This is a genomic window from Bradyrhizobium sp. KZN70725, from assembly GCF_055264925.1.
In genome coordinates this window covers 57672-115342 of sequence record NZ_JBUYWT010000015.1, presented here as the reverse complement: position 1 = coordinate 115342, position 57671 = coordinate 57672, and the positions used below count along the sequence as shown (strand labels likewise).

The following is a 57671-nucleotide window of genomic DNA, read 5'->3' as shown; positions in this document are numbered from 1 at the left end:
TGGTCAGCACCGGTCCGAAGATCTCTTCGCGGGCGATCGTCATGTCGTTGGTGACGTCGGCGAAGATGGTCGGACGGACATAGAAGCCCTTGTTGACGCCCTCGGGCAGGCCCGGGCCGCCGGCGACGAGCGTTGCGCCCTCGTCGATGCCCTTCTGGATCAGCGCCTGGATCTTGTCCCACTGGCCGCGGTTGACCACCGGACCGATCGTCGTGCCGTCGGCACGCGGATCGCCGGCCTTGGTCTTGTCGGCAACGCCCTTCGCGATGGCGGCCACTTCCTTCATCTTGGAGAGCGGCACGATCATGCGCGACGGCGCGTTGCAGGACTGGCCCGAGTTGTTGAACATGTGCATCACGCCGCCGGTCACCGCCTTGGTCAGGTCGGCACCGTCGAGGATCACGTTCGGCGACTTGCCGCCGAGCTCCTGGCTGACGCGCTTCACGGTCGGCGCCGCACGCTTGGCGACGTCGACGCCGGCGCGGGTCGAACCGGTGAACGAGATCATGTCGATGTCCGGGTGCTCGCTCATCGCGGCACCCACCTCCGGGCCGAGGCCGTTGAGCAGGTTGAACACGCCCTTCGGCACGCCGGCTTCATGGAGGATTTCTGCGAAGATCAGCGCCGAGGTCGGAGTGAACTCCGACGGCTTCAGGATCATGGTGCAGCCGGCGGCAAGCGCGGGCGCGACCTTGCAGGCGATCTGGTTGAGCGGCCAGTTCCAGGGCGTGATCATGCCGACGACGCCGACCGGCTCGCGCACGATCACGGCGGTGCCCATGGTCTCCTCGAACTCGTACTTCTTCAGCACTTCGAGGGTGTTCATGAGGTGGCCAAGGCCGGCGCCGGCCTGCAGCTTCTCGGCCATCGGCAACGGCGCGCCCATTTCGTCGGAGACGGCCGCGCCGATCTCCTTCATGCGGCCCTTGTAGACCTCGACGATCTTGGTGAGCAGCGCGACGCGCTCCTCGCGGCTGGTCCGGGAAAAGGTCTCGAAGGCGCGCTTGGCGGCGGCGACTGCCTTGTCGACATCGGCCTTGGAGCCGAGCGCAATCTCATACATCGCTTCTTCGGTCGCCGGATTGACGACCGGGGTGGACTTGCCTTTGACGACGGGATCGACCCAGGCGCCGTCGATGTAGAATTGCATGCGATTGACCATCGGAAACCTCTTGTACGGGGCGTATGGAATGGGGAACGAAAGCGTTCGGCAGGCATCCTTGCACGAAAGCCCGGCGAATTGAACCCGCCATATGCGGGACGCGGCTCGTGCGCGCGAACAGCATATAATGTCGCTATCGCGCAGGTGGCAAGGTTGGTCTCGTCGCCCCGGCGAAGGCCGGGGCCCATAAACTCCGCCGGCAATTGGTAAAGGGTGCTGTTAGAACGAGTCGCGTTTACTTGCTGCCAGTTGTGGTAATGGGTCCCGGCCTTCGCCGGGACGACGATGTGGCTACACCGCCATCTTGCGATGCCGCACCGGGGCGCCGACCGAGACGCTTTCCGCCGCGTCAATGATGGCATTGGCGTCGATGCCATAGTGGCGGTAGAGGTCACCGATCGTGCCGGTCTGGCCGAAATGCTCGACACCGAGCGCCTCGACACGGTGGCCGCGCACGCTGCCGAGCCAGCCGAGCGTTGCCGGATGGCCGTCGATCACGGTCACAATGCCGCAGTCGCGGCCGAGCGGCGCCAGCATGCGCTCGATATGACTCAAATGCTGCGCGCCGCGGCGGTCGCGGCGCAAATTCCGCGCGGCGGACCAACCCGCATAGAGCCGGTCGGCGGAGGTGACCGCCAGCAGACCGACGTCGCGGTGGCTCTCGCCGATCAGGCCGACCGCCTCGATTGCCTCCGGCGCGACGGTGCCAGTATACGCAATGACGATGTCGCAGTTCGGGCCCGGCTTGCGCATCCAATAGGCGCCGTCGGTGATGTCGCGCTGCAGGTCCGGGGTCATGATCCGTTGCGGCTGCTCCAGCGTACGGGTCGAGAGTCGCAAGTAAACCGAACCACCCTCGGCACCCTCGCGCTGCATGTGGCCAAAGCCCCAGCCCATGATCACGGCAAGTTCATCGACGAAGGCCGGATCGAACGAGGCGAGCCCGTCCTGCCCGATCCCGATCAAGGGCGTCTTGATCGACTGATGCGCGCCGCCTTCCGGCGCCAGCGAGATGCCCGACGGCGTCGCCGCCACCATGAAGCGGGCATCCTGGTAGCAGGCATAGTTCAGCGCATCGAGGCCGCGTTCGATGAAGGGATCGTACAGCGTGCCGACCGGCAACAGCCGCGCGCCGTTGATCTGGTGCGACAGGCCGAGCGCCGACAGCATGATGAACAGATTCATCTCGGCGATGCCGAGCTCGAGGTGCTGTCCCTTCGGCGAATATTCCCAGGTGTAGGCGGACGGGATCTTCTCCTGCCGGAACAAGTCGTGGTTCTCCGCCTTCGCGAACAGGCCGCGGCGGTTGACCCAGGCGCCGAGATTGGTCGACACGGTGACATCGGGCGATGCGGTGACGATGCGCGAGGCGAGTTCGCTATCGCCGCGCGCCAGCTCGTGCAGCACGAGACCAAAACCCTGTTGCGTCGACATCTGCGCCGAGGCCTTGAAGGCCAGCCATTCCGGCACATCGATTTCGGGCGCCGACAGGCGGCGGCGCCCCTCGCGGTTGAACGGCGCCTCGGCGAGGAATGCCTCGAGCTCCGCAGGCTCCTGCGACAGGCCCTCGAACTTGTCCCACTCGTGGCCGGGGCGGATATTCTGCGCGGCGCGCCATTTCTCCATCTGGGCGACCGTCATCAGGCCGGCGTGGTTGTCCTTGTGGCCCTGCATCGGCAGGCCGACACCCTTGATGGTATAGGCGATGAAGCAGACCGGCCGATCATGGTCGATCGCCTCGAACGCCTCGATCATGCTCGCCATGTCGTGGCCGCCGAGGTTCGACATCAGCGCCAGCAACTCGTCATCGCTGCGGCGCTCGATCAGCGCCGACACCTCGCCCTGGTCGCCGATGTCGTCGCGCAGATGCTTGCGGAACGCGGCGCCGCCCTGGAAGCAGAGCGCGGCGTACATCTGGTTCGGGCAGTTGTCGATCCAGCGCCGCAGCGCTTCGCCGCCGGGCTCGGCGAACGCCTCGAGCATCAGCTTGCCGTACTTCACGATCACCACGTCCCAGCCGAAGTTGCGGAACATGGTCTCGAACTTGGCCCACAATCCCTCGCGCACCACGGCGTCGAGCGACTGCCTGTTGTAGTCGACCACCCACCAGGTGTTGCGCAGGCCGTGCTTCCAGCCCTCGAGCAGCGCCTCGAAGATGTTGCCCTCGTCCATCTCGGCGTCGCCGACCAGCGCGATCATGCGGCCCTCCGGCCGGTCCTGCAGCCAGCCATGCGCCTTGACGTAGTCCTGCACCAGCGAGGCGAACAGCGTCTGCGCGACGCCGAGGCCGACCGAGCCGGTCGAGAAGTCGACGTCGTCGCTGTCCTTGGTGCGCGAGGGGTAGGACTGCGCGCCCTTGTAGCCGCGAAAATTCTCCAGCTTGTCGCGGGTCTGGTGGCCGAACAGATACTGGATGGCGTGGAACACCGGGCTCGCATGCGGCTTCACCGCGACGCGGTCCTGCGGGCGCAACACCGAGAAATAAAGCGCCGACATGATGTTGGCGAGCGAGGCCGACGAGGCCTGGTGGCCGCCGACCTTCAACCCGTCGGTAGAGGGCCGCACATGGTTGGCGTGATGGATGGTCCACGACGACAGCCACAGCACCTTGCGGGCCAGGGCGGACAGCATGTCGAGGCGTTCAGGCGCGATTCCCATGGCAATGCTCCGGGCGATATGCCGGAATGTTACTGCCGCAGGCGGCGGCGAAAATCTCAATTCCACGCGACAGCACAGGAAAAATTGGGATAAATTCCCACGATCCAACTTCAATTGACGAGTTCATCCCAATGCCTGCCCTCGATGCCATCGACCGCAAGATCCTGAGTCTGCTCCAGACCGACAGCCGCATGACCATGCAGGAACTCGCCGACAAGGTCGGGTTGTCGGTGTCGCCTTGCCACCGCCGGGTCAAGCTGCTCGAGGAGCGCGGCGTGATCTCTCGCTACATCGCAACCGTCGACCAGAAGTCGATCGGGCTGCACGTCTCCGTCTTCATCTCGATCAAGCTGGCGCGCCAGAAGGAGGAAGACCTCAACCGCTTCGCGCGCGCGATCTCGAAATGGGACGAGGTGCTCGAATGCTATCTGATGACCGGCAACCGCGACTATCTGCTGCGCGTCGTCGCCGCCGACCTTTCCTCCTATGAGGCATTCCTGAAGAACAAGCTGACCCGGCTCGACGGCATCGCCTCGATCGAGTCGAGCTTTGCGCTGAGCCAGGTGAAGTATTCGACGGCGTTGCCGGTGTGAGGGCGTTGGTTGGTCACTCGAATGACGCCAACCCCACAGTGTCGTCCCGGCGAAGGCCGGGACCCATACGCCGCAGCAGTTGTTGTGAGAGGGACTCGTCGTTGCAGCATCGCTTAACAATTTGCATTTGGGGTTATGGGTTCCCTGCTTTCGCAGGGACGGCACTGAGTGTGTGAATCGTCCGAGCTTTGCATCTCGTTCCGTTTTGCAAGAGAGGCTTGCGCCGTCGGGCAACTCAGTGATTGGCGCTGGCGCCCTGCCCGGCTGGACGGCCTCGCCGCGACAACCAGGCTACGGCGCGATCCATATCCCAATCACGATGATGGCCAGTGAGACGGCAATGACCAGCATATCGGTGGTGAGCCAATCGGGCATTCCGTTTGATGGCTGCTCGCTCATGTCCGCGACTCCTTCTGTTCGCGTCGAGCCGATATGCTGGAGCGGACCGGCGCGAACGAGGATGAACTGGTTCACATAAAGCTAGGAAAAAGCGGCAAATTCCGCGTGTTTTAGCGCGCTCAAGTTGCGCCACACGGTCGATCTGCCGCGCAGGTTTCTGAACATGTTCGACAACGCCGCCGCTTCGGCACAGTCACCATCGTCGTCGTTCAACGCGCTGCGAGAGGCGGCTGAACGTCGCCGGATTGTCGGCGCAACTCGGCGCCGACCTGCCGCCACGCGACAGGCCGCACACGGCCGACGAAGTGGCCGAGGTAGTGGACTCGCCGCCCCGTCCTGATGCTCACAGCACCTTGCGCTGTGCGAGGTTCTTCATCAGCGCACCGACGCCGAAGGTCCAGGGCTCGCATTCGTCGCTATTGCGCATCCGGTTGACCAGCTTGCCGAGCTGCGGCGCGGCGATGGTCACGATGTCGTCGCGCTTGTGGGTAAAACCCTCGCCCTTGGCATCGCGATCCTTGACCGGCGCGAACATCGTGCCGAGGAACAGCGCAAATCCATCAGGATATTGATGCACGGGGCCGATGGTCTGGGCGACCAGATCGGTCGGGTCGCGGCTGATCTTGCTGATCGAGGAATGGCCCTCGAGCACGAAGCCGTCTGCGCCAGTCACGGTCAGGCCGACATCCATCTTCCTGACATCGTCGAGCGAGAAGGTCTGGTCGAATAGCCGGAGCAGCGGGCCGATCGCGCAGGAAGCGTTGTTGTCCTTGGCCTTCGACAGCAACAGCGCCGAGCGCCCCTCGAAGTCGCGCAGATTGACGTCGTTGCCCAGCGCGGCGCCGACGATCTTGCCGGCGGCGGAGACAACAAGCACGACCTCCGGCTCCGGATTATTCCAGGTCGACTTCGGATGCAGCCCGGCATCCATGCCTGATCCGACCGAGGACAGCGTCGGCGCCTTGGTGAACACTTCGGCGTCGGGACCGATGCCGACCTCGAGATACTGGCTCCAGGCATTCTGATCGATCAGCACCTGCTTCAGTTTCACCGCCTGCTCGGAGCCGGGCTTCAGCTTGGAGAGATCGTCGCCGACCAGGCGCACCACTTCCTTGCGGATCGCGTCCGCCGAGGACGGATTGCCGCGCGCCCGCTCCTCGATCACGCGCTCCAGCATCGAGATCGCGAAGGTGACGCCGGCGGCCTTCAGCACCTGGAGATCGACCGGCGCCAGCAGGTGCGGCCTGGCCTTGTCGCGGCTGTCGGGCGGGGTGTTGGCGAGGATCGCCTCGAAATCGCCGATCCGCTCGCCGCCCGTGGCGCGCAGCGCGGCCGCGGGATCGCTTTCCTCGCAGAGCGCGCTCACCGTCGGGAACCGCGCCGTGACATCGAACACACCGTCTGCCCGCACCGCGACGACGGCCGGCCCGCCGGCCTGCGGCAACCAGACCCGCCCGACCAGCGTGCCGGCGGTGCCGTCCTCCGGCAGGACGTCTTTTGGCGTGAGCGAAATCATCGGCACATCTCCCTTTTTGGTTTTGTCGGCTTGTTAGCACAGTCCGCCCGGCGGCGTGAAACAGCGGTCACGGCATTGTCATAGAGGGGTAACATCGCCCGTCAATGCTGCCGTCCGATCCATCTAACACACTGAAAGACGGACCTTCATGACGACCTCCGCCCTCACCGACGAAGCCTCCCGGGATGAAGCCTTGCGGGATGAAGCCTTGCGCGCCCGCATCCATCAGGAGATGGCCGACAGCCTCGACGAGGAACTCGAGCTCGAGCTCGACGACATGAGGCTCGACGAGCTCGACCATGACGGCGCCGCCGGCAGGCCGTCGATCGACCGCAAGTTCTATTTCCGCGAATTGCTGCGGCTGCAGGGCGAGCTGGTCAAGCTGCAGGACTGGGTGCAGCACGAGAAGAAGAAGGTCGTCGTGCTGTTCGAGGGCCGCGATTCCGCCGGCAAGGGCGGCGTGATCAAGCGCATCACCCAGCGGCTCAACCCGCGGGTCTGCCGGATCGCGGCGCTGCCGGCGCCGAACGAGCGCGAGCGCACGCAATGGTACTTCCAGCGCTATGTCTCGCATCTGCCGGCCGGCGGCGAGATCGTGCTGTTCGACCGCAGCTGGTACAACCGCGCCGGCGTCGAGAAGGTGATGGGGTTCTGCAGCGACGAGCAGTATGAGGAATTCTTCAACTCGGTGCCGGAATTCGAGCGCATGCTGATCCGCTCCGGCACCGTCCTCCTGAAATACTGGTTCTCGATCACCGACGAGGAACAGGCGTTCCGCTTCTCGATGCGGATCCAGGATCCGCTGAAGCAGTGGAAGCTGAGCCCGATGGACGTCGAGGCGCGGACCCGCTGGGAGCTCTACACCAAGGCCAAGGAAACGATGCTGGAACGCACGCACCTGCAGGACTCGCCGTGGTGGATCGTCGATGCAGTCGACAAGAAGCGCGCCCGGCTCAACTGCATCTCGCATCTCTTGAGCCTGATCCCCTATCAGGCGGTCACCCACCAGCCGGTGGTGCTGCCGCCGCGGGTGCGCAACCCGGACTATCACCGCGGCCCGATCCCGCAGGAGATGTACGTGCCGGGACGATATTGATTCTGGGCACGAGCACGCTCTGTCCTCCCCCGCTTACGGGGAGGATCACTAAATCGCGATTGTAGATTGTGAGGCAGCTCACTGGTCCTTTTGCGCCCTCCCTTTAAACCAGAGGTTGCTCGCAATTCGCGGGCTAGAAGGAGGCGTACGCTATGTTGAAAGAACATCTTGAAAGCAAAAGCTCGGCGACCGACCAGCCAGAAAGCTATAAGGGTGTTGCGACACATGCCATCCAAACCCTTGACCTCAGTTGGAGCGCGCCTATTCGTTACGGCGATTGCAAGCTGTCCGGCTTCTTGAACGGCACCCTGAACAACGGCCCCACTCTCAGGCTTCGTTCTGACGGAACAGCAGAATTGCTGGCAAAATTTTTCTCGACCGACGACGGTGATGTTTGGGTTATCGATCGTCTCGTTCTTTTGGACATTCACGGGACGGTGCTTTTTCAATTTCCACACCTTTCAAGCCCAGAAACCCAGACAGACAACCAAGTGCTCGATTGGGTAGCCGAACTGAGCTTCCCCGCCGTTTTCTTTTCTTCGGTCACAGGGGCGAACATGACCTATCGTTGCTAACCCCTAAGGGCGCGGTTCGCGGCTTATTCGACCTCCCCCACAAGCGGGAGAGGTGAAGTCCGGCACGTAGGCGACCGCGCCCTCGCCTTGCCTACCAATGGTGCAGGCGCGCGCACTTGCTGGCACCGGATACCGACGCTAGGCTTCCCCCGATCTGGTGCAGGGAGGCCCGCTTGACTCAATCCGACGACATCAAAATCTCCGAAGATCGCCGCGACGCGCTGCGCTATGCGCTCGGGATCGGCAGCGGCGCGGCGCTCGCGGCCGCGATGGCAACGCCGGCCTCGGCGCAGACGCCAGCCGACAACACGCTGGATCGAATCCGGGCCAACAAGGTGCTGCGGATCGCGGTGCTGCCGGGCGAGCTGCCCTATTTCAACAAGGACCTCGCCTCGGGCACCTGGTCCGGCTTCTCGATCGAGATGGCCAACGACCTGGCCAAACTGCTCGACGTCAAGCTGGAGTATGTCGAGTCGACCTACGGCAATTCAATCCTTGATCTGCAGGCCAACAAGATCGACCTCGGCTTCGCGCTCAACCCGACGCCGCAGCGCGCGCTGGTGGTCGATTTCACCAATCTGGTGTTCCCTCATCCGTTCGGCGCGATGCTGAGGAAGGGGCTGGAAGCCAAGACCTGGGCCGACATCAACAAGCCCGAGGTCAAGATCGCGGTCGACGTCGGCTCGGCCAACGAGGCGGTGGCGCGCCGCTTTGCGCCGAACGCCACCATCAAGTCGCTGAAGTCGCGCGACGAGGTGATGCTGGAAATGTCGTCGGGTCGCGTCGATTGCGTGGTCAACGCGCTGGTGCTCGGGCTGACCGCGATCGCCAAGAACCCGAACCTCGGCACCTACAAGATCCTGGCCTCGCCATCGGTGACGATCGCGAGCGGCACGGCGGTACGGCGCGAAGCCGACAAGCGCTGGCGCGATTTTCTCTCGGTGTGGATCGACTACAACCGCGGCATCGGCCAGATGCGCGAATGGTTCGTCAAGGGCCTCGGCCTTGCCGGCGTCAAGCCCGAGGATGTACCGGTGGAGTTGAGTATCTGAGGCGATTGCCGAGACGGCAGTGATCTCCCTCTCCCGCTTGCGGGGTGGGGGTGTCGCCACAAGCGACACCCTATGTATGGAGAGAGCCCCCACCCGGATCGCATCTAACGATGCGATCCGACCTCCCCCGCAAGCGGGAGAGGTCAAGCAACTCACACCCTGTCGTAGGTCAGCCCGCGCTCCAACCGCCTCGCCACCAGCGTCGACGGGAACAGGATCGCAAAATAGATCAGCGCCACGATGGTGTAGACCTCGAGCGGCCGGTAGGTGTCGGCGTTGATCAACGTCGCGTTGTAGACGAGATCGGGTACCGCGATGATCGAGACCAGCGAGGTGTTCTTGAGCTGCGTGACCGACTGGTTGACATAGGGCGCCATCATCGGCTTCAGCGCCTGCGGCAGGATCACGAGCCGCATCAGGCGCCAGCCGCGGAAGCCGAGCGCCTTCGCCGCGTCCCACTGCCCGATCGGCACGCTCTCGATCGAGCCGCGCACGATCTCGGCGTAGAATGCGCCGCCATAGAGCGACAGCACGCTGACGGCGGCGACATGCGCCGGGATGTTGACGCCGATCACGACCGGAAACGCGTAGTAGAACCAGATGATCTGCACCAGCAGCGGCGTGCAGCGGAACAATTCGATATAGGCGATCAGGAGCCAGTCGATCACGGGAATGCGCCGCAGCCGCAGCATGCCGACGATCAGGCCGATCAGGGTCCCGAGGATGATGGTGCCGATCGTGTAGGCGATGGTCCAGCCGAGCCCGAGCCAGAACAGATGGCTGTACTTGGCAAGGATGCCGAAATCCCAGACGTAGTTCATCCTGCTCCTCGGTTGCCGCGCGCTTGATCGCCAAGCATTGCAGGCGGTCTCGCGCGAGTCACGCGATATACCGGGCGGGCGAAAATGCCCGCACCTCGAACGGCGGCGCATCGCCCGCGATCATCGCCGCAATTGCGGCGCCCGTTCCGGGGCCGGTGGTGAAGCCGATATGCTGGTTGCCGAAGGCGAACCAGAGCCCGCGATGTCGCGGCGCCGCGCCGATCATCGGCAGGCTGTCGGGCAGCGTCGGCCGCGCGCCGCGCCAGCGCTCGCCGACCGCATCGCCGAATTCGACTACGCTGCGCGCCATCGGCACCACCGCCTCGAGCTGCGAAAAATTCGACGGCGCATCGCGCGCAGTGAGCTCGACGCCGCTGGTGACGCGAACGCCCTGCTCCATCGGCGTCATCAGAAAGCCGCCCTCCGCATCATGGATCGGCCGCAGCAATTTGCGTGCCGGGTTCGGCACGAAATGCTGATGATAGCCGCGCTCGAACGCCAGCGGCACGCGATAGCCGAGCGGCTGCAGCAGCTCGGCCGACCACGGCCCGAGCGCGACCACGACATGGCGCGCGGCGATCTCGCCGTCGGCGAGCTGCACGCGCCAGCCGTCGCCGTGCGGCTCGATCCGCCGGATTCCGGATTGCCTGATCGTGCCCCCGCCAGCGGCGAACATCTGCGCGTAGGCCTTGACCACTGCGCCGGGTGAATCGACCGATGCCGTCTGCGTGTGCAGCAGGCCGACGCTATAGGCAGGAATGATATTGGGCTCGAGCGCGGAGATCGCCTGCCGATCAAGCACCTCGCTCCGGATGCCGAACTCGGCGAGCGCTGCCTGCTCAGCCTGGGCGGCGGCGAGCCCGTCGCTGCGCCAGGCCTTGAGCCAGCCGGTTTCGCGGATGCGATGGCCGGCGCCGGCCTGCACGATCCAGTCGCGATGCAGCTTCAGCGAGGTCCTGATCAGGCCGTGCAGCGCGGCGGCGCGCGGTTTGGTCTGCGACGGCGTTGCCGCCGCGAGGAAGCGGATCACCCAGCCGGTATTGGCGAGCGCCCACGCAATGTTCCAGCGCAGCGCCGGATGCGCGTTGGTCAGATATTTCGGCAGGTTCTTCAGCAGCGACGGCGTATTGAGCGGCAGGATCGAGCCCGAGGAGATGATGCCGGCATTGCCGTAGGAGGTTTCGCTGCCGGGCTCGCGGCGATCGACGACGACGACGGAGAGCCCGCGCTGTTGCGCGGCGAGGCCCGCCGAGACGCCGACCATGCCGGCACCGAGCACCGCAACATCGACCTGCTCTGTTGGTTCGCCCTCGCTCATGGCGTCACATCAAGGTCAGGCCGCCATCGACCGGCAGCGTCGCGCCAGTGACGTGGCATGCTTCCGGCGACAGCAGGAAGGCGACGACGGCCGCGACCTCGTCGGCCTCGGCCAGCCGCTGCATCGGATTGGCCTTTGCGACGCTCTCCCAGGTCGCGGTATCAAGCGCGCCGAACAGGCCGGGATCCTTGCGGGTGTAGCCCGGCATCACGGCGTTGGCGGTGGCGCCTGACGCGGCGAGCTCGATCGCGAGCGACTTCACCAGCACCTCGAGCGCGGCCTTCGCGGCGGCCGATGCCGGATAGGTGGCGCCGGGCACGAAGCGATGCGGCCCGAAGCTCGACACCGCGACGACGCGGCCTTGCGCGCTGCGCGTGAGGTCGGACAGCGCCGCCGCCGCGATTTCATGGAAGGCCGCCGCCATCACCGCGAAGGCGCGCTCCAGCGCCTCGCGCGGCAGGCTTAAGAATTCGCGCCGGTCGGCAAAACCCGCGGCGTGCACGATGGCGTCGATCGGACCGAACGCGGCCCGCGTTGCCGCGACCAGCGCGGTGCCGGCGCCGGCTTTGGCGAGATCGCCGGTGCTCACCTCGACCTTCGCGCCCTTGCTGCGGCATTCCTCCGCGACCGAATTCAGCCGCGCGAGGCCGGCGGCCTCAACGCCCTGTCCGTGCAGCATCAGGGATTGAGCGGGGCCGGCGATCCGGCGCGCGACTGCGGCGCCGATGCCGGAGCCGCCTCCCGTGATGATCGAAATTCGCATGAGGTGCGTGCTGTCAGTGCGATACGAGACAGCGAACTATAGATTCGGCGTCACGAAATGCAAACCGCGCCCCTGGCCATTCAGTTTAGCGCCGCGTTCAACGCCAGATCAGCGCCACGGCTCGACCAGGATCTTGGTGTGCGCCTCGGGATTGGCGAGATCGGCAAACGCCTGCGCGACGCCGTCGATGCCGACGCGGCCAGTGACCAGCGAGGCGGCATCGACCTGGCCTTCCGCGATCAGGCGCAGCGAATAGGCGAATTCCTCGGGCGTGTAGCCGAGCACATATTGGACGTTGAGCTCCTTGATGATGCCGAGCATCGGCTCGGACTTGTCGGTCTCCATGCAGACGCCGACCACGACGATACGGGCGCTGCGCGGGGCGCCCTCGAACACCTGCTGCAGCACGCCGGGCACGCCGACGCATTCGAAGATCAGCGCAGGCTTCAGCGGCGGCAGCAGCGCCTGCATCGGCGGACGCGCCGCCTTCTCCGCATCGGTCATCTGGGCGTGCTCGGCCCAGCTCGCATAGGGCTGCGTCCTGGCGGGATCGACCACCACATCGGCGCCCATCTTCTCGGCGAGCAGGCGCCGCGCCGGCGAATAATCCGCAGCAACGATCGGTCCGAGCCCCCTGATCTTCAGCGCCGCGATCACCGCCAGCCCGACCGGTCCGCAGCCGATCACCAACGGCACCTCGCCGCCCTGGATGTTGGCCATCGCCACCGCATGCACGCCGACCGCAAGCGGTTCGGTGAGCGCGGCGTGCTCGGCCGCAAGCCCGTTCGGCACTTCGAGCAGCAGCGGCTCGCTGAGCAGCATCTGCTCGGCATAGCCGCCGAGATAATCGTTGGAATAGCCGATGCCCTTCGGGCCCTCCGGCGTCAGCAGCGCCGGCAGCGAGCACACTTTCGTCCCGGGCTTCAGCTTGCGCGTCGTGTTCGGGCCGTAGTCGAGGACCTCGCAGCAGAACTCATGGCCGAACACGACGTCGCGCGACAGATCCATCGGCGTGCGACCGGGCAGGAACTTGCTCAGCTCCACCATGCGGTGGGCATGCTTGCGTGCGTGCAGATCGGAACCGCAGATGCCGCAGGCGAGCGATTTGACCAGCACCTGGCCGGCGCCGGGCTTCGGCTCGGGCACCCGGTCGACGACAATCTCGCCGTTCCTGAAGATCGCTGCGCGCATATTCCCTCCCGCGTGGGTTTTGTCCCACTCATTTTGATGCGTATTTCGTCTCGCGAAATGCTGTCGCGGATCAAGTCCGGGACAAGCTTTCGCCGCAGGAGGCTATAGCACGGAGGGTCACCACGTATAGCGCATAACGCCCTTGCCGGCGTAAGACTGTGTCACGTTGGAGAATTCGCCCTCGAAGGTCGCGGCGGCCGACCAGCCGTTGCGCCACTTCAGCTCGGCGGAGGCGGTGGTCAGCGCCGAGTCGCTGGCCTGCGCCGCGCCGTTGACCATGAAGGCCGCGCCGGGCAGCGTCTGGAACACCGCACCAACGGCGCGGTCCGGATTGAAGTCATGCGCCCAGGCAACGCGGCCGCGCAGCGTGAAGATGCCGCCGTCAATAACGAACGATTTGTCGGAGCGCAGACCGAGTTCGCTCCGGACGTCGGTGACGCTCTTCGCGGCATAATTCAGCGCGAAGGCACCGCCGCCGGAGACCACGCTCTCCGCATAGGCCGGCAGCTCGAAGCTCGTGAACTGCGCCGCCGCATAAGGCGTCAGCCCGATCCACGGCGTGGCAGTGCGATAGCCGCCCTCGAGCCGGCCCGACCAGGCATTGGCATTGAAGTTGGCGCGCAGATGATCGGCGCCGGCCGCGGCGACGATGCGATCGGTGGTGACATCCTGCCAGCCATAGGCGAGCGCCGCGCTCAAGTACGCCGCGCCGACGCTGTGGCGAACGAACGCACCGGCCTGGAACAGATCAGAGCGGCCCCAGCCGAGACCGTTGACGCTGAAGCTGCTCGCGCCGCCGGCGAGCGCAAAGCCGGCAATGGTGTTCGGCGAGAAGCGGTAGTCGGCGCCAACCGCGGTGCCATAGAGGCTGCTGCTGGTGTTGTTCGAGCCCAGCACCGCATTGCCGCTGGTGGTCTGCGAGCCGCCATAGCCCGCCGCCCATACGCTCCAGCGCTGCTCGAAATCGACCAGCCGCGGCGGCGCCTTGGTGTAGATCGCGGCCAGCGCATCGCGCGGCTCGCTCTGGCGCGCCGCATAGGCGAGCGGCATGCTCTTCTCGGCGAACGGCGTCGCCCCCGCGCCGCCGCCAAACCCACCATCGCGCCCGGCGACGAACGGATCGGTCAGCAGACCGAGGAACAGGCCCATCGCGTTGAACGTCGCCTGCTGCGAACCGGTCGCGCCCTCGCCCGAGGCCTGCGTCAAGCCGGCCGGCGACAGCCCGGCGAACACCGCGTTGATACCGCCATTGGCGTTGAAGAAGTTCTGCAGTGTGGCGGCGACGTTCTGCTGATTGACGTTCAGCTTCGACTTCGCGCCGTAATCGAGCGTGAAGTTCAGATAGGTGTTGCTCGCGTCATAGCCGAGCGTCGCGACGAGGTTCGACGGCAGCCCGGTTGAATCGATACCGGCGAACGTGCCGCTGCGGCCGCCGGCCGCCGACAGGATGGTGTATTGCTTGGCAATCGTACTGCCGGCGGCGACGCTGACGCCGACCGATCCGGCCAGCGTCGCACTGCCGCTCACCTTGGCCAAGGTGGACGCCGTCGAATTGAGCCCGACGAGGTACAGTGCCCCCGACTGGAAGGCGAGGTTGCCCGCCACGTTCAGGGATGTGCCTGGTGTCGCGTTGCCGGGCATCAGGATGCCGCCGCTTGCAATCGTCGTGTTGCCGACGGTGCCGATGCCGGAGAGCGCGCCGCCGGCATTCACCGTGGTGAGGCTCGACGAGGCGATCGAGCCGTCGACCTGCAGGATGCCGCCATTGACGACGGTGGTGCCGGTGTAGGTATTGGTGCCCGACAGGGTCAGCGTGCCGCTGCCGGTCTTTTCAAAATTCGCCGGACCGGTGCGACCGCCGCCGAAACAGCCACAGATATGGAATGGGTTCAACGGATCGAAGTCGGCAAGCACGCCGCTGAGCGTCGTCGAGAGATTATTGCTGCCAACGGCGAGGGTGTTGCCTGAGCCGATATAATAGAAGCCAGAGCCTGCGATCGAACCCGCGGTGATGCGCCCGTCGCCGTTCAGCCCCGTGCTGAGCGAGAAATCGACCAGTCCGGTGCCGTTGGTGATGAACTGTGCGTTGCCGCCGGTCGCGTTGTTGAAGAACTTAATGGTACTGCCGGCTTCAGTGGTAATGGTGGCGTCGCCCGCGGTAGCGAACGCCGTGAAGATGTGTTGGCTGCCGGCCTGGTTGTCGATAATCGCATTGCCCGCGGTGGCATAGGCATCGAACTGGAGAACGCCGCCAGCCCGATTGACGATCGTCGCGTTGGCCGCGGTCGGCGCCTCCACCGGGTTGATACCGACAGATCCGAAATAGAGCACGCCGCTGTTGTCGAAACTGGCGTTCGCCGCCGTGCTGTTCTGAAAAAAGGCGACCTGACCGCCCGCGAGCGTAACGATGGTTGCCGAAGCCGCAGATGAGGACTCGAAAAACTGCGTCGAGCCGCCATTGGTGCCGTTGGTGATGGTGGCCTGCCCTGCATTGGTGTGGCCCAGAAACACCGCGGCGCCGCCGTTGGAGTTGTCGATCACGGCCTTGGCGGCCGTGCTGGTGTCGGAGCCGCCGGGAGGACCAAACGCGTCGCCGAACACCACAGTGCCGCCGTTGGTGTTGGTGAACCTGGCGTTGCCGGCAGAACTGGTGTCGCGGAACACTGTGAGCGCACCATTGGTGTTGCTCACGGTGGCATTGCCAGCGGTGCTGCTGTCGCGAAACTCCGTGATGCCGAAATTCTGGTTGACGATCGTCGCCGTCGACGCCGTGGTGGAATTGTAGAACGTCGTGGTGGCGATCCCGTTGAAGCCGTCGTTGACGATCTTGGTGATGCCCGCGGTCTTGGCATTCACGATGTCGAACTTGCCGTCGACGGCGACCTCGCCGACGATCGAAGCGGTGTGGCTGGCGTCGCCGAGTTGCAATGTCGCGCAATCGCAGATCGTGGTGCCGCCGGTGTAGGTGTTGGTGCCGAGCAGCACCACGCGGCCGAGGCCGCCTGAATTATCCAGCACGGTCAGCTTGCCGGGGCCGTTGCCGTCGGCGATGTTGCCGGCGATCGTGAGCGTCACGCCATTGGCGTCGATCGCGCTGCCGATGGCCGACGTATTGATCTTGAAGTTGTTGGCGAAGGTCAGGTTGCTGAGGCCGTCGGCCTGAAACGAGGCATTGTCGAGCGTGACGGTGCCTGACCCGACCGAACTGTTGTTGCTGACGACAACGGTCGTATCGACCACCAGCGTGCCGCCGGAATAGGTGTTGGCGCCGGAGAGCCGCACATTGGAGAATCCGGACGCGGACGAGTCGATCAGGCGCAGAACCCCGGCGCCGACGCCGTCGGCGATCACGCCCTGGAGATTGACCTGGGCGCCGTTCGCATCGACCGTGCCGCCGGCCGCATTGACCGCGATGTTGTTGGCGAAGGCGACGCTCGAGACCGTCGGCGACTGCATCTGGAACGTGCCGCCATTGAGCGTGATGGTGCCGGTGCCGACCGAATCCGCATTCGTCACCTGCACGGTTCCGGCGGAGATCAGCGTGCCGCCGGAATAGGCATTGGTGCCCGCGAGCACCAGCGTGCTGTTGCCGAGCTGCTGCACCATCGCCGGACCGCCAATGCCGTCGGTGGGTTGGCGTTGATCGTGATGGTCTGGCCGTTGTTGGCCTGGTTGATCAGGCCGCCGGTCGGCCCGGACAGGCTGAAGCCAATCGGGTTGCCATTGATCGTGTAGGATTGCGAATTGGCGGTGAAGCTCCAGGACCCCGGCAGCATCAAGCCGGGCCCGATGGTGACCGTCGCCGATCCCGATGAATCGAAAATGGCTGACTGGTTCGGGAGGATCGGCGGCGCGCCGGCCGACGTGGTCGACCAGTTGGTCGGGAGTTCGTAGACATCGGTGCTCGTCGAGCTGCCCGTGCCGCCCCAGGTGTAGCTTTGCGCTTGTGCCGAGCCGGTCGGCAACGCGATTGCGCTGGTCAGGGCGCAGAGTGCCAAGGCCATCGCAGCGCGAGACGACCGACCGCCTGACAGGAAAAAGAACGAACCAAAATGCACGTACCCGACCCCCAAACGCTCTGCGGCGCTCTTGGGGCTAGGGTTAGCACGCGGCGAAGTGTGAGGTTGCCGATCGTTTCCGAAATCCGGTGATTCAGCGATCCGAGATCAAAGATTTCGGCCCGACTGTTGTACCCGCGCAACGCTAGTTGAAGCCGGCTTCGCAACCGACGCACGATTTCGTCCGGACGCTCAGGCGTTCGGCGACGGCTCGCTGGCCACGGTCAGCAGCTGCGACCGTCGGACGCGCTCGCGATGCGCGGTGTAGAGGCCTGAGGCGACGATGAAGCCGGCGCCGAGAATGGTCCAACGGTCGGGCACTTCGCCGAAGATCATGAAGCCGAGGATGCTGACCCACAGCAGCTGCGTGTAGGAGAACGGCGCGAGCACCGAGGCATCGCCATAGCGGAACGCCAGCACCACGATCCACTGTCCGACGGTGGACGCAACACCGATCAGGATGCCGAACATGATGTCGTGCCAGCTCGGCGTTACCCAGACGAACGGCACCAGCGCGCTGACGATGGCGACGCCGACGATCGACGAATAGGTCATCACGGTGATCGGGCGCTCGCTGCCGCTCATCATGCGCGTCAGGATCAACGTGGCCGCCCACGCCAGCGCCGAGACGATCGGAAAGATCGCGGCGGGATGGAAGGCACTGGTGCCCGGCCGCAGGATGATAAACACGCCGGCGAGGCCGACCGCGGTCGCGATCCAGCGTCGCATACCGACCCTCTCACCGAGGAAAGCGATCGACAGCGCGGTGACGAACAGCGGCGAGACGAAGCTGGTGGCGGAGGCTTCGGCGATCGGCAGGAAGCCGAGCCCCGTGATGAAGATCAGCGAGGAGCCGAGCAGCGCGGCGCCGCGCAGCACGTGCAGGCCGGGACGGCTGCTGCGCAGCGCGAACAGCGGCGAGCCTGGCAGCATCGCCGGCGTCATGATCATCGCAAACACCAGGAAGCGGATCCAGGCGATCTCGATCGAGGGCAGCGTGGAGGAGAGATATTTTGCCGTGACGTCGGAGGTGCCCAGGAACACGGTCGACAGCAGGATCAGCGCGATGCCCTTGAACGGCCGGTCGGTGCGGGCGGGCGCCTTGCTTGTCGCTGCGGGCGCGGTCTTTGCGGGCAATGAAAGAGGAACGCTGTCCAGCCTGGCGGCCACGGCTGCGGGGGGCGGTGTCACGGCAATCTCGAAGGCAAAATAAAGGGAATCTGCTCCTCGTACAAAACGCCAATTCCGCCGCGAGAACAATGCCCGAAAACGGGACTCCGATATGCGCCAGCGCGCGCGACCGCCCGCCGCAGGCCGTGTGCCGCCGCAACTGCAACAGTTTGTTAAGAACTGTGTGGAGCGGAACGCCCTCAGAGCATCGGCAGCGAGCGCGGCTTCGGCCCGCGCGGGAACGCGGCATCGAGCGCGGCGAGTTCATCGCCGCTGAGCTTCAGAGTTCCTGCCGCCGCATTCTCCGCCGCGTGTTCCGCGTTCGACGCCTTCGGAATCGCGAGCACCGACGGCAGCCGCGTGAGGAAACTTAGCGCCACCTGGCGCGGCGTTGCCTTGTGCGCCTGCGCGATCGATTGCAGCAGCGTGCCGGCCCTGCTCGACGACGAAGGAAAATCATTGTGACCGAACGGCGAATAGGCGACGACGGCGACGCCGTGCTGCTCGCACCACGGGATCACGGCGTGCTCGATGGCGCGCTCCTGCAGATGGTAGAGCACCTGGTTGCAAGCAATCTTGCCTTCACCCGCGACATCGAGCAGTTCGTCGAGATCCTCGGTGTCGAAATTACTGACGCCCCAGGACCGGACCTTGCCCGCCGCGATCAATTCGTCGAACGCCGCGACCGTCTCGGCAAGCGGAGTGGTTCCGCGCCAGTGCAACAGATAGCAATCGAGGCGATCGGTCTTCAGCCGCTTCAGCGAGCGCTCGCAGGCGGTGATAGTGCCGCGCCGCGAGGCGTTGCTCGGCAGGACCTTCGAGACCAGGAACAGTTCGTCGCGCCGGCCGGACATCGCATCCGCGATCACGAGCTCGGCGTCGCCATACATCTCGGCGGTGTCGATATGCGTCATGCCGGCATCGATGCCGCGCTTCAGCGCAGCGACGGCCGCCTTGCGGTCACCGCGATCGAGATACCAGGTGCCCTGCCCGATCACCGAGACCTGCGGGCCGTTGTCGCCGAATTTTTTCGTCTGCACGATCGCCTCGTTCTGCGTAGTTCCCTTGTGGCTCCGCGCAGGACGATAAAGCATACCGACGACCATGTCTCCACATCGTCATCCCGGCGATATCTCCACATCGTCGTCCCGGCGAAGGCCGGGACCCATACTCCGCAGCAGTCGTCGTTGGCGGGACTCGTCATTCCACCCGTTGTGCAACAACAGATGTTCGTGGTTATGGGTCCCGGCCTTCGCCGGGACGACAGCTGTATTGTGACGCGCGCTCTCGCGTCTGTCGACGCGCATCAAGCGTTGAGGTTCATCCACACCGCCTTCGGCTCGGTAAAGTTATCGAGCGCGGCGGTGCCGTGCTCGCGGCCGAGGCCGGAGTCACGCTCACCGCCCCACGGCAACCGCACATCGGTGTAGCCATAGGTATTGATCCACACCGTGCCGGCGCGGGCCTTTTTGGCGAAGCGCTGCACGCGGCCCATATCCGCGCTCCAGACGCCGGCAGCGAGGCTGTAGGCGGTGCCGTTGGCGATGCGCAGCGCATCGGCCTCGTCCTTGAACTTGATCACGCTGACGACGGGGCCAAAAATCTCCTCCTGCGAGATGCGCATCTCGTGCGCAACGTTGGCGAACACCGCGGGGCTGATGAAATAGCCGAAGTCACCGACCCGCGCACCGCCGGTGGCCAGCAGCGCGCCCTCATGCTTGCCGATCTCGACATAATCGAGGATCGAGCGCATCTGCTTCTCGGAGATGACTGGCCCGAGCGCGGTGGCGCGATCGGCGGGATCGCCGATCCGCAACGCTTCCGCACGGTCGACCAGACGCTCGACCACCTCGTCATAGGCGTTCTCCTGCACCAGCACGCGCGAGCCGGCCGAGCAGACCTGCCCGGCGTTGAAGAAGATGCCGGCAGCCGCGGCCTTGGCAGCGGCTTCGAGATTGGCATCGTCGAAGATCACATTGGCGGACTTGCCGCCGAGCTCGAGCGAGACCCGTTTGAAGTTGCCGGCGGCGCCCTTCATGATGCCGCGGCCGACGCCGGGCGAGCCGGTGAACGTCACCTTGTCGACATCGGGATGATTGACCAGCGCGTCGCCGACGACGCGACCGGGCCCGGTCACGATGTTGAGCACGCCCTTCGGCAAACCGGCCTCGAGCGCGAGCTCGCCGATCCTGAGCGCCGACAACGAGGTCAGCTCGGCCGGCTTCATCACCACCGTGCAGCCGCAGGCGAGCGCCGGCGCGAGCTTCCACATGCCGATCATCAGCGGGAAATTCCACGGCACGATCGCGGCGACCACGCCGACCGGCTCGCGCACCGTATAGGTCAGCGCGTCGTCGCGCGCCGTGACCACATCGCCGCTGATCTTGTCGGCCCAGCCGGCGTAGTAGGTCAGCGTGTCGATGGCGGCCGGAAAATCCTGGCGCAGCACACCCGCAATCGGCTTGCCGGCATCGAGGCTTTCGAGCGCGACAATCTCGTCGGCATGCTGCTTCAGCAGCTCAGCCCATCGGAGCAGAATGTGGCCACGTTCGGCCGCGCGCATGGTGCGCCACGGCCCCTCGAAGGCGCGGCGGGCAGCTGCCACGGCACGGTCGACATCCGCCTCATTGCCTTCGGCAATCGTAGCGATCACCTGCTCGGTGGCGGGATTGAGCGACTTGAAGGTATTTCCGGACAACGAACGGACGCGGGCGCCGTCGATCAGCAGCAGTTCGTCCCTGATGGTCGGGGCGCGGCGGGCGTCACGCTCATAATCATATGCAACGGACATCATATTTCCTCCTGGTGTTGTCACTCAACCTAGGAGGCTTTGATCAGCAGTAAATATGATATCTTGTGCCTATGGGCATGCCAAGGATATGAAGTCAATTTCATAAGTGGTGACCACGATGCTGCAGATCGAGATCGAGACCGTCTGGCGCTTTCGGAAAGAGGACAGCCCGCAGACCGCGGTCGTGATGCTCGGCATCCTCAACGAGATCAGGAAGACCGGAAAGATCACCAGCGCCGCCAGCGATGCGCAGCTGTCGTATCGCCATGTCTGGAACCTGATCGAGCAATGGACCGAGTTCTTCGGCGTGCCGCTGGTTGAAACCCACCGCGGCAAGGGCTCGAAGCTGACGCCATTCGGCGAGAAGCTGGTGTGGGCCGGCGAGCGCATGCAGGCGCGGCTCGGGCTGCAGCTCGAGAACCTCGCGCAGGAACTGGTCACCGAGATCAAGCCATTTCTCGAGCAGCGACCGTCGGTGATCCGGGTCCATGCCAGCCACGGCTTTGCGGTATCCAAGCTGCGCGAATTCCTTGATCGCGCGGGCGGCGTCGGCGTCGATCTGCGCTATGTCAGCAACCAGAACTCGCTGGTCTCGCTGGCGCAGGGCGCCTGCGATCTCTCCGGCGTGCACCTGCCGCGCGGCGAATTGCGCGCGCAGGGCATCAAGGCCTGCCGCGAATGGCTCGATCCGCGCGAGGACCGCGTCATCAATTTCGTGACCCGCGAGATGGGCCTGATGGTCAAGCGCGGCAACCCGCTGAAGATCACGACGCTGAAGGACCTCGTCGAGCGCAAGGCCCGTTTCGTCAACCGCGACCACGATTCCGGCACGCGGCTGCTATTCGATCAATTGCTGAGGCTGCATAAGATCCCGGAAGGGCGGATCAACGGCGCCCAGCATATGGAATTCACCCATGCGGCGGTCGCCGCCTATGTCGCGAGCGGCATGGCGGATGCGAGTTTTGGCGTCGAGGCCGCGGCGCGGCAGTTCGGGCTCGATTTCATCCGCCTGCTCACGGAAGATTATTTCTTCGTGTGCAAGCGCGCCTTCCTCGAGACCGAGCCGATGCAGCGCGTGCTCGACATCATGAAGAGCAGCGAGTTCCACAAGGCGGTGGGCGCCCTTCCCGGTTATGTCGCCTCCAACACCGGCGCCGTCAGCGGGGTGAAGGAGTTTCTCGAGAAGCTGCATTCCGACCGCTGATCAGCCAGACCCCGGCAACGGCCGACCTGATGGCCGTCGATCCTTCGGGACTCGCGCCAGGTGCGATAACGATGGTCGACAGTCAGGAAGATAGCTAGCCGAGCCCGCTGATGTCGGCGACCAGCACCGAGCCAGTCACCGATTCCGTGATGTAGAGGCGGTCGCGGTCGGCGCCGCCGATGGCGACATTGGTGCAGCTCGGCCCGGCGCAGGACTTGATCCGCGCGATGCACTCGCCGTTCGGCGCAAACACGAAGACATGGCTGAGCGAGGCGTGCGCGACGAACAGCCGACCGGCGACGTCCATCGTCATGCCGTCGGGTCCGCTCGGGCCGAATAGCGAGCAGAAGCGGCCGACCTTGGAGACGCTGCCGTCCTTCATGAACGGCGCGCGCCAGACCGCATTGTCGCGCGTCATCGCGACGAATAGCACCGCCTCGTGCGGATCGAGCACCAGGCCGTTCGGGCTGATGCCGGTGTCGATCAGGCAGTCGAGCGCTCCGTTCACCCGCAGCCGATAGACGCGGCCGGTCGGATCGTGCAGCCCGGTCTGGCCCTGATCGGTGAAATAGATGTCGCCGTTCGAGGCGATGTGCAGGTCGTTGCAGCCGCGGAACGATTCCGAGTTGCGCGAGCGCAGCAGCGGCGTGACCTCGCCGGACCTGGCGTCGAGCTCCATCAAGCCGTGCCGATAATCGGCGATCAGGATGCGGCCCATCGCATCGATCTTCAGCCCGTTCGGCCAGCCGTCATACTCGGCAACCTGCGACCATGACTTGTCCGGCGCGATCCTGAAGATGCGGCCGAACGGAATGTCGACGATGTAGAGATTGCCGTCGGCATCGAACGACGGTCCCTCGATGAAGCAGTCGGTCACCGCGCCCGGGCGGTTGGCGTCGGCCCATTCGCTCGCCACCCTGCGGCGGAATTCCGCCGGCACGACGGAGAAGATTTCAGTCGCGATCAGTTTCGGCGGCGTTTCCAGGAACATCATTGTTGGTTCACCCGTTGGCGGAACGGGGCGAACCATAGAGAAGATTGCTGGCGCCGTCGAATACCCCAAAGCCCACCACGTCATTGCGAGCGAAGCGAAGCAATCCATACCTCCATGCGTGGCAAGATGGATTGCTTCGTCACTTCGTTCCTCGCAATGACGGTTGGACAGCCGTCCTGTGCTTACGACGTTTTCCTATTCGGCCGGCTGCGCCGAGCCATAGGCTTCCGAGATCATGTAGCCGGACAGCGTGCCGTACGCCGCGGTCCACGCGGCGGCGACGTCAGGTGTCCAGGCTTCGCCGAGCCCCTTCTCCAGCGTCCACAACAACGCGCCGCCGACCACCGGATAATGCTCGGGCTTGGCGCCGTAGCTGACATGCCGCTTGGCCAGCGCACTCGCGGCCGGCAGGATCGTGTCGAGATTGCTCAGCCCATTCACGACGACGGCAAGCGTCGTCATCAATTTCTTGCGCTGCTCCTTCATGTCGACCGGAAACATCGCCTTCACGGCGGGCGCGACTTCGAACAAGCGATCGTAGAAAATGACCGCGGCCTCCTCCGAGATCGGCGCGACCTTGCCAAAGCTGTCCTGAACCAGCTTGATTTGGGTCGGATTCATCTCAACTCTCCTCGGTCATGAAATAAGCTCTGAAGCGATTTTTCAAAACGCGAGCATTGGTAACCGAAGCCGGCGCTTCGGTTCAAAGCGGAAACGCTTGCCGTCGACGTGATCATCACGCCGCCTCGACGAAGCTGTGGCGCTCATAGAGGAATTCGAGCACGCGCTGCCGGCACTTCAGGTAGCCCTGGTTGGTCGTGAGCTCGAGCCGCTTGCGCGGCCGCGCCAAGGGCACTTCGAGCACCTCGCCGATCCGCGCGCTCGGACCGTTGGTCATCATCACGATGCGGTCCGACAGCAGCACCGCCTCGTCGACGTCGTGGGTGATCATCAGGATGGTGTTGCCGAGCTTCTGGTGCAGCGCCATCACCGAATCCTGCAGATGCGCGCGGGTCAGCGCGTCGAGCGCGCCGAACGGCTCGTCCAGCAGCAGCACCTTCGGCTCCATCGCGAGCGCACGCGCGATGCCGACGCGCTGCTTCATGCCGCCCGAGATCTCGCTCGGCCGCTTATCCTTGGCATGCGCCATTTGCACCAGGCTGAGATTGTGCATAACCCAGGCGTCGCGCTCGGCCTTGCTCTTGGTCCTTGCAAACACCTTGTCGACGCCGAGCTTGACGTTCTCGTAGACGGTGAGCCACGGCAGCAGGCTGTGGTTCTGGAACACCACGGCCCGATCCGGCCCCGGCGAATTGACCTCGCGGTTCTCCAGCAGCACGCCGCCATTGGTGGCGCCGGTGAGGCCGGCGACGATGTTGAGCAGGGTCGACTTGCCGCAGCCGGAGTGACCGATGATCGAGACGTATTCGCCCTTCTCGATCGTCAGGTTGATGTCCTTCAGCACCTCCGTGGTGGCGTTGCCGCGGGTGAAGGTCTTGTCGATGTGATCGAGCTTCAGATAGGCCTGCATGACTTCCTCCTCAGTTCGCCGCCGTGCCGCGGGTCACCACTTTGCCGAGGCCCGCAATGAGCCGGTCGAGCACAAAGCCGATGATGCCGACATAGAACAGCGCCAGGATGATTTCGCTGATATGCGAGGAATTCCACGCATCCCAGATGAAGAAGCCGATGCCGACGCCGCCGATCAGCATTTCCGCGGCGACGATCGCGAGCCAGGACAGGCCGATGCCGATACGCAGGCCGGTGAACATGTAGGGCGCGGCCGCCGGGATCATGATCTTGGTGAAGAACTCCAGCGGGTTGAGCTGCACGACGGCCGCGACGTTGCGGTAGTCCTGCGGGATGTTGCGGATGCCGACCGCGGTGTTGATGATGATCGGCCACACCGAGGTGATGAAGATCACGAAGATCGCCGAGGGCTGGCCGTCGCGAAATGCGGCCAGCGACAGCGGCAGCCAGGCGAGCGGCGGGATGGTACGCAGCACCTGGAACAGCGGATCGAGCCCGCGCATCGCCCAGACCGACTGTCCGACCAGCGTGCCGAGCGCGATGCCCGCAATCGCCGCCAGCGAATAGCCGTAGGCGACGCGCTGCAGGCTGGCGGAGAGATGCCAGAACAGGCCCTTGTCGATGCCGCCATTGTCGAAGAACGGATCGAGGATCAGCTCCTTGGTATCTTTGAACACTTTCGACGGCGGCGGCAGGCTGGAGCCGGCGCGCCGGCAGATCAGCTCCCACACCACCAGCAGCAGCGCGACCACGATCAGCGGCGGCACCACGCGCGCCGCGGTCTCCTTCGCCATCCTGGCGTAGATCTCGGCGCGCGGCGCGCGCTTCGGCGTCATGGTCACGACCGGCGCGGCGGCAGCGGCCGTCGGGATCGCGACCGCCGACACTTCGGTCTTCATGGCAGGCATCGACATTGAACGAAAATCTCCATGGTCAAAAAAAGGAGAGCCGCACTGCTCGCGCGGCTCGCTCAAATCAGACGTCAACACGCTTGATGGACAACGACTTCAGATAGGCCGCGGGATCGGCGGGATCGAACACCTTGCCGTCGAAGAAGGTCTCCTTGCCGCGCGAGGTCGAGGCCGGAATGTCGGACACGCCAAGCTCCTTGGCGGCCTCTTTCCAGAGATCCTCGCGGTTCACCTTGGCGATCAGCGCCTTGGTGTCGAAGCCTGCCTCGTACTTGCCCCAACGGATGTCTTCCGTGAGGAACCAGAGGTCGTGGCTCTGATAGGGATAGGAGGCGTTGTCGCTCCAGAACCGCATCTGCTGCGGCGAATTCTCGATCACGCGGCCGGTGCCGTAGTCGAACTTGCCCTTCATGCGGTCGGTGATGTCCTCGACCGGGCAGTTGATCCACTGCCGCTTGGCGCAGATCGCCGCGGTCTCCGCGCGGTTCTCCGCCTTCTCGCACCACTGCTGGGCTTCCATGACAGCCATCAGCAGCGCCTTCGCGGCCTTCGGGTTCTTGTCGACCCAGGCGGCGCGCAGGCCGAACGATTTCTCCGGATGCTTGTCCCAGAGCTCGCCGGTCGTGATCGCGGTATAGCCGATCTCCTGATGTATCAGTTGCAGATTCCACGGCTCGCAGACGCAGAAGCAGTCCATCGTGCCGACCTTCATGTTGGCCACCATCTGCGGCGGCGGCACCACGATGGTCTCGATGTCCTTGTCGGGATCGATGCCGCCAGCGGCGAGCCAGTAGCGGATCCACAGATCATGCGTGCCGCCCGGGAAAGTCATCGCGGCCTTCACCGCCTTGCCGGAGGCCTTCTTCTTCTCCAGCGCCGCCTTGAACGGCGCGGTGTCGATGCCGACCTTGAGATCGGCATATTCCTTGGCGACCGAGATGCACTGGCCGTTCAAATTGAGCCGCGCCATGATGTACATCGGCGTCGGCTGATTGTTCTGCGTTACCTTGCCGGCCGAGATCAGATACGGCATCGGGGTCAGGATATGCGCGCCGTCGATACCGTTGCCCTCGGAGCCGAGCACGAGGTTGTCGCGCGTGGTGCCCCACGAGGCCTGCTTCTGCACCTCGACATCGGGCATGCCGTATTTGGCGAAGATGCCCTTCTCCTTGGCGACGAACAGCGGCGAGGCATCGGTCAGCGCAATGAAGCCGAGCTTGGCGCCCTTCACCTCGGGACCGGCGCCCTGCGCGAACGAGCCTGCGGGAAAGTTGAGCTTGGCCGCGGCGAGCAGCGCGGCGGCGCCGCTGGTTGCCTTCAGGAGCTGACGGCGGCTGAGGCCGCGGCTTGGCGGCTTGTCGGTGGGCTTGGTCATCGGTCGTCCTTTGCGTCGTTGCGTTGCGGTGTTGCGTCAGTGCGTCGAGCGCCGTCCTCCGGATGGCGACGCGCGCAGGGCGCAAAAAGGCGTGCACCGGGAAGGCCCCAGTCTGGCGGCGTCAGAAATCCGATGGGGTAGCCTCGAGGGACGGCTTCAATGGCGTCGGCTAATGATGATTCAAGCCTTGTGCCAATCTACCGCAGTGCAAAAATCGATTTTGATGCAAAGCCTTGCGCAACATGTCGCAGCCCGCGCGAATTTTCCGCGCGCTGCCAAAAGTTGCGATTCGCCCATGCGGCGCACAAGAATTGGGCAGAAGCGTTCGGAAACCGATCAGGCGTCTTCGGTGACCTTGGCGCCGAGCGGCGCGGGCGCCATTCCGCCGCCGGGCTTCACATGGAATTCGTAGGTCATCAGGCTCCACGGCCCATCCGAACGCTGGCCATCGGGCATGACAGGATCGGTGCGGCGCTCGACCTTGGCGATCAATTCATCCTTCACGCCGAACACGACGTCGGAATCGATGTACTTGTCGCCCTCGACGAAGACATGCGTGATCAGCGGCTCGTAGCCCTTGGCGTTGACCAGGAAGTGCACATGCGCCGGCCGCATCGGGTGACGGTTGGTCTGCGTGATCATCTGCCCCACCGGGCCGTCGGTCGGGATCGGATAGCTGCACGGCACGATAGTGCGGAAGAAGAAGCGGCCGTCGGCATCGGTGATGAAGCGCGCCCGCGACGACGGACCTTCGGTGGCATAGCTCGGCTTCTGCGAGTCATAGAATCCGTCATCGTCCGCGTGCCAGATATCGACCGGCACATTGGCCAGCGGCTTGCCGTCAAGGTCGGTGACGCGGCTCTGCACGAACATGCGCTCGCCCGGCAGGCTTGCCGAGATGTCGGTGCCGTGCGGCGTCACCTTGTGCTCGCCGACATAGAACGGGCCGAGCACGGTGGTCTCGGTCGCGCCGTCGCGATCGCGATGGTTGACCGCATCGACCAGCATCGACACGCCGAGCACGTCGGACAGCAGGATGAACTCCTGGCGGATGTCGGTGCACTTCTGCCCGGTGCGGGTCAGGAAGCCGATCGCCTGGTCCCATTCCTCGAAGGTGAGATCGGTCCTGCGCACATAATCGTGCAGCGACTTCACCAATTCCTGCAGCAGGAACTTGGCCCGCGGATCGGGTGTCTGGTCGAAGCTGCGGATGACGGCGGCGGTGAGCTCGGTTTCGTTGAACTGGGTCATCTCGGCGTTTCCCTTGACGGATACCTTGGCAGATACTTTGGGCCCCTTGGGGGGCGCGATTGCAGGGGCGACGGTACACCACCAGCTCAAGGCCGGTAAGCGGCAGCGGATTGGTGCAGCAGACACTTTTCGGCTATCAAGGCTGCCTTGCAAGCCGGAGAAACGCCTGATGCTAGCCCCCACGCCTGCCTCGCCCGAATCCGCGGGAATGTCGACCACTGCCCTCAACCGTCTCGAAGCGCATCTGAAGAGCCGCTACATCGATGCCGGCCGTTTTCCCGGCACGCAGGTCCTGATCTATCGCCGCGGCAAGATCGTGCATTCCACGGTCCAGGGCTTTGCCGATCTCGAGCGCAAGGCGCCGGTCAAGGACGACACCATCTTCCGCATCTATTCGATGACCAAGCCGATCACATCAGTCGCCTTCATGATGCTGGTCGAGGAAGGCAAGGTCGCGCTCGACGAGCCGGTCGCGAAATATATTCCGGAATGGAAGAACCTCGGCGTATTCGTCGCCGGCACCGCGCCCGCCTTCCTGACCCGCCCACCGACGCGGCCGATGCAGATCGTCGACCTCTTGCGCCACACCTCGGGCCTCACTTACGGCTTCCAGCAGCGCTCCAATGTCGACGCGGCCTATCGCGAGAAGAAGATCGGCGAGGTCATCAAGGCCGGCACGCTCGACGGCATGATCGAGGACCTGGCGAAGATCCCGCTGGAGTTCTCGCCGGGCGAAGCCTGGAACTACTCGGTCTCGACCGACGTGCTCGGTTATCTCGTCGGCAAGATCTCCGGCCAGCCGTTCGAGCAATTTCTGAAGGAGCGCATCTTCAAGCCGCTCGGCATGAACGACACGGATTTCTTCGTGCCGGCCGACAAGGCGCATCGGTTTGCCGCCTGCTATTCCGCCGATCCGCAGGGCGGCTTCAACCCGCTCGCCGCCGAGCGCAAGGGCACACTGACGCTGCAGGACGATCCGACCACCAGCTCGTTCCTGGCGCCGCCTTCGCTGATCTCGGGCGGCGGCGGACTGTGCTCGACCGCGGCCGACTACCTGACCTTCTGCCGGACGCTGCTCAATGGCGGCGAGCTCGGCGGCGTCAGGCTGCTCGGCCCGAAGACGCTGAAGCTGATGACCTCGAACCATCTGCCCGGCGGCGTCGACCTGCCGGCGATGTCGCGCTCGATGTTCGCCGAAGCCGCCTATAACGGCATCGGCTTCGGCCTCGGCTTCGCCGTCACCATGCACCCGTCGCAGACGCTGATCGCCGGCAGTCCAGGCGAATTCAACTGGGGCGGCGCCGCGACGACGTCGTTCTTCATCGACCCGGCCGAGGAGCTGATCACGATCTTCATGACCCAGGTGCTGCCGTCGAGCGCCTATCCGCTGCGGCGCGAGCTGCGCACCATGGTCTACGCCGCGATCACCGAGAGCAATCTCTGACACGACGTCATTCCGCGGCGCACACTCCTCGTTCGAGCATGATCCTTTCGGAAAACCGCTTCACACTTTTCCGGATCATGCTTTGGGCGCCGCGGAACCTTTCTGATATAAAACTATTTCCTTTGGCGAATTTTTCCCGCCTCCCCTAAGCTCGCAGCGAATGGGCACCGACCCGGGGACTTCGTGCCGAAACTGACATTGCCAGTCCGTCTCGCGCTTCTGGTCGCGGGAACGATGTTGCCGCTGATCATCTTCGCGGCGGGATCGTCTTCCACAATTATCAGCGGGATCGTCAGGCGGCCACGCAGCGCGTGCTGGAGACGGCGCGCAGCATCCGTCTGCTGCTCGATGCGGAAATGCAGCGCATGACCGGCGGGCTGCAGGTGCTGGCCCTGACCAACTCGCTGCGCAACAGCGACCTCGACAACTTCCGCCGCGTCGCGGTCGGTTTCATCGACCAGTACGGCAAGGAAGGCGTGGTGCTGGTGGCAGACCGCGCCGGACGCCAGGTGTTCTCCTCGCTGACGCCGGACACCGCGAGCCTGCCGCCGCGCAACAATCTCGAGATCCCCGAGAAGGTGTTCGCGACGCGGCAGCCGCAATACTCCAACCTGTTCTTCGGCGCGGTGAAGCAGCGGCTGATCATCACCGTCGAGGTACCGGTGATGCGCGACGGTGAGGTGCTCTACGACATCTCCTTCAGCCCGCCGATCGAGGTGTTCCAGGCCATCATCGAGAAGCAGCGCCTCAACCAGGACTGGACCATCTCGATCTTCGACAGCGACGGCGTCAACCTCGCGCGGGTGCCAAATCCGCAGGCGACCATCGGCCAGCGCGCCTCGCCATCGCTGTTTGCCGAGATGTTCCGCCGCGGCGAGGCGACGCTGCCGACCGTGTCGCTGGAGGGCGTGGCGCTGATCACCGGTTTCACCCGGTCGCGCGTCACCGGCTGGACCGTCGCCGCGGGGATCGCGGAGAACTCCCTGGTAGCGCCGCTGTGGCGCTCGCTGGCGATCACCAGCGTGATCGGCGGCGTCCTGCTGCTGGTCGGGCTCGGCTTTGCGGTGCGGATGGCAACCACGATCGCGCGCGGCGAGATGCTGCACGACCTGCTGATCGAAGAGCTCAACCACCGCGTCAAGAACACACTGGCGATCCTGCAATCGATCGCCACGCAGACCTTCCGCAGCGCAAGCCGCGCCGAGCGCGACAAGTTCGAGGGGCGGCTCGGCGCGCTGGCCGAGGCGCACAATCTGCTCTCCACCGACAAATGGCAGGGCTCCGACTTCCAGGACGTCGTCAGCCGCGTGCTGCGGCCCTACCTCTTGAACACGTCCGCGCGGGTCAGGATGTTCGGCCCCCGCGTGCCGCTGTCGCCCCGGCTTGCCTTGGTGCTGTCGATGATCCTGCACGAGATGGCGACCAACGCCGCCAAATATGGCGCACTGTCCAACGACACCGGCACGGTGACGCTGGATTGGGAAATCCTCAACGAGAGCCCCGGACCGAAGCTGCGGATGATCTGGACCGAAACCGGCGGCCCACAGGTCACCGCGCCGGTCCAGCGCGGCTTCGGCTCCCGGCTGATCGAGCGCAGTGCCCGCGACCAGCTCGGCGGCGAGGCCACCGTGGATTTCCTGCCCCACGGCGTCGTCTACACCGTGACCAGCACCCTCGAAATCGACGGCTGACCCGGCAGGAGTGGCCGATCCTGCGACATCTTGGCACGCAAGTTGCTATGATTGGCGGGCTCGGCCGGCCAGAAACAGGGGGAAGTCATGTCGACCATCGCAGCAGAAGCGACAGTTGCGCGCAAGCCGCTTTACACATCACTGTTCGTGCAGGTGCTCGTCGCGCTGCTGCTCGGCATCCTCATCGGCATGGCCGCGCCCGATTTCGCGATCGGGTTGAAGATCTTCAGCGATGCCTTCCTGAAGCTGATCTCGATGATCGTGGCGCCGATCGTGTTCTGCGTCGTCGTGCACGGCATTGCGGGTGCCGGCGACCTCAAGAAGGTCGGCCGGGTCGGCGTCAAGGCGCTGGTCTATTTCGAGGCGATGACGACGGTTGCGCTCGTGGTCGGCCTGCTGCTCGCCTATCTGTTCGGCCCCGGCCACGGCATGAACATCGACACCTCGACGCTGGATGCCAAGGCGCTCGGCAACTATGCCAACAACGCGCAGAAGCTGAAGGGCGAAGGCATCGGCAGCTTCCTGCTCAACATCATTCCGACCACCTCGTTCGACGCGCTGTCGCGCAACGACGTGCTGCAGGTTTTGTTCTTCGCCATCATCTTCGGCGTCAGCCTGGCGCTGGTCGGCGGCGAGAAGGGCGAGAAAATCTCCTCCTTCATCGACGCGGTCTCGACCGTGCTGTTCCGCGCCATGGGCCTGATCGTGCGCTTCGCTCCGATCGGCGTGCTCGGCGCCGTCGCCTATACGGTCGGCAAATACGGCGTCGGTTCGCTGAAGCAGCTGCTGTCGCTGGTCGCGCTGTTCTACGTGTCGGTCGCGATCTTCGTGCTCGGCGTGCTCGGCGCCGTGATGGCGCTCGCCGGCATCAACATCCTCAAATTCCTCGGCTACCTGCGCGAGGAGCTGATGATCGTGGTCGCAACCGCATCGTCCGACGCGGTGCTGCCGCAGGTGATGCGCAAGCTGGAGCGTTTCGGCGTCAAGGATTCGGTGGTTGGCCTCGTGATTCCGACCGGCTATTCCTTCAACCTCGACGCCTTCTCGATCTACCTGACGCTTGCGGTCGTGTTCATCGCGCAGGCGACCAACACGCCGCTGTCGTTCGGCGACCTGATGCTGGTGCTCGGCGTGTCGCTGATCACCTCGAAAGGTGCGCATGGCGTGCCCGGCTCGGCGATCGTCATCCTGGCGGCGACGCTCAACGCCGTGCCGAGCATCCCGGCGATTGGCCTCGTGCTGGTGCTCTCGGTCGACTGGTTCATCGGCATGGCGCGCGCAGTCGGCAATTTGATCGGCAACTGCGTCGCCACCGTCGTGGTCGCGGCATGGGAAGGTGACCTCGACCGCGACAAGGCCCGTCGCGTGCTCGAAGGCGCCGAGGCAGTTGACGTGACTGCGGGCTGAGCCGCGCGTCCCAAGCCGAGCGGCGTCCCGCGCGTGGCGCGGGGCGCTGACTTACTTGATCAGCCTCAAATACGGCGGCAGTTGCCGGGCCGTCGATTGTTCCAGCACGGGCTCACCCGAAGCGATCATGTCACAGAGGGCCTTCAGCTCGGAATCCGTCACCTTGTGGAGTTCCATCCGAAGCTCGAGGATGGCGAGGGACAACAGCCGTGCCGTCTCCGTGTTCGCCCGGTCGGTCAGGAACGCCTGACATTCCTCCAGCGTTGCAAGCAGCGCCAGCAACCGTTCTTCCGTGTTTGCGACCGCCATATCTTCAACTCCCGAAGCCGCGAGGTAGAGTCGAGGCGTTCCCCTCTTTCGCTTCATTGGCCCCTCCCGCCAGAGTTCGCCGGCTTGTCGTAGGCACACATTTGTTCCAGATGATTGAGAACTTTTGGGCAATTGTCCAGCAACATTCCGAAAGCCTGACTTGGACTTACGTCAAACTCTTGCAAATCGGATGATTCAGTCAAGCACCCGCCGGCCCCTTCTCGACCTGAGGCTGCACTAGCTGGGGTTGCATCCGTGCAACGACGCCCGTACAATATAGTGGCCCGTAGAACTACGGGCGCTGTGCATTGACGCCTATTATGCATGTGCGCAAAATCTGTGTCGATCAAACTCGCGCTAGTTGTGGTTTGGTCAATATTTTGCCAAATGTAGAGGGCGGGGTGTCGACAGACACCTTGGCGCGGTCGACTTCAGGTAGTCGACCGAGTCGGTACTAGGGTGTTTCCTTGCGCGTTTGCGTTTGGATACCATCCCGCGATCTTCCTGGATTTCGTAGTTCAGACGAACTGGCGATCCACTCGAGCTTAACGCGGTACATCATGAACGTGTCCCTGACCCAGCCGGGCCAGGGATTCTCGATTTGAAGGACGGGTCACAAGAATGAACAGATCAGCAGCAAAGAAGATGAAGCAGCGCAGTGCCGGCAAGCCGGACATTGAGTTGGGCAAGCGGATTCGCCTGCGCCGTGTCGAGCAAAAGATCTCGCAGGCCGAACTCGGCGACAAGCTTGGCGTCAGCTTCCAGCAGGTTCAAAAGTACGAGAAGGGCGTCAACCGTGTCGGCGCTGCCCGCCTTCAACAGATCGCGACCGCGCTGGATGTGCCGGTCACCTTCTTCTACGACGGCGACAATAAGGCCCGCGAAGTCGAGAGCCTGCTGTTCCTCGACAGCGCGTTCAGCCTCCGGTTGCTGCGCGCCTACAGCAAGATCAAGGATCAGACGGTGCAACGTCAGCTGGTGTCGCTGATGGAATCGATCGCCGCCAACGAAGACTGAGCGCGGATCGGGTCGCGTCACCGCGAACGCGATCCCACCACACCGCAACGGCCGGTCACCGGCCGCTGCGGCTGCACACGCCGGTCGGGCCAGGAAGACGTCGAAGCGCTGCCATCGCCGATGGCGGCGCTTTTTCTTGAGGCGCGGCTGTCTTTCAAGATTTTGTGATCCAGGCGGATAGCTTCAGTCCCCGCCGGATGCGCGGTCATGAAGCGGCGACGAGCATCGCGTCATGATCCCGCCGCTCCACGTGAGCATGATCTTCGCGCAGGCGGCCGCGCATGCGCGCCGCGCTTTTCCAGCTCGCGCTTCGACTGCTCATCTCGCGGAGCGCATGCGCGCGCAATGCGTCGCTATTCTGTCGCGCGGCCAATTGTCGCCCGCGCATCAGGCGACCTCATAACTCCCGCATTTCCTCAGTTGAACCGGCGTCGCCAGAACCAAGTGCACGAGCCTGTCTTTTTTGTCGCAGCAACGAAGTGGCCCGCATGGACGTTCTCAGGCTTCAACCAAGGAGATCTCGATGAATATCAAGCTTGCCGTTATTGGACTCGCCGCGCTTGGAAGCGCAGCGTTGATGTCCGGCGCGGCATCCGCGATGCCCAACGGGCTTCCGCAAGCCGGTCACATCGCGGGCGAAACGTCCAATGTCGACAAGGTGCGCCAGGTCTGCGATCGCTGGGGCCGCTGCTATTGGCGACCGGGCGCATACGGCTACTACGCACCGCGCCATCACGGATGGCATCATCGTCCGCAATTCCACCATCGCCCGCATCATTACGGGCACCGCCCTCATCACGGCGGACATCACGGCGGACACCATCGCTAATCATCAGCGAGGGGGCTTCGGCCCCCTCACCCTCCCGCGCTAGAGCGCTGCCAGCACCGCCTTCGCGACATCGGTCGTGCCGTTGCTGCCACCGAACTCAAACGGCTTGATGCCGTCGGCGTAGACCTTGTCGACCGCGCGCTCGATCCGCTCGCCGGCCTCGGCGGCGCTTTCGAGCCCATGCTTGTCGGCTAGCCAGTCCAGCATCATCGCGGCCGACAGGATCATCGCGGTCGGATTGGCCATGCCCTGCCCCATGATGTCGGGCGCCGTGCCATGACACGGCTGAAACACCGCGTAGCGGTCGCCGATGTCGGCTGACGGCGCCATGCCCATGCCGCCGATCAGACCGGCGGTGAGATCGGACAGGATGTCGCCGAACATGTTCTCGGTCACCATGACGTCGAAGTCCCACGGACGCTTCACCAGCGCAGCCGCGGCCGCATCGATGTAGAGGTGGTCGGCCCTGACGTCGGGATGACGCTTCGCAGTCTCATCGAAGATGTTCCGGAAGAATGCGAACGCCTTGAACACGTTCGCCTTGTCGACGCAGGTCAGCCCGCCATTGACCTTGCCGCGCGCCTTGCGGCGTTCGGCGAGCCGGAACGAGAACTCGAACAGCCGCTCGGAGGTTTGGCGCGTGATCACCATCGTCTCGCGCGCCTCGCTGTCGGTGACGACGCCCTTGCCCATCGAGGCGAACAGGCCCTCGGTCGATTCCCTGATCACGACGAGGTCGATACCCCGCTGGTCGGCGCCGACGATCGTGCTCGATACGCCGGGGATCAACCGCGCGGGCCGCACGCCGGCGTAGAGATCGAAGATCATGCGCAACTCGATCTGCGGCGCGATCTCGGTGTTGTCGGGGTAGCGCACCGACGGCAGGCCGCAGGCGCCGAGCAGGATCGCATCGGCCTCCTCGCACAGCCGGATCGTGCTCTCCGGCATCGACTTGCCGGTTTCCTTGTAATGGCCCGCGCCGGCCGGCGCCTCGGTGAAGCGAAATTTGAGACCGGCCGACGCCTCGATCTTGCGCAGCACGTCGAGCGCCGGCGCCATCACCTCGGGGCCGATGCCATCGCCACCGAGGACGGCGATGTGGAGTGCGTTGTTGGCCGACATGAGATTCTCCGGAGCACAACAGTCATTCCGGGGCGATGCGGAGCATCGAACCCGGAATCTCGAGATTCCGGGTTCACGCTTCGCGTGCCCCGGAATGACGGAAGGGAGACTACGGCGTCAGCACCGCGCGGCCGACCAGCTGGCCCTTCTGCAGGTTGGTCAGCGCCTCGTTCGCCTTTGCCAGCGGCATCGGCGTGACCGGGATCGCCGGAATCTTCTTGGTCCGCACGAGGTCGAGCAGTTCCTGGGTCTCGCGCAGATTGCCGACATAGCTGCCCTGGATGGTGACCGCCTTGATCGGGATCAGCGGCAGCGCCCAGGGCGCGCCGCCGCCGAACAGGCCGACGATCACGAGCTTGCCGCCCTTGGTCAGGCAGTCGAAGCCGAGCTGCGAGGTCTGGGCGTTGCCGACCAGATCGATCGCGGCACGGATCGGCTGGCCGGCCTTCTTGACAAGCTGCTCCAGCGCGTCGGGCGCCTTGCCGTCGACGGTCGCGAGCGCGCCGGCGGCTTCGGCCGCCTCACGCTTCCTGGCGTCGATATCGACCACGATCGCACCCTTGCCGCCCATCGCCTTCAACAGTGAGAGCGCCATCAGCCCGAGACCGCCGGCGCCGAAGATCACGATCGGTGTGTCGAGATCCTTCTCGACCTTCTTCAGCGCGCTGTAGGTCGTGACACCGGAGCAGGCATAGGGCGCGGCCGTGACGGGATCGAGCCCCTTGAGGTTGAGCAGATACTTCGGATGCGGCACCGTCATGTGGTCGGCGTAGCCGCCGTCGCAATAGACACCGAGCGCATTCGGCTTGATCGCGCACATGTTCTCGTCGCCGCCGAGGCAGGTCGGGCATTTGCCGCAGCCGAGCCAGGGATAGGCCAGAGCGATATCGCCGACCTTGAGGCCGCCCTTGTCGGCGTCCCTGACGTCGGGCCCGAAGGCCACGATCTCGCCGACCGTCTCATGGCCCATCGTGCGCGGCAGCGAGACGCCGCGATCCTTCAGGGACAGCGGCTTGCGGCCGTGGCCGAGATCATAGCCGCCCTCCCAGATATGCAGGTCGCTGTGGCAGACGCCGGCGGCCTTGACCTTGATCAGCACCTGCGTGCCCGACGGCTGTGGCGTCGGCTGATCGACCTCCTTCAAGGGGGCGTTGAAATCGACGACCTGGAAACTCTTCATCGCTGTTCTCCCGTAGCTTGTTCTTGCGGCGGACCTTGCCACGCCTGCCCGTCCGGGACAAACGCGGTGTCGGCCTCCGGATATTTAGATCAGGGGATGATGGCAAGCCGCGAACTGGCCGGGCGCAACCACGCGCAGTTCCGGCACTTCGCTGGCGCAGCGCGCGTCGGCCCGCGGGCAACGGGTGCGGAAGCGGCAGCCGGAGGGCGGCGCGATCGGCGACGGCGGCTCGCCGACCGGCACGCTCTGGGTCGGGCGGACATCCGGATCCGGCACCGGGATCGCCTCGATCAGCAGCGCGGTATAGGGATGCGCCGGCCGTGCAAACAACTGCTCCGACGGGCCGACCTCGCAGAGCCGGCCGAGATACATCACCGCGACGCGATCTGAGACTGCCTTCACCACGGCGAGGTCGTGGGCGATGAACAGCAGGGTCAGGCCGTAGCGCGCCTTCATCTCCTCCAGCAGATTGAGGATCTGGGCGCGGATCGAGACATCGAGCGCGGACACCGGCTCGTCGCAGATCACGAATTCCGGATTGAGCACCAGCGAGCGGGCGATGCAGATGCGCTGGCATTGTCCGCCGGAGAATTCATGCGGCAGGCGTCCGCTCACCAGCGCCGGATCGAGGCCGACCGCCGACAGCACGTCACTGACGCGCCGCCGGCGTTCCTCGGGATCCTTGACGCCCGCGATCACCAGCGGCTCGGCGACGATGTCGCCGATCCGCCGCCGCGGATTGAGCGAGGCAATCGGGTCCTGGAAGATCAGCTGCACGCGCCGGCGCATCTTGCGCAGTGGCTCGCCCTTCAGTGTGGTGAGATCGTGCCCATCGAACAGCACCTTGCCGGAGACGGCCTGGCGCAATTGCAGCACCGCGCGGCCAAGGGTGGACTTGCCGCAGCCGGATTCGCCGACCAGCCCCAGCGTCTCGCCGCGCGCGATCTCGAGACTGACATCGGAGACGGCATGGATGGTCTTGCCTCCCACCGAATATTCGACGACGAGGTTTTCCACCTTCATCAGCGGATCGGGTGCTGCCTGCAGCATCATGCGCGGACCCCCGCGGTGATCGGATGGAAGCAGGCGTAGAGATGCTCCGGCGTTTCGGCCCGGCTGAGCTGCGGCTTCTCCGCGCCGCAGCGCTCCGCGGAATAGCGGCAGCGCGGCGAGAACGAGCAGCCCTTGAGCGGCCGGGTCGGATCGGGCGGCCGCCCCGAAATCGCCGGCAGCGGCGTATGCGGCGCGACGTCGAGCTTCGGCAGCGCGGCGAGCAGCGCCTCGGTGTAGGGCATCCGCATCTGCTTGAACAAGGCAGGCGTCGGCGCGCGTTCGACGACGCGTCCGGCATACATCACCGCGACCTCGTCGGTGCGGCCGGCGACCACGCCGAGGTCATGCGTGATGATGATCATCGCCATGTGACGGCGCTGCTGCTCGCGCGCCAGGAGATCGAGGATCTGCGCCTGGATCGTGACGTCGAGCGCGGTGGTCGGCTCGTCCGCGATCAGGAGCTGTGGCTCGCAGGACAGTGCCACCGCAATCGCGACGCGCTGGCGCATGCCACCGGAGAGCTGGTGCGGATATTGCGCGAGGCGCTGCTCGGGCGCGGGAATGCCGACCGCCGCCAACAGTTCGATGCTGCGCTGCCGGGCCTCGGCGAGATCGAGCTCGAGATGTTCCACAATGGTCTCGATCAGCTGGGTGCCGATGGTCAGCACCGGATTGAGCGAGGTCATCGGGTCCTGGAACACGACCGCGAGCGAGCGGCCGCGCAGCTTGCGCAATTTCTCGGCCGGCAGTTTCGTCAGATCCTGCCCGTCGAACATCACGCGGCCGGACAGTTTCGCCTTCTTGGGCAGCAGCTGCAGGATCGCGCGCGACAGCATGGTCTTGCCGCACCCGGACTCGCCGACGATGCCGAGCGTCCTGCCGGCGCCGACGGCGAGATCGACATGATCCACCGCCCGCAGATTGCCGCGCGGCGTCGGCAGGTCAACCACCGCATTCTCGACCGAAAGCAGCGTCCGGCTCATAGCGCCCCCTGCCTGGGATCGGTCAGCGCGCGCATCGTATCGCCGATCAGGTTGAACGAGAGCACGGTCAGGAACATCGCGATCGCCGGAATGAAGGCGAGCCGCGGCGCCACCTCGAGGCTCTCACGCCCCTCCCCGATCATGCTGCCCCAGCTCGAGATCGGCGGCGGCACGCCGAGGCCGAGAAAGGACAGCGAGCCCTCGACCACGATGGTGACGGCGACGCCGAGCAGGAAGAAGGCGAGCAGCGGCAGCATCACATTGGGCAGCAGCTCGCGCAGCAGGATGCGCGCATGCGTGGCGCCGAGCGCCTGCGCCGCGATGACGAATTCGCGTCGCGCCAGCGACAAGGTCGCCGCCCGCGCCACCCGCATGAAGGCTGGAATGCCGAGCACGCCGAGGATGCAGGTCAGATTGAAGATCGACTGGCCGAGATAGGCGGTGACCGCAAGCGCCAGGATCAGCGGCGGGAACGCCAGCAGCACGTCCATGCTGCCGACCACGAAGGATTCGAAACGGCCGCGGAAATAGCCCGCGAGCATGCCGAGCGCGCCGCCGATGGTGACACCGATCATCGGTGCGCAGAGGCCGACGATCAGCGAGATGCGCGCGCCATAGATCAACCGCGACAACTCGTCACGGCCGAGACCGTCGGTGCCGAGCCAATGCTCGGCGGAGATCGGCGCCCGCCGCTCCAGCATGTCCATGTCGGTCGGGCTCGGCAGCGGCAGCAGGTCGGCAAAGATCGCGACCGTGAACACCAGCGCCATCCAGCCGATCGCGATCCAGAACAGCATGCCGAGCCCGCGGCGGCGCCGAGCCGGCGTCGCACCGGCCTCTTCCTCGAGGCTGAGCTCAAGCGTGGCCATGGCGGATCCTCGGATCGAGAAGGGCGTAGAGCATGTCGACGATGAAATTCATGATCACGAAGCCCGCGGCAACCAGCAGCACCACGCCCTGCAGGATGATCAGATCGCGGGTATAGATCGCGCCGACCAGGAGGCGGCCGATCCCCGGCAAGGCGAAGATCGACTCGACGATGACGGCGCCACCGATCAGGCGGCCGATATTGATGCCGGTGATGGTGACGAGCGTCAGCGACGACGGCTTCAGTGCGTGCACGAACAGGATGCGCGACGGCTTGAGGCCCTTCGCCTTGGCGAGCGCGATGTAGTCCTCCTGCAGCGCCGCGATCATGTCGGAGCGCAGCACGCGCATGATGCCCGGCCATTCCGCAAGCCCGAGCGTCAACGCCGGCAGCACCATGAAGCGCAGATTGGCGACCGGGTTCTCGGTGAACGGCACGTAGCCAGTCGCCGGCAGCAGGCGCAGCTCGACCGCAAACAGATAGATCAGCAGGATCGCGGACAGGAAGGTCGGCACCGACAGCATGCCGAAGGCCGAGCCGGTCATGAAGCGGTCGAACGCGCTGCCCGCCTTGGCCGCGCAGGCGATCGCCAGCGGCACGCCGATCGCGAGCCCGATCAGCTCGGCCAGGATCATCAGCTCGAACGAGACCGGGACGCGGTCGCTGACAGCCTGCAGCACCGTCTGCCCGGTGCGGAAGGATCGTCCGAAATCACCCTGCAGGATGTGCCACAGCCAGCCGAGGTAGCGCAGCCAGATCGGCTGATCGAGCCCCATGTCGTGACGCAGGGCCGCGACGTTCTCCGGCGTCGCTTGGTCGCCGAGGATCACATAGGCCAGATCGCCGGGCAACAGCGAGGCGATCACGAAAGTCAGGACCGAGACCGCGATCAGCACCGGTACCAGGTACAGGAGCCTACGCGCGACGAAGAACAGCATGAAAGGCTATTCCTTCCAGGCGTCGGAGACGTCGAGCACCCCGTTGAACATCTTCGGCACGCCCTTCACCTTCGCGCTCGAGATTGCGTAGTAGGTGTTCTGGAAAGTCCAGAACCAGATTGCTTCCTTGTTGATCAGGCGGCTGATCGCGCAATAGTCCTCGGTGCGCTGGGCGACGTCGGCCGTGGTCCGCGCATGCTCCAGCAACCGGTCCAGCTCTGGATTGGAGTAGTTCGCGAGCGCCACCGGGCTGCCGGTGTGGAAATTGGCGTACATCTGGGGATCGGGATCGGCGAGATCGACGATGCGCCACGGCGTGAGCTGGAACTGGCGCATGAAGGCGCGCGGCGGAATGGTCGCCTGATCGACCTGCTCGATCTCCATGTTGGCGCCGATGCGCTTCCAGAATTGCTGCAGCACCTGGCCGCCGGTGCGGCCGCGCGGCGTCGCCGTGACCAGCATCTTGAATTCGACCGGCTTGCCGTAATCCTTGATCAACGCCTTGGCCTTTTCGACATCGTAGGGCAGCGCGCCGTCATCCTTGCACTTCACCCAGGACCCGTCGCCGTAGGGATTGCTGGCCGGTCGCGCCAGACCATTGGTAATCGCCTGCGACATCTTCGTGCGGTCGAGCGCCATCACCAGCGCCTGACGCACGCGCACGTCGTCGAACGGCGGGACCTTGGTGTTGAAGGCAGCGACTGCAGCCCCCGAGCCTTCATAGGTATGCACGGTCAGGCTCGTGTCCTTGCGCGCCCTGATGATGTTGTCGGCATCGGCTTCGTCGTCCCAGATGATGTCGGCCTCGCCCGATTGCAGCGAGGCAAAGCGCGACTGTGCATCCGGCAAGGGCTTCAGGACGATGCGGTCGAGATACGGCTTGCCCTTGTTCCAGTAGTCCGGGTTCTTCTCGAGCACCATGCGGTCGCCGGCGGTCCAGGACTTCAGGATGTAGGGACCGGTGCCGACCGGGTTGCGGTTGTAGTCGTCGCCCTTGGTCTTCCATGCGGTCGGCGACTGCATGACGTTGTTGGAGCTTTGAATGGTCTGCGTCGCCGGGAAGTTCACGGCCGGGTCGCTGAAATTATAGACCACCGTCAGGTCGTCGACCGGGTTCACGCTGATGATGTTCGTGATGTAGAAGGCGCAACGGCATTTGTTGGCGGGATCCTTCTGGCGGTCGAAATTCTCCTTCACAGCCTGCGCGTTGAATGGCGTGCCGTCATGGAATTTGACGCCTGGCCGCAGCTTGATGGTCCAGGTCTTGAAGTCTTCCGAATGCTCCCATGACAGCGCGAGCTTCGGCTTCACCTCGCCCTTGTCGTCGAGTGTGGTCAGCGTGTCGAAGATTGCGGCCGCCGCGGTATTGGCTGAGGTGTCGTAGACGCCGACCTTGAGCGGGTCGAAGCCGGGAATGTCGAGTTCCTGGCCAACGTTGAGCGTGCCGCCCAGCTTCTGCGCATTGGCCGGTGCAGCGAATGCCGCGGCACTGAATCCCGCCACAAGAAATATGCGCGCAACGGCGTGCGCGCGCCCGACCAGCTTCATCAATGCTCCCTCCCAGGTGGGCGACGTCCGGTGTTCCGGATCGTCGTCTGTTGGGCGGCAGATTGTCCGGAATCGCCGCGCGCGACAAGACCGTAATACGGATGAAAAGCCGCAGGCTTAATGACGCGCCGTCTTCGCCGGTTGCGCTGCGAAGCCTGCGATCTGATCCTCGGAGAGCCCGATCTCCTTCAGATAGGACAGCGTGTGCTCGCCGAGCGTCGACATCCGCTTGCGCGCACCGACCGTGGCGCCTGACATGCGGAATGGCAGATTGAGCACCTTGAAGCTGCCGCCGCCGTCCGCAACCTCGGCCAGCGCGCCGCGATGGGCGATTTGCGGATCGGCGAGTGCCTCGCGCACGGTGCGATAGGCCGATGACGGCACGCCATACTCGTTGAGCGCGGCAAGGCAGGCCTGCGTGCTGACCGAGCGCGACCACGCCTCCACGCCCTCCATCAGGCCCGCCCAGTTCTCCCGCCGATCGGCATATTTGGCGAAGCGCGGATCGGAAACCCAATCGGGACGACCGATCACCTGCATCAGGTTCTGGAACGTCTTCTCGCTGGCGATCGCCACCATCACGTAGCCGTCGGTGGTCTCGATCGGGCCGAACATCGGGCGCTGGGTTTGCTTCACCTCGAATTGCGACCATTGCAACTCGTTCAGGGTCAGGCTCAGCATCGATTCCAGCATCGAGACGTCGATGTGCTGGCCCTTGCCGCTGGCGGCGCGCTGGTAGAGCGCCGCCGAGATCGCACCGAAGGCGTAGACGCCGGTCAGCACATCGGCGTGGTAGATGCCGCAATAGTCCGGCCGGCTGCGGCCCGGTTGGTAGGCGAGATGCGCCATCTCGTAGCCCGAGGCGGCATGGATCACCGGTGCATAGGCCGGCAATTCCGCCGACGGGCCGGTCTGACCGTAGCCGGAGATCGAGCAAAAGATCAGTTTTGGATTGATGTCGCGGATAGAGGCATAGTCGAGCTTCAGCCGCCGCATCACGCCGGGACGGAAATTCTCCGCCAGCACGTCGGCGGTGGCGATCAGCCGGCGCACGGCTTCGACGCCGGCCGGCGACTTCAGGTCGAGCACCAGGCTGTTCTTGCCTATATTGAGCTGGCCGAACGCCGTCGAGCAATTGTTGCGCACCGGCGGCCGCGTCCGCATCGTCTCGCCCTCGGCGGGCTCGATCTTGATCACCTCCGCGCCCATGTCGGCGAGCATCCGCGTGCAATGAGGTCCGGCGATCGTGGTCGAAAAATCGAGCACGCGAAGGCCGTCGAAGCTCCGTGTCAAATTCCCCTCATCGTCAGCGGCTATGGTCGTCGGCAAGGCTTCCTCCACCTTCGTCATTGGTTGTTCGGCGTCGCGTGACCCTAAAGTGAGCCGCCCTGGCAGGAAAGCGTCTCGTCCAGACCGGGAGCGCGGGCCGTCTTGCATTTTACTCAAAGGCAGATTGGACCCGATCTTGCATAGCCATGTCACGGGCTGGAACGAGGGCGCTTGTTGAAGGTCTTATTCGTCACGACGGAGATGGACGATTTCGTCCGCGTGGGCGGGCTCGCCGCCGTTTCCGCCGCCCTTCCACGGGCGCTCCGCCCGTGGAGCGACGTCAGGATCATGCTTCCCGGCTACCGGGATGTGGTCGAACAGTTCACGCATGTTGAAATCGTTGGGCAATGCCGAGCGCTCGCCGAGATGCCGGCCTGCACGCTCGGGCTTGCGTCGACCAGGGACGGACTTCCGGTCTATGTGCTGCTGTGCCCGCAACTCTACGAGAGGCCGGGCAATCCCTATGGCGATGAGTCCGGCCGCGACTGGCCCGACAACGACATACGCTTCGGCCGCTTTGCCTCCGCCGCTGCCGAACTTGCAGCCGGGATGCTGGACAAGAATTGGGCAGCGGACCTCGTACACGCCAACGATTGGCAGGCGGCGCTCACACCGGCCTACCTCGCCTGGCGCAACGCGCGGATTCCGTCGATCCTCACCATCCACAATCTCGCCTATCAGGGCCTGTTTCCGAAGGACTCGCTGCGGCGGATCGGCGCACCGGAAAGCTCATTCCACATCGACGGGCTGGAGTTCTACGACAAGCTCTCCTTCCTTAAGGGCGGCCTCGTCTACGCCTCGCATCTGACTACGGTCAGCGCGACCTACGCCAGGGAGATCACAACCGCGGAGCTCGGCTGCGGTCTGGAAGGCCTGCTCCGCGTGCGCTCCGACGCCGACCAGCTGACCGGCATCCTGAACGGCATCGACGAGAGTTGGGATCCGCGCCATTGCGCGCAGCTCGCACAGCCGTTCGGCTCCGGCGACTGGAAGGGCAAGCAGGCCAACGCCGACTATGTCCGCCGCCAGTTCGGCCTTGCGGTCTCGCGCGGGCCGATCTTTGGCCTCGTCGCCCGCCTCGTGCATCAGAAAGGCGTCGACCTCGTGCTGTCGGCCGCCGACGAGATCGTCAGGGACGGCGGACAGATCGTCGTCACCGGCAGCGGCGAGCCGGCCATCGAGGATGCGCTGGTGGCCGCGCATCGCCGCCGGCCCGATGCGATCGGCGTGATCATCGGCTTCAACGATGGGCAGGCGCGCCGAATCTTCGCCGGCAGCGATTTCACCCTGATGCCGTCGCGCTTCGAGCCCTGCGGCCTCAGCCAGATGTATGCGCAGCGCTTCGGCTCGCTGCCGATCGGCCACCAGACCGGCGGGCTTGCGGAAACCATCGCCGACGGCGAGACCGGCTTCCTGTTCGCGCAGCCGTCGGCGGAATCCTTCCTCGGCGGCGTCAGGCGCGCCTTCGACGCCTACCGCGCCAAGGACCGGCTCAACGCCATGCGCTCCAGCGCGATGGCCAAGTCCTACAGCTGGGACCTGTCGGCCGCCTGCTACGGAGCGCTGTACAAAAGGCTGATCATGCCGCGCGTGATGGCGTAGGCGGCTCGCCTCGCGGGCTTGTGAAGCCGGGCGGCTGTGGGATCCCACCGGCCCGGTAACAATCGGGTCATTGCACCGAACCTTTCAGGCAATCACGTCGCCACACGGCTGGACGACGACGCATGCGTGAAATTGCGAATGATGACTTTTGGCCAAACGCGATTGCGATGGAGGAACATCATGGACGTCAACGAAGAGCGCCTCAATTCATTCATGGGAAAGATGATCGGCGATGTCGGCGCGGCGATGAATGCCTCGTTGATGCTGCTGGGCGACAAGCTCGGGCTGTACAGGGCCCTCGCGCAGGGCGGGCCGATGAATGCCGCGGCCCTGGCCAAGGCAACGGGAACGGCCGAGCGCTACATCCAGGAGTGGCTGTCGGCGCAGGCGGCCTCCGGCTACATCGAGTACGACAAGGCATCCGGAAAATTCTCGATGCTGCCCGAGCAGGCGCTCGCGCTGGCCGACGAGGACAGCCCGGTCTTCCTCGGCGCCGTCGGAAGCCTGGTCGGCGCGACCTTTCTCGATGAGCCAAAAATTACCGACGCCTTCAAGACCGGCAAAGGCGTCGGCTGGAACAGGCGCAGCGAGTGCCTGTTCTGCGGCACCGCCCGCTTCTTCCGCACCAGCTACAAGCACTATCTGGTGCAGGAATGGCTGCCGGCGCTCGAGGGCGTCGTCGACAAGCTGAAGAAAGGCGCCGTCGTCGCCGACGTCGGCTGCGGGCACGGCGTCTCGACGCGATTGATGGCGGAGGCGTTTCCAAAATCAACCTTCTACGGCTTCGATTATCACGAGGGCTCGATCGAGGCGGCGCGGAAGTCCGCGCGGGAGGCGGGATTGTCGGACCGCGTTCATTTCGAAACGCATTCCGCCAAGACATTCCCGGCCAAGGGCTATGACCTGGTGTGCTTCTTCGACTGCCTGCACGACATGGGCGATCCGGTCGGCGCCCTCAAGCATACCCGCTCCACCCTCGCCGACGACGGCACCTGCATGCTGATCGAGCCGTTCGCCAACGACCGGCTGGAGGACAACCTCAATCCGATCGGGCGCGTCTACTACGCCGCCTCGACGATGATCTGCACGCCGGCGTCGCTGGACCAGGAGGTCGGGCTCGCGCTCGGCGCGCAGGCCGGAGAGGCAAGACTGCGCGAAGTAGCGCGTCAGGGCGGCTTCTCGCGGTTCCGCCGCGCCGCGGAAACGCCGTTCAACCTGATCCTGGAAGCCCGCCCGTAAGGACGGGCCACCGCGCAATGCGATTGGGCGGCGGCACCACGCCGCCGCCCAATGCTGCAATGCTGATCTGATCCCGCGGCCGCTCGTTGCGGCCTGCGTCCTCGACGCTCCGCTACCAGTCCTGTTGCGATTGCCAGAAGTACTGGCCGCCGCGTCGGCGCGGATTGGCGGCTTGCGGATTGCCGTAAATCTGGGGATTGCCGTACTGGGGATTGCTGTATTGGGGACTGCCATACGGGGTACCGTATTGGGTGCCCGATTGGGGATTCCAGCTGCGCTGATAGAAGAAGCCGAAACCGTCGTCGTCCCTGCTCGCAACCATGTCGTCGGTCATCATGGGCCGGGTCGGCTTGCGTGTGATGAAACCGCCCTGGGGCTGGTTGCTCAGAACCGCGACGAACTCGGTGCGATAGTTGGTCTCGGCGCTCAATGGCTCGTCCGAGATGATGATCGAAGAGCGCGCAACGGCGGTCGGCGCGATGCGGTCCAGCACATCCTGCGGGATGGTGACACGATCGAGCGCATTCCTGGCGTTGTCGCCATCGTCGATCGACACCTCGGTCCAGCGCAGGCCGCCGGCGTCGTTGCGCGCCATCGCCGTGTAGATGTGCGTGCCGATCGGTTTGTCCGGATCGCGGATGGTTACGGGAACCTCGATGCTCGAGTCGAACACCTCGCCGCCGTCAGCCCATGCCTTGTGGGTGTTGCGCCGGACGTAAAGCTTCTGCGTCGCGCGGCTGATGTAGACGGACACCGGCTCCAGCGCGAGCTTCGCCTCGGTCGCCGCCTTCTGGGTATCCGCCTTCTTGGTCTCGGCCGCCTTGGCGGCGTCCTTGGCGGCGGCTGCGGCGTCGAGCTTCGGCTTGGCGTCGCCCTGGGCGGCCTCGAACTGCGTGGTCGCTTCGGTGGCCTTGGCCACCGCCTTCTGCTTCAGATCCTCGGCGCGCGCCTTGGCCTGGTCGGTCTTGGCCGCGGCGAGCGTCTTGTCGGCCAACGCAACCGCAGCATCGGCACGGGTCTTGATCTGTTGCAATTTGCGCAGCGACGCCGGTGTGAACAGTGCGGCCTCCTTGGTCGCGGCTATCGAAGCCTTCTTCGCCTCGTCGGCTGCCTTGGCGGCATCCGCGGCCTCGCGGCCGAGCTTCTCGGCGCGCGCCGGAGCTGCCGCAATGGCTTGCGCGTTCGGCACGAACAGCGCCGGATGGGTGAAATCGACCGGGGCCGGGTCGTTCGGCGCGATGATCACCCGCATCCCGATCCGGGTCTTGTCGAACAGCTTCTCGGCAAAATCGTAGGGCATCCGGACGCAGCCGTGCGAGGCCGCATATCCCGGCAGCGGCCCGCCATGCAACGCGATGCCGTTCCAGGTGATGCGCTGCATGTTGGGCATCCAGGCATCGTCATACAGGGTCGAGTGGTGGTCCTTGTCCTTCTCGATCAGCGCAAAGACGCCGGCCGGCGTCTCGCGTCCCTTGACGCCGCTCGAGACCGGCGCACGGTAGATCCAGCCCTCGGCGTCGTAGAGCGTCACCTTCTGGGCCTTGATCGACACGATCGCCATGATCGGCTCGCCAGCGGTGCGCGGCGCGGTCGCCTCGACGGCTGCCGCGGGACGCTGCTCTTTCGCCGCGACGCCGCCGGCCAGTGACGCAAGTGTGACCATCGCTGCGAAAGTCACAAAGGCGGGTTGGCCCCAACGCCGCATCGCTCCGGTGGTTTGCGCCGTCGTCGTTCGATGTACCATGCCGCTCCTCGGTCGAAATGCCTGCCCGCGCTCCGTCAATCCCGTACCAGACCGCGATTTTGGATTGATTAATCGCCGCCACGGTCCAACGCGCGAACTCGCTCCTGGGGACCATCGGACTCGTTCCAGCAGCAAATCACTTATGTATTCACTCATATATGACGGCACATGCAGGAGAAAGGGTGCCGCGCAGCAAAACCGGCCGGTAGCCGCATCCCGGGTCTGGTCGGTGGCGGCCAATGGTGCCGCGGTTGCGCCCTGCCATCATGCCGTCCGCCGCGTCTCCGGCATCACCAGCCAGATCACGAACAGCCCGAATGCGGCGATCCCGGCGAGGCCCATGAAGGCCGTGCTGCTGCCGAGCTTGTCGCTGACATAGCCGGCCAGCACCGTGCTGAGCGACGCGCCAATGCCGACCGCGGTGCCGACAATGCCCTGCGCCAGGTTGAAATGGCCGCTGCCGAAGGCGATGTCGGCCACGATCAGCGGGACCATTACGCTGAAGATCGCCGCGGTGATGCCGTCGAAAATCTGCACCATAACCAGCACATAGGGGTCACGCACCGTCGCGAACAACAGGCCGCGGATCGCCAGCGCGGCGAATGCGATCAACAACAGCGGCCGCCGCCCCCAGGCCTGGGCCTTGCGGCCGACCGACGGCGAGGACAGCGCGACGATCGCCTGCGGCACAATGATGCAGGCAGCGATCAGGACCGGCGCCCATTGGCTCGACCGTGTCGTCACCACGCCCGCCATCAAGGGCAGCATCGCGGCATTGGCGAGCTGGAACAGCATCATCGCGCCGGCAAAGATCAGGAGCGGCCGCTGCCGCACCAGACGGACGACGCTGGTGGCGCGCTTGTCGGGGACTTCCCGTTTCACCTCGCCATGGGCCTGCGCGATGTCGATCTCGCGCTCGCGGATCCGGGCCAGCGACAACAGCGTCGGGATCGCCAGGATGAAGGTGACGAGGAACACCGAGCGGCTCGACAGCAGATAGCCGCAGGCGCCCATCAGTGCTGCGGCCGAGCCGCTGCCGAGCGAGGCGAAGCGCGCATTGCGGCCGAGCCGCTCGCCGATCGCAAGCGGCCCGACCAGGCCGAGGCTGATCGCGGCGATCGCCGGACCGAGCACGCAGCTCGCGAGCGCGTGCAGCGTCGCGGCGAGCGTCACCACGGGAAAGATCGGCCAGAGCGCATAGGCCAGCGCGCTGGCGCCGATCGCGGCCACCGCACAGCCCGCAACGACCCGCTCCGAGCGCGCCGCATCGACGATCGCTCCGCCGGGCATCTGGCCCAAGAGGCCGATAATGCCGCCGATCGAGAGCACGAAGCCGATCTCGACCTGGGTCCATTTCTGCGTCGTCAGGTAGACCGCGACGAACGGGCCGAAGCCGGTCTGCACGTCGGCCAGGAAGAAGATGAACCAGTCGAGGCCGCGCTGGCTTTCCCGCGACGGCCCGCGCGGTTCCTCCGGAGTGGGCTGATCGGGGACAATTGACACAACGTTGGTGCTGCCGGCTGATCGCTCGCCACGATCGTCGCCAACCGTCTCTAAAGAAGAGTTCGGACGCGCGACCAGCTCTACCCCCCTAATGTTCGTAATCCCATGGATGCAGGCTTCCCGCCGCGCCCAGCACGATCAGCGGCGTATCTTCCTTGTACTCGGGCGCAGCGCTCACCTGCTGCTTGTTGAGGTCCAGCGTGATGCTGTCGCTCTTGCTGGAAACACCGGCGAAACGCAGCGCGTTCCAATCGACCACGATCTTGCGGCTGCCGACGCCGAGGAAGCCGCCGAAATCGATCACTGCGGCGCGGACCTTGCCGTCGCGGTCGACAATGACGTCGACGATACGGCCCATGTTCTCATTGGCGGAACTGCGAACGTCGCGCCCGAGAATGCCGTGCGCATCGCGAGCACCGATCACGGTCACCGACGGCGGCGGCGACGGTTCCTTGGACGGTTCCTTGGACGATTCCTTTGAGGGCTCCTTCGCCTGCTCCTTCGGCGTCGCAGAGGCTGCTGGCGGCGCCTGGGCTGCCGGCGGCGATGGTGCAGGCGCCGGCGCTTCGTCGTCGGCGGCCCGGACACCCGCGCATGCCAGCAGCGCCGCTGCGACCAGCATCATCATCATCCTCGGACGCATGTTACTCTCCCCGCGATTTCCCGGCGCGCGCATGCCGCGCGACGACGCTCAATGCGTCAGCACGATAGACACCTGGATCTGGCCGCGCGTTCGCAACACTTCGAGCGACACCTCGTCGTCATGGCGGCGCAGCCTCAGATCGACACTGGAAGCGCCGAGCCTGAGGTCGCGCAGCACCACGTCGTTGAGGAACTCCGGCAGCCGCGGATCGCGCAACCTAATCTCGCCGCGCGCGGTGTCGAACTCGAGGCCGAGCGCCGCCTCCAGCAGCGTGAACGGCGTCGCGCTCGCCCAGGCCTGCGGTGCACAGGCCACGGGATAGAGCACCGGGCCGCGCCGGCGCTCGCGGCGGAAGCCGCAGAACAATTCCGGCAGCCGCCGCAGTTCCATATAGCTCGCGGCGTCGAACAGGCCCTTGAACAGATGCGCGACCGAATGCTTGAGGCCGTAGCGGGCAAATCCGAGCGCGATCAGCGCATTGTCATGCGGCCAGATCGAGCCGTCGTGATAGGACATCGGGTTGTAGCGCACTTCGCCCGCGGCGACGGTGCGGATGCCCCAGCCCGAAAAAAACTTCTGGCTCATCAGGTCGGCGGCGACCCGTCGCGCGCGGTCTTCCCGCACCATGCCGGAAAACAATGTCTGGCCGGCATTCGACGTGCGCACCTTGCACGGCTGCTTGGCGCCGTCGAGCGCGACCGCATAGGTGCCGAGCTCCTCGCACCAAAATGCTTCCTCGAACCGCTCGCGCAGCCGCTCGGCCTCGGCTTCCAGCTTCGCAGCCTTGTCCGCAAAGCCGAGCTTGCGCGCCGCGCGCGCGGCAAGCTGCTTGCCGGCAAATACGTAGCCCTGCACTTCCGCGAGCGCGATATTGCCCTCGGCAAGCGTTCCGTCGGCGTGGAAGATGGCGTCGAACGAATCCTTCCAGCCTTGATTGCGCAGCCCCTCCTCGGTGGCGCGCTGATATTCGACGAAGCCGTCACCGTCGGGATCGCCCGGGCCGTCGATCCATTGCAAGCCGGCCTCGACCGCGGGCCACAGCTCGCGCAGCGTCTCCAAATCGCCGGTGCGCTCCAGATAGAGCCCGGCGAGCAGCACGAACAGCGGAGTCGAATCGACGCTGCCATAATAATGCGCGAACGGCACCTCACGAAGCGCGGCCATCTCGCCGCCGCGCATCTCGTGCAGGATCTTGCCTGGCGCGGCATCGGCCAGCGGATCGACCGCCTTGGCCTGGAACAGCGCGAGCCGCTTCAGCACGCCCTTGGCGATCCGTGGATCGACCCACAGCATCTGCAACGCGGTGATCAGCCCGTCGCGGCCGAACGTCGTCGAATACCAGGGAATGCCGGCATAGGGGTAACGGCCCTGCGGCGTCTCGGTCATCAGCATGTTGAGGTCGGCCATCGCCTGACACAGCACCTCGTTGAAGATGTTGTTCGAGGTCTCGATGCTGGCTGCGCCGGCCGACGACGTCCGCATCTCGCGGCGATGCGCCAGCAGGCCGCGGAAGAACGGCACCGGCTTCTGCATGATCGGCTTGTTGCAGGAGACCGCGACGAACAGCGACGTGACCTGCCCCGGCTCGAGATCGAAATGATAGGTCGCCGCGTTGACCGACAGCCGCGTCGGCCGCGGATCGAAATGCAGCGCGGTGATCCGCGTCTGCTCGTCGAGGCCGCAATATTCCAGCACCACGTCGGTCGGGCCGAGCAGCTTGCTCGAGCCGATGCCCCGCCGCGGCCGGCGCTCGCCGCGCACTTCGAACAGATCGGCAAAGTCATTGTCGAACAGCAGCGTGAGATCGAAGCTTGCGGCATGATCGCCGTGATTCTGCAGGCCGATGCGCTGATAGGCCGTGCCGCGCCACAGAAAGATCGAGCGCACGATATGCAGCGTGTCCTTCGGCAGCGTGAGGCGGTCGTCGCGATAGACGTCGGAATTGGTAAGGTCGACCGTCAGCGCCGAATTGTCGTCGCGCATGTTGGAGCCGAGCAGGAGCGGCTGCACGTCCTCCAGCACCATTTCCAGCCGCGCCAGGTAGCGGGTGTCGGCGTTGAACAGGCCGTCCGGCCCGCCGGCCGAGGCGCCGATGTCGCCATGGCTGTCGAGCACGATGAAGGTGTCGTCATGCTTGAGCGAGCGCCGCGGCCGCGCCGCGGGCCCGGTCATCGGAATGTAGAACGGCGATTCGGCGACGTGCTCCGTGATGCGAGCGGTGATGATCTGCGTAACGACGTCAGCTGCCATCTGAACCTCTGGCGACTTTGCTTGGCCCGTATCCTGGTTCGAACGAACGCACCGGAACGCACAAACGCACTTGACGACGCGGGGTCAGGCCGCGCTGGTGGAAAGTCGGCCCATTTCACGCGCGACCAGGTCGCGGTAGGGGCCCCTTCCCTTCACGAGGATATCGGGCGGACCGTCCTCGACGATCCGGCCACCCTGCAGCACAAGCACGCGGTCGAAGCTGCGCAACGTCGCGAGGCGGTGCGCGATCGCGACCACGGTACGCCCGCGCATCAGCCGCGACAACGCCTCGCGGATCGCCTCCTCGGAGTCGGCATCGAGCGCCGCGGTGGCCTCATCGAGCAGCAGGATCGGCGCATCCTTCAGGAAGGCGCGCGCGATCGCGATGCGCTGGCGCTGGCCGCCGGAGACCTTGACGCCGCGATCGCCGACGATGGTGTTCATGCCCTCGGGCAAAGTTTCGATGAAGTCGCAGCGCGCCGCGATCGCCGCCCGCAGCACCTCGTCGTCGGTGGCGTCCGGCCGGCCGTAGCGGATGTTCTCCAGGATCGAACGGTGGAACAGCGAGATATCCTGCGGCACCACCGAGATTGCGGCGCGCAGGCTTTGCTGCGTGACGCGCGAGATGTCCTGGCCGTCGACGGTGATGTTGCCCTGCTCGACGTCGTAGAAGCGCTGCAGAAGGGTAAACAGTGTTGACTTGCCTCCGCCGGAGTGGCCGACCAGGCCGACCCGCTGGCCGGGCTGGATGCGCAGGCTGAAGCGCTCGAACACCTGCAGGCCGCCGGGATAGCGGAACGAGACGTTGTTGAAGGCGATTGCCGCGCCGCTCTTCACCAGCGCCTCGGCCTCCGGATGGTCCTTCAGCTCGTGCGGCTGCAGCAGCGTCGCCAGCGCCTCAGTCAGCCGCGCGACATGCTGGGTGACGTCGACCAGCGCGACCGCGAGATCGCGGGTGGCGCTGAGGATCGAGATGCCGAGCGTGCAGACCAGCACGACATCGCCGGTGGTCGCCGCGCCCTGCTGCCAGAGACTGAGCGCCCAGGCCAGCATCGCGATGGTCAGGATGACGGTCACGCCGGCGTGAATGAGACGAAGCTTCTCGAGATAGCGCAGGGAACGGCCACGCGCGACGAGTTCCCGATTGACGGTCGCATCGAAGCGTTCGTGCTCATAGCCGAGGCCGCAGAACGCGCGTACCAGCGGCAGGTTGTTGACGACGTCGACCATTTCGCCGTCCACGGCGGCCGCCCTGTTGGCGAAATCGTCATGCAGCGGCCGGCCAGCGGCGGCGATGCGGAACATGGCCACCACCATGGTTCCGGCGATCAGGATCAGCACTGCCGACATTGTCACGCTGACTGTTCCAACCAGGGCGATCGCCGCGAAGGTCGCGATGCAGGGCGGCAACACGTTCCAGACGAACATATTCTCGACGGTGAACACCGCGTTCGAGGTCGCCGTGATCCGGCTGGTCAGCATGCCCGGCAGCCGGTCCGTGAAATAGCTCGGCGCGTGGCCGGTGAGATGGCGGAACATGTCGCGGCGAAGATCGCCGGTGACGCTGACAAAGGTGTAGCTCGCGGTCCAGCTCGCGATCCGCCACAGGAAGTTGTCGGCTGCAATCAGTGACATGAGCAGAGCGAATGCCAGCCATACGCCGTTCGCGGCCGACGGCCCTGCCGACAGCGCATCGACCAGATTCTTCACGCCGTATTGCGTGCCTACCGAGCAGGCAACCGCCGCAACAACGGCTGACAAAATCACAACATGCGACGGCAGACGCCGGCGCAGATAGCGCAACACAAAGGGAAACGGACGATGCGCGTATCCTGACAGATGGTCCATGACGTCCTGCAAAGCTGTTGAAGGTGAACGAGAAAATTCTAGTCGAAGCTCTCGCGCACGATGACGTGAAGGGCGGCGGTGGGATTCCTTGATGCAGCCATCACTGCGCAACAATTTTGCAACGCTGGCATAGGCAAAACCGTGTTGGAGCGTGATGGCATCAGCAAGACCACAGTGTGATGGAAGAAAGAAGCGGCAGATCTCCCACATCTAAGGAACCTCGCACGTGCGAGAACGTTCCCGTCTTTGGCATGTCGGTGCCATCTGAGGGCTGAGGGTAGTTCATTCCACATTACAAACAGGAGACGGAGAGATGCGCATCGCGCAGGTTGCCCCGCTGACGGAGGCTGTTCCCCCCAAGCTCTACGGCGGCACCGAACGGGTCGTGCACTGGCTGACCGAAGAACTTGTAACACTTGGACATGACGTGACGTTGTTCGCCAGTGGCGATTCTCAAACCTCCGCGAAGCTCGATGCGACCTGGCCGAAGGCACTGCGGCTCGACGGCTCGGTCCGCGATCCCAATGCGCTCCACATGGTGATGCTGGAACGCGTGCGGCAGAAGGCCGACGACGAGGAGTTCGACTTCCTGCACTGCCATCTCGACTATTATCCGTGGTCGCTGTTCGCGCGGCAGCCGACGCCGTTCGTCACCACCTTGCACGGACGGCTCGACCTGCCGGAGCATCAGCCGGTCTTCAACACCTTCTCGAAGATTCCGGTGATCTCGATCTCCAACGCGCAGCGGCGGCCGGTGCCGCAGGCGCATTGGGTGCGCACCATCCATCACGGCCTACCGGAGAATCTGCTGACGCCGCAACCGGCGAAGCCGTCCTATCTCGCGGTACTCGGGCGCATCGCGCCGGAGAAAGGCGTCGATCGCGCGATCAAGATCGCAACCCGCTGCGGCATTCCGCTGAGGATCGCGGCTAAGGTCGATCGTGCCGACCAGGAATATTACGATGAGTTGATCAAGCCGCTGATCACCAGCAACCCGTTGGTCGAGTTCATCGGCGAAATCAGCGACCGCGAGAAGCCGGATTTTCTCAGCGGCGCGATCGGGCTCCTGGTTCCGATCGACTGGCCGGAGCCGTTCGGCCTCGTGATGATCGAAGCGATGGCCTGCGGCACGCCCGTCATCGCCTATAACCGCGGCTCGGTGCCGGAGATCATCGAGGATGGCCTGACCGGCTTCATCGTCGAGGACGAGATCAGTGCGATCTCCTCCGTCGGCCGCCTAGGAACGCTCAATCGCGACGCGATCCGCAAGCAGTTCGAGACCCGCTTCACCGCGCGGCGCATGGCGCTCGACTATCTCGCCGCCTTCCGCGGCCTGATGGAAGCTGAGCCGCGCTTCAAGCTGGTGGCCAGCGCAGAGTAGCAGTTGCAGCGGCCGATCGAATGATCCGGCGGGCCGGCCGGCACCATCCGTGCCGGTCCGTCGGGTCGTTCGATTGTCAATAATACCGTCGTGAGCGGCGGCAACTCTCACGCAGCAAAACACTACGCATGCCCGCGTCGCACGATTGCTGCGACGCACCAGCGATGACAGGTTTCCCCATCAGTTCGGCTGATATCGCCTTTGCGAATGCCGAATTACGTGCTCTTATGCGCCGCGCTTGAGCAAAAAATAATAAGCGAGCGGACGGAGCAACCGTGCCGTGATCGCGCAGGGGGAACGCCATGACAGGGGACCGCAAGCCGTCGGCCATTAATAATGCCGCACCGACCAGAGCCTCACAAAACAAGCTGAACCGCCGCAAATTCCTCGCCAAGACCGGCGGCGTGCTGGCGGCAGGCGCGTTCGGCGCCGTTCCGCTGCGCGGCTGGGCGGCCGATCCGATCAATATCGGCGCGCTCTATCCGACCACCGGCAGCATGGCGCAGATCGGCGTCGGCTGCGTGGCTGCGGCCAAGCTCGCGGTCGACATGGTCAACGAGGCCGGCGGCATCAAGTCGCTCGGCGGCGCCAAGCTCAACCTCATCGTCTCGGACGTGCAGAGCGACACCACGGTGACGCGCACCGAGACCGACCGCCTGATCACGGGCAACAAGCTGTCGGCGATCCACGGCTGCTATGCCAGCGCGCTGACCTTGATCGCGAGCGAAGTCTGCGAACGGGCGAAGGTCCCGATCATCACCGGATCGAGTTCCGATCAGCTCAACAAGGGACGCACCTACACCTTCACGCCGTTCGCGCGCGCTTCGCAGTTTGCCAAGGCGCAGCTGCAGATGGCCAAGCTGGTCAGCGAGCAGGCCAAGGTCGCCGTAATCTTCGAGAACACCGCGTTCGGCACCTCGACCTCGAACGGGCTGAAGGAGCTGGCGCCGGGCGAAGGCGTCGAGATCGTGATGTTCGAGCCCTACTCGGCCGGCTTCACCGACGCGAGCCCGCTGATCAACAAGGTCAAGGCCTCCGGCGCCAACACGCTGTTCTCGCTGTCCTATCTCAACGACCTCATCCTGATCGTGCGCACCGTAAAGCAGGTCGGGCTCAACATCGCGATCAACGGCGGCTCCGGCGGCTTCGTGATGCCGGACTTCTACAAGAATGTCGGCAATGCCGCCGAGGGGCTGCAGGGCGTTGCGCACTGGAACCACGACGTCAGCGACGACGCGCAGAAGGTGAATGTCGAATTCAAGAAGCGCACCGGCGAGTTCGCGTTCGAATATGCCGGCGGCCTGGTCGCGCAGAC

46 protein-coding genes and 1 pseudogene (2 of these 47 cut by a window edge) are annotated in these 57671 nt (G+C 64.9%); 14 read left to right on the top strand and 33 right to left on the bottom strand.

What is annotated here, in order from left to right:
* Together ACZBJS_RS17035 and ACZBJS_RS17030 are read right to left on the bottom strand one after the other, a co-directional pair.
* On the bottom strand, positions 1-1162 hold the 5' portion of the coding sequence (locus ACZBJS_RS17035; protein ID WP_076827004.1) for an aldehyde dehydrogenase family protein. The gene continues 272 nt to the left of window position 1, outside the view; only the first 1162 of its 1434 coding nucleotides appear in the window; it begins with the start codon at positions 1160-1162; the stop codon falls past the left edge of the window.
* A gap of 291 nt (positions 1163-1453) precedes the next feature.
* A complete protein-coding gene (locus tag ACZBJS_RS17030; RefSeq protein WP_463438913.1) occupies positions 1454-3820 on the bottom strand; it encodes a transketolase in 2367 nt (788 codons plus the stop codon).
* 131 nt (positions 3821-3951) lie between these two features.
* On the opposite strand from ACZBJS_RS17030, the gene ACZBJS_RS17025 reads away from it, so the two are divergent.
* Positions 3952-4413: an Lrp/AsnC family transcriptional regulator gene (locus tag ACZBJS_RS17025; protein ID WP_016841346.1), complete on the top strand. Its 462-nt coding sequence runs from the start codon at positions 3952-3954 to the stop codon at positions 4411-4413.
* A gap of 742 nt (positions 4414-5155) precedes the next feature.
* Here the strand turns inward: ACZBJS_RS17025 and ACZBJS_RS17020 are convergent.
* On the bottom strand, positions 5156-6328 hold the full coding sequence (locus ACZBJS_RS17020) for a fumarylacetoacetate hydrolase family protein (RefSeq protein ID WP_463438912.1): 1173 nt from the start codon (positions 6326-6328) through the stop codon (positions 5156-5158).
* 148 nt (positions 6329-6476) lie between these two features.
* Here ACZBJS_RS17020 and ppk2 point away from each other — a divergent pair, with 148 nt between their 5' ends.
* From ppk2 to ACZBJS_RS17005, 3 genes are all read left to right on the top strand, one after another.
* On the top strand, positions 6477-7424 hold the full coding sequence (gene ppk2, locus ACZBJS_RS17015) for a polyphosphate kinase 2 (RefSeq protein ID WP_463438911.1): 948 nt from the start codon (positions 6477-6479) through the stop codon (positions 7422-7424).
* A gap of 152 nt (positions 7425-7576) precedes the next feature.
* Positions 7577-7999, top strand: a complete 423-nt coding sequence (locus ACZBJS_RS17010; protein WP_028331873.1) for a DUF6294 family protein — start codon at positions 7577-7579, stop codon at positions 7997-7999.
* 173 nt (positions 8000-8172) lie between these two features.
* Positions 8173-9051, top strand: coding sequence for a transporter substrate-binding domain-containing protein (locus tag ACZBJS_RS17005; protein WP_057017505.1), 879 nt, complete (start codon positions 8173-8175; stop codon positions 9049-9051).
* Between the two features lie 152 nt (positions 9052-9203).
* On the opposite strand, the gene ACZBJS_RS17000 is transcribed toward ACZBJS_RS17005, so the two are convergent.
* From ACZBJS_RS17000 to ACZBJS_RS16960, 9 genes are all read right to left on the bottom strand, one after another.
* Positions 9204-9872 carry an amino acid ABC transporter permease gene (locus tag ACZBJS_RS17000; RefSeq protein ID WP_463438910.1) on the bottom strand — a complete coding sequence of 223 codons (669 nt, stop codon included), beginning with the start codon at positions 9870-9872 and terminating at the stop codon, positions 9204-9206.
* Positions 9873-9930: 58 nt separating this feature from the next.
* A complete protein-coding gene (locus ACZBJS_RS16995; RefSeq protein WP_057017507.1) occupies positions 9931-11190 on the bottom strand; it encodes an NAD(P)/FAD-dependent oxidoreductase in 1260 nt (419 codons plus the stop codon).
* 4 nt (positions 11191-11194) lie between these two features.
* A complete protein-coding gene (locus tag ACZBJS_RS16990) occupies positions 11195-11953 on the bottom strand; it encodes an SDR family NAD(P)-dependent oxidoreductase (protein WP_463438909.1) in 759 nt (252 codons plus the stop codon).
* 108 nt (positions 11954-12061) lie between these two features.
* Positions 12062-13144, bottom strand: coding sequence for a zinc-binding dehydrogenase (locus ACZBJS_RS16985; protein WP_456814113.1), 1083 nt, complete (start codon positions 13142-13144; stop codon positions 12062-12064).
* A gap of 117 nt (positions 13145-13261) precedes the next feature.
* Positions 13262-16750, bottom strand: coding sequence for an autotransporter domain-containing protein (locus tag ACZBJS_RS16980; RefSeq protein ID WP_463438908.1), 3489 nt, complete (start codon positions 16748-16750; stop codon positions 13262-13264).
* The gene (locus ACZBJS_RS16975) at positions 16681-17148 is read right to left on the bottom strand and encodes a hypothetical protein (protein ID WP_463438907.1); all 468 of its coding nucleotides are present in this window, start codon (positions 17146-17148) and stop codon (positions 16681-16683) included. The genes ACZBJS_RS16980 and ACZBJS_RS16975 overlap by 70 nt, the downstream gene beginning before the upstream one ends.
* Before the next feature lie 246 nt (positions 17149-17394).
* Complete coding sequence (locus ACZBJS_RS16970) at positions 17395-18339, bottom strand: DMT family transporter (protein WP_253590479.1); 945 nt, start codon at positions 18337-18339, stop codon at positions 17395-17397.
* A 233-nt stretch (positions 18340-18572) separates the two neighbouring features.
* Entirely contained in the window at positions 18573-19412 is an 840-nt protein-coding gene (locus tag ACZBJS_RS16965) for an aldo/keto reductase (protein WP_316397719.1), read from the bottom strand.
* 266 nt (positions 19413-19678) lie between these two features.
* Positions 19679-21163 (bottom strand): aldehyde dehydrogenase family protein, encoded by a 1485-nt coding sequence (locus ACZBJS_RS16960; protein WP_463438927.1) that lies wholly within the window; start codon positions 21161-21163, stop codon positions 19679-19681.
* A gap of 118 nt (positions 21164-21281) precedes the next feature.
* Here ACZBJS_RS16960 and ACZBJS_RS16955 point away from each other — a divergent pair, with 118 nt between their 5' ends.
* Positions 21282-22367: a substrate-binding domain-containing protein gene (locus ACZBJS_RS16955; RefSeq protein ID WP_057017575.1), complete on the top strand. Its 1086-nt coding sequence runs from the start codon at positions 21282-21284 to the stop codon at positions 22365-22367.
* Positions 22368-22461: 94 nt separating this feature from the next.
* Here the strand turns inward: ACZBJS_RS16955 and ACZBJS_RS16950 are convergent, their stop codons facing one another.
* The 6 genes from ACZBJS_RS16950 to ACZBJS_RS16925 all read right to left on the bottom strand — a co-directional run bounded on the left by ACZBJS_RS16950 (position 22462) and on the right by ACZBJS_RS16925 (position 28428).
* Complete coding sequence (locus ACZBJS_RS16950) at positions 22462-23361, bottom strand: SMP-30/gluconolactonase/LRE family protein (RefSeq protein ID WP_456815817.1); 900 nt, start codon at positions 23359-23361, stop codon at positions 22462-22464.
* 195 nt (positions 23362-23556) lie between these two features.
* Positions 23557-23982, bottom strand: a complete 426-nt coding sequence (locus tag ACZBJS_RS16945) for a globin family protein (protein ID WP_463438906.1) — start codon at positions 23980-23982, stop codon at positions 23557-23559.
* A 115-nt stretch (positions 23983-24097) separates the two neighbouring features.
* Complete coding sequence (locus ACZBJS_RS16940) at positions 24098-24892, bottom strand: ABC transporter ATP-binding protein (RefSeq protein ID WP_463438905.1); 795 nt, start codon at positions 24890-24892, stop codon at positions 24098-24100.
* A 10-nt stretch (positions 24893-24902) separates the two neighbouring features.
* Complete coding sequence (gene ntrB, locus ACZBJS_RS16935; RefSeq protein WP_253640374.1) at positions 24903-25805, bottom strand: nitrate ABC transporter permease; 903 nt, start codon at positions 25803-25805, stop codon at positions 24903-24905.
* Positions 25806-25866: 61 nt separating this feature from the next.
* The gene (locus ACZBJS_RS16930) at positions 25867-27177 is read right to left on the bottom strand and encodes a CmpA/NrtA family ABC transporter substrate-binding protein (RefSeq protein ID WP_463438904.1); all 1311 of its coding nucleotides are present in this window, start codon (positions 27175-27177) and stop codon (positions 25867-25869) included.
* 336 nt (positions 27178-27513) lie between these two features.
* A complete protein-coding gene (locus tag ACZBJS_RS16925) occupies positions 27514-28428 on the bottom strand; it encodes an intradiol ring-cleavage dioxygenase (RefSeq protein ID WP_463438903.1) in 915 nt (304 codons plus the stop codon).
* Positions 28429-28597: 169 nt separating this feature from the next.
* Between ACZBJS_RS16925 and ACZBJS_RS16920 the strand changes: the two genes are divergently transcribed.
* The 3 genes and pseudogenes from ACZBJS_RS16920 (at position 28598) to ACZBJS_RS16910 (ending at position 32970) form a co-directional block, all read left to right on the top strand.
* Positions 28598-29872 carry a serine hydrolase domain-containing protein gene (locus tag ACZBJS_RS16920; protein ID WP_057017516.1) on the top strand — a complete coding sequence of 425 codons (1275 nt, stop codon included), beginning with the start codon at positions 28598-28600 and terminating at the stop codon, positions 29870-29872.
* A 234-nt stretch (positions 29873-30106) separates the two neighbouring features.
* Positions 30107-31563 (top strand): annotated as a pseudogene (locus ACZBJS_RS16915) (sensor histidine kinase).
* A gap of 87 nt (positions 31564-31650) precedes the next feature.
* The gene (locus ACZBJS_RS16910; RefSeq protein WP_463438902.1) at positions 31651-32970 is read left to right on the top strand and encodes a dicarboxylate/amino acid:cation symporter; all 1320 of its coding nucleotides are present in this window, start codon (positions 31651-31653) and stop codon (positions 32968-32970) included.
* A gap of 51 nt (positions 32971-33021) precedes the next feature.
* Here the strand turns inward: ACZBJS_RS16910 and ACZBJS_RS16905 are convergent, their stop codons facing one another.
* A complete protein-coding gene (locus ACZBJS_RS16905; protein ID WP_141340336.1) occupies positions 33022-33279 on the bottom strand; it encodes a hypothetical protein in 258 nt (85 codons plus the stop codon).
* 621 nt (positions 33280-33900) lie between these two features.
* Between ACZBJS_RS16905 and ACZBJS_RS16900 the strand changes: the two genes are divergently transcribed.
* Entirely contained in the window at positions 33901-34296 is a 396-nt protein-coding gene (locus tag ACZBJS_RS16900) for a helix-turn-helix domain-containing protein (protein ID WP_016844123.1), read from the top strand.
* 205 nt (positions 34297-34501) lie between these two features.
* Here the strand turns inward: ACZBJS_RS16900 and ACZBJS_RS16895 are convergent, their stop codons facing one another.
* Complete coding sequence (locus tag ACZBJS_RS16895) at positions 34502-34684, bottom strand: hypothetical protein (protein ID WP_463438901.1); 183 nt, start codon at positions 34682-34684, stop codon at positions 34502-34504.
* 135 nt (positions 34685-34819) lie between these two features.
* Here ACZBJS_RS16895 and ACZBJS_RS16890 point away from each other — a divergent pair, with 135 nt between their 5' ends.
* The gene (locus ACZBJS_RS16890; RefSeq protein ID WP_463438900.1) at positions 34820-35125 is read left to right on the top strand and encodes a hypothetical protein; all 306 of its coding nucleotides are present in this window, start codon (positions 34820-34822) and stop codon (positions 35123-35125) included.
* Between the two features lie 39 nt (positions 35126-35164).
* Here ACZBJS_RS16890 and ACZBJS_RS16885 read toward each other — a convergent pair whose 3' ends face one another.
* From ACZBJS_RS16885 to ACZBJS_RS16850, 8 genes are all read right to left on the bottom strand, one after another.
* Complete coding sequence (locus ACZBJS_RS16885) at positions 35165-36247, bottom strand: isocitrate/isopropylmalate dehydrogenase family protein (protein WP_463438899.1); 1083 nt, start codon at positions 36245-36247, stop codon at positions 35165-35167.
* A gap of 109 nt (positions 36248-36356) precedes the next feature.
* Positions 36357-37427, bottom strand: a complete 1071-nt coding sequence (locus tag ACZBJS_RS16880; RefSeq protein ID WP_057017522.1) for an alcohol dehydrogenase — start codon at positions 37425-37427, stop codon at positions 36357-36359.
* An 84-nt stretch (positions 37428-37511) separates the two neighbouring features.
* A complete protein-coding gene (locus ACZBJS_RS16875) occupies positions 37512-38480 on the bottom strand; it encodes an ABC transporter ATP-binding protein (protein WP_057017523.1) in 969 nt (322 codons plus the stop codon).
* Positions 38477-39463, bottom strand: a complete 987-nt coding sequence (locus ACZBJS_RS16870) for an ABC transporter ATP-binding protein (protein WP_057017524.1) — start codon at positions 39461-39463, stop codon at positions 38477-38479. The genes ACZBJS_RS16875 and ACZBJS_RS16870 overlap by 4 nt, the downstream gene beginning before the upstream one ends.
* Positions 39460-40332, bottom strand: coding sequence for an ABC transporter permease (locus ACZBJS_RS16865; protein ID WP_092082680.1), 873 nt, complete (start codon positions 40330-40332; stop codon positions 39460-39462). The genes ACZBJS_RS16870 and ACZBJS_RS16865 overlap by 4 nt, the downstream gene beginning before the upstream one ends.
* Positions 40319-41269 (bottom strand): ABC transporter permease, encoded by a 951-nt coding sequence (locus ACZBJS_RS16860; RefSeq protein ID WP_253640377.1) that lies wholly within the window; start codon positions 41267-41269, stop codon positions 40319-40321. Before ACZBJS_RS16860 ends, ACZBJS_RS16865 begins: the two co-directional genes overlap by 14 nt.
* Before the next feature lie 6 nt (positions 41270-41275).
* Positions 41276-42817 carry an ABC transporter substrate-binding protein gene (locus tag ACZBJS_RS16855; protein WP_057017527.1) on the bottom strand — a complete coding sequence of 514 codons (1542 nt, stop codon included), beginning with the start codon at positions 42815-42817 and terminating at the stop codon, positions 41276-41278.
* 117 nt (positions 42818-42934) lie between these two features.
* The gene (locus ACZBJS_RS16850) at positions 42935-44167 is read right to left on the bottom strand and encodes a CaiB/BaiF CoA transferase family protein (RefSeq protein WP_463438898.1); all 1233 of its coding nucleotides are present in this window, start codon (positions 44165-44167) and stop codon (positions 42935-42937) included.
* 153 nt (positions 44168-44320) lie between these two features.
* Between ACZBJS_RS16850 and glgA the strand changes: the two genes are divergently transcribed.
* Positions 44321-45748, top strand: a complete 1428-nt coding sequence (gene glgA, locus ACZBJS_RS16845; RefSeq protein ID WP_456815811.1) for a glycogen synthase GlgA — start codon at positions 44321-44323, stop codon at positions 45746-45748.
* Positions 45749-45928: 180 nt separating this feature from the next.
* Positions 45929-46987, top strand: a complete 1059-nt coding sequence (locus ACZBJS_RS16840) for a class I SAM-dependent methyltransferase (protein ID WP_057017529.1) — start codon at positions 45929-45931, stop codon at positions 46985-46987.
* A gap of 112 nt (positions 46988-47099) precedes the next feature.
* Here the strand turns inward: ACZBJS_RS16840 and ACZBJS_RS16835 are convergent, their stop codons facing one another.
* From ACZBJS_RS16835 to ACZBJS_RS16815, 5 genes are all read right to left on the bottom strand, one after another.
* Complete coding sequence (locus ACZBJS_RS16835) at positions 47100-48731, bottom strand: L,D-transpeptidase (RefSeq protein WP_456815810.1); 1632 nt, start codon at positions 48729-48731, stop codon at positions 47100-47102.
* Positions 48732-48995: 264 nt separating this feature from the next.
* Entirely contained in the window at positions 48996-50234 is a 1239-nt protein-coding gene (locus tag ACZBJS_RS16830; RefSeq protein ID WP_168857903.1) for an MFS transporter, read from the bottom strand.
* An 88-nt stretch (positions 50235-50322) separates the two neighbouring features.
* A complete protein-coding gene (locus ACZBJS_RS16825; protein WP_168857915.1) occupies positions 50323-50865 on the bottom strand; it encodes a PRC-barrel domain-containing protein in 543 nt (180 codons plus the stop codon).
* 60 nt (positions 50866-50925) lie between these two features.
* Entirely contained in the window at positions 50926-53127 is a 2202-nt protein-coding gene (locus ACZBJS_RS16820) for an amylo-alpha-1,6-glucosidase (RefSeq protein ID WP_168857902.1), read from the bottom strand.
* 84 nt (positions 53128-53211) lie between these two features.
* Positions 53212-54975 (bottom strand): ABC transporter ATP-binding protein, encoded by a 1764-nt coding sequence (locus ACZBJS_RS16815; protein ID WP_463438897.1) that lies wholly within the window; start codon positions 54973-54975, stop codon positions 53212-53214.
* 313 nt (positions 54976-55288) lie between these two features.
* On the opposite strand from ACZBJS_RS16815, the gene ACZBJS_RS16810 reads away from it, so the two are divergent.
* A complete protein-coding gene (locus tag ACZBJS_RS16810) occupies positions 55289-56356 on the top strand; it encodes a glycosyltransferase family 4 protein (protein WP_057017535.1) in 1068 nt (355 codons plus the stop codon).
* A 302-nt stretch (positions 56357-56658) separates the two neighbouring features.
* Positions 56659-57671, top strand: partial view of an ABC transporter substrate-binding protein gene (locus ACZBJS_RS16805; protein ID WP_168857900.1) — the 5' portion only. It continues 241 nt past the right edge of the window; 1013 of the gene's 1254 nt are visible here — the first part of the coding sequence; the start codon lies at positions 56659-56661; the stop codon falls past the right edge of the window.

Bases quoted from the DNA above. Each gene is read 5' to 3' on its own strand.
- ACZBJS_RS17030 (WP_463438913.1), bottom strand. From the start codon at position 3,820: ATGGGAATCGCGCCTGAACGCCTCGACATGCTGTCCGCCCTGGCCCGC.
- ACZBJS_RS17025 (WP_016841346.1), top strand. From the start codon at position 3,952: ATGCCTGCCCTCGATGCCATCGACCGCAAGATCCTGAGTCTGCTCCAG.
- ACZBJS_RS17020 (WP_463438912.1), bottom strand. From the start codon at position 6,328: ATGATTTCGCTCACGCCAAAAGACGTCCTGCCGGAGGACGGCACCGCC.
- ppk2 (WP_463438911.1), top strand. From the start codon at position 6,477: ATGACGACCTCCGCCCTCACCGACGAAGCCTCCCGGGATGAAGCCTTG.
- ACZBJS_RS17010 (WP_028331873.1), top strand. From the start codon at position 7,577: ATGTTGAAAGAACATCTTGAAAGCAAAAGCTCGGCGACCGACCAGCCA.
- ACZBJS_RS17000 (WP_463438910.1), bottom strand. From the start codon at position 9,872: ATGAACTACGTCTGGGATTTCGGCATCCTTGCCAAGTACAGCCATCTG.
- ACZBJS_RS16995 (WP_057017507.1), bottom strand. From the start codon at position 11,190: ATGAGCGAGGGCGAACCAACAGAGCAGGTCGATGTTGCGGTGCTCGGT.
- ACZBJS_RS16990 (WP_463438909.1), bottom strand. From the start codon at position 11,953: ATGCGAATTTCGATCATCACGGGAGGCGGCTCCGGCATCGGCGCCGCA.
- ACZBJS_RS16985 (WP_456814113.1), bottom strand. From the start codon at position 13,144: ATGCGCGCAGCGATCTTCAGGAACGGCGAGATTGTCGTCGACCGGGTG.
- ACZBJS_RS16980 (WP_463438908.1), bottom strand. From the start codon at position 16,750: ATGGTGCAGCAGCTCGGCAACAGCACGCTGGTGCTCGCGGGCACCAAT.
- ACZBJS_RS16975 (WP_463438907.1), bottom strand. From the start codon at position 17,148: ATGGCCTTGGCACTCTGCGCCCTGACCAGCGCAATCGCGTTGCCGACC.
- ACZBJS_RS16960 (WP_463438927.1), bottom strand. From the start codon at position 21,163: ATGTCCGTTGCATATGATTATGAGCGTGACGCCCGCCGCGCCCCGACC.
- ACZBJS_RS16955 (WP_057017575.1), top strand. From the start codon at position 21,282: ATGCTGCAGATCGAGATCGAGACCGTCTGGCGCTTTCGGAAAGAGGAC.
- ACZBJS_RS16950 (WP_456815817.1), bottom strand. From the start codon at position 23,361: ATGATGTTCCTGGAAACGCCGCCGAAACTGATCGCGACTGAAATCTTC.
- ACZBJS_RS16945 (WP_463438906.1), bottom strand. From the start codon at position 23,982: ATGAATCCGACCCAAATCAAGCTGGTTCAGGACAGCTTTGGCAAGGTC.
- ACZBJS_RS16940 (WP_463438905.1), bottom strand. From the start codon at position 24,892: ATGCAGGCCTATCTGAAGCTCGATCACATCGACAAGACCTTCACCCGC.
- ntrB (WP_253640374.1), bottom strand. From the start codon at position 25,805: ATGTCGATGCCTGCCATGAAGACCGAAGTGTCGGCGGTCGCGATCCCG.
- ACZBJS_RS16930 (WP_463438904.1), bottom strand. From the start codon at position 27,177: ATGACCAAGCCCACCGACAAGCCGCCAAGCCGCGGCCTCAGCCGCCGT.
- ACZBJS_RS16925 (WP_463438903.1), bottom strand. From the start codon at position 28,428: ATGACCCAGTTCAACGAAACCGAGCTCACCGCCGCCGTCATCCGCAGC.
- ACZBJS_RS16920 (WP_057017516.1), top strand. From the start codon at position 28,598: ATGCTAGCCCCCACGCCTGCCTCGCCCGAATCCGCGGGAATGTCGACC.
- ACZBJS_RS16910 (WP_463438902.1), top strand. From the start codon at position 31,651: ATGTCGACCATCGCAGCAGAAGCGACAGTTGCGCGCAAGCCGCTTTAC.
- ACZBJS_RS16905 (WP_141340336.1), bottom strand. From the start codon at position 33,279: ATGGCGGTCGCAAACACGGAAGAACGGTTGCTGGCGCTGCTTGCAACG.
- ACZBJS_RS16900 (WP_016844123.1), top strand. From the start codon at position 33,901: ATGAACAGATCAGCAGCAAAGAAGATGAAGCAGCGCAGTGCCGGCAAG.
- ACZBJS_RS16895 (WP_463438901.1), bottom strand. From the start codon at position 34,684: ATGCGCGGGCGACAATTGGCCGCGCGACAGAATAGCGACGCATTGCGC.
- ACZBJS_RS16890 (WP_463438900.1), top strand. From the start codon at position 34,820: ATGAATATCAAGCTTGCCGTTATTGGACTCGCCGCGCTTGGAAGCGCA.
- ACZBJS_RS16885 (WP_463438899.1), bottom strand. From the start codon at position 36,247: ATGTCGGCCAACAACGCACTCCACATCGCCGTCCTCGGTGGCGATGGC.
- ACZBJS_RS16880 (WP_057017522.1), bottom strand. From the start codon at position 37,427: ATGAAGAGTTTCCAGGTCGTCGATTTCAACGCCCCCTTGAAGGAGGTC.
- ACZBJS_RS16875 (WP_057017523.1), bottom strand. From the start codon at position 38,480: ATGATGCTGCAGGCAGCACCCGATCCGCTGATGAAGGTGGAAAACCTC.
- ACZBJS_RS16870 (WP_057017524.1), bottom strand. From the start codon at position 39,463: ATGAGCCGGACGCTGCTTTCGGTCGAGAATGCGGTGGTTGACCTGCCG.
- ACZBJS_RS16865 (WP_092082680.1), bottom strand. From the start codon at position 40,332: ATGGCCACGCTTGAGCTCAGCCTCGAGGAAGAGGCCGGTGCGACGCCG.
- ACZBJS_RS16860 (WP_253640377.1), bottom strand. From the start codon at position 41,269: ATGCTGTTCTTCGTCGCGCGTAGGCTCCTGTACCTGGTACCGGTGCTG.
- ACZBJS_RS16855 (WP_057017527.1), bottom strand. From the start codon at position 42,817: ATGAAGCTGGTCGGGCGCGCGCACGCCGTTGCGCGCATATTTCTTGTG.
- ACZBJS_RS16850 (WP_463438898.1), bottom strand. From the start codon at position 44,167: ATGACGAAGGTGGAGGAAGCCTTGCCGACGACCATAGCCGCTGACGAT.
- ACZBJS_RS16840 (WP_057017529.1), top strand. From the start codon at position 45,929: ATGGACGTCAACGAAGAGCGCCTCAATTCATTCATGGGAAAGATGATC.
- ACZBJS_RS16835 (WP_456815810.1), bottom strand. From the start codon at position 48,731: ATGGTACATCGAACGACGACGGCGCAAACCACCGGAGCGATGCGGCGT.
- ACZBJS_RS16825 (WP_168857915.1), bottom strand. From the start codon at position 50,865: ATGATGATGATGCTGGTCGCAGCGGCGCTGCTGGCATGCGCGGGTGTC.
- ACZBJS_RS16820 (WP_168857902.1), bottom strand. From the start codon at position 53,127: ATGGCAGCTGACGTCGTTACGCAGATCATCACCGCTCGCATCACGGAG.
- ACZBJS_RS16815 (WP_463438897.1), bottom strand. From the start codon at position 54,975: ATGGACCATCTGTCAGGATACGCGCATCGTCCGTTTCCCTTTGTGTTG.
- ACZBJS_RS16810 (WP_057017535.1), top strand. From the start codon at position 55,289: ATGCGCATCGCGCAGGTTGCCCCGCTGACGGAGGCTGTTCCCCCCAAG.